Origin of the sequence: Segatella sinensis, assembly GCF_040095255.1 — a bacterium.
Taxonomy (GTDB): domain Bacteria; phylum Bacteroidota; class Bacteroidia; order Bacteroidales; family Bacteroidaceae; genus Prevotella; species Prevotella sinensis.
Genome location: NZ_JBBNGE010000006.1, coordinates 57672 through 105066 on the forward strand (window position 1 = coordinate 57672; position 47395 = coordinate 105066).

Sequence of the window (47395 nt, forward strand, 5' to 3'; positions counted from 1 at the left end):
GTGATATTCCCGGTCGCTATATGGCAGGTTGATGATGGCTTGTTTTAATTCTTCGCATAATACGTGGGCAGGGATGGGGTTGCGCTGTGCCAGATATTCTTCCTTGGTAAGCTTAGGATATACCTTCATATCCTTCACTTCTACCACGTGGGTGATGAACTCTGGAATGTCATCGCTCTTGCTCAATACGAGGATGATCTGCAGATGATGCTCGGTGGTGAGTGACTTGAGAAGCTCCTTGAGCTGGTCGCGGGTGTCGGCATCCAAACCGATGAAAGGATTGTCCATAATCAGCACGCGAGGCTCTGAGAAGAGGGTAGAGGCAAGCTTGAACTTGCGGAGCTCTCCACTGCTCAGCAGGATGGTGTATTTGTCAAGCAGGTGGTGCATGTGGAACAGCTCGTAGATGTGCTCCTGCAGCTGTCTGCGCTCCGGAGTATCTTCGCCAGCCATCTGATAAGCCTCTTCCAGCTTATCCTTGACGATAGGCGTGTTCTCATCTATTTCCAGCTGGTTCCAGCGCTGCTGCAGGAAGTAGGTGCGGTCGTTGTCGCCTCCGTAGGTATCACGGAAGGTGATATACTTGATATTGTCGCTCACCAGGGGCTTGGTACTAGGAGAAAAGTCGTAATCAGGATCGTGCATCAACAGCGGGTGTCTGCCCACAAGGATGTCCACGAACATCGACTTACCTCCACCATTGGGACCTACGATAGCGATATGCTCGCCGTCGCATGCCTCGAAGTTAACTGGCTCAGCCATACGCCATTCCGGCATACGGGTTACGCCATTCTGAATACTGATAATCTTTTGCATCTCTCTTATTTTTTATTGATATGTTGCTTGATAACAGGATGATATTTCCGGGCTAGGCTACTTGTGCGTGGTACGGTTGATAGCCGCCAGAAGCTTTGCCTGCGGGCCCGTCATACCTGTACCTTTCTCTATGCGGCTGGCGTTCTTGGTAGCAAAATCCTTCCAGCTGCTATAGTGCTTGTCGCCCGTTTCGGGTCTGCCCATCTGCAGGAAATGGCAGTAGGCAGCGCCCAGGGCATCGGTGGCATCCATGTATTTCGGCATCTCGTCTTCCCGGATGTTGAGCATGCGCTGCAGCATCGCCGCCACCTGCTCCTTGGAAGCCTGACCTTGTCCGGTAATTGCCATCTTGATTTTCAGCGGAGCGTACTCGTGGATGGGTACGTCGTGGTGGATGGCAGCAGCGATAGCCACTCCCTGCGCCCTGCCGAGCTTGAGCATCGACTGCACATTCTTGCCGAAGAAGGGAGCCTCTATCGCCATCTCGTCGGGCAGATAGGAGTCGATGATGCCAGTCACCCGCTCGAAAATCCTGCCGAGGCGCAAGTAGGGATCTTTCTCCTTGCGCATGTCAATGACGCCCATCACCACCAGTTCTGCCTTGTTGCCGATGACGCGTATCACGCCATAGCCCATCACGTTGGTGCCGGGGTCAATGCCCAGGATAATCTTTTCTGTGTTTGATTTCTTCTGAATCATCTGAAGTCCTTATCTTCTGAATCTATCGGTCCATATATGGATTATGAGCCAATTCCTCGCCGATGCTGGTAGCCTCACCGTGGCCTGGCAGCACCTGTGTTTCATCCGGCAACATGCCGAGAAGGCGCAGGCTGTTGATGATGCGGAACATGCTGCCGCCAGGAAAATCGGTTCTGCCGATTGAACTCTTGAAGAGAGTATCGCCCGAGAAGAGTACGTGCTCTGCCTCGCAATAGAAGCATACGGAGCCGTTGCTGTGGCCCGGAGTTTCGATGATGGTGAATTCGTGATTGCCGAACTTGATTACCTCATCTTCCTCAAAGAAATGACCGATAGGAGGGAAGTGGGTGTCGAGCTGCATCTGGTAGAATGTCTCTGCCTGATGAGCCAGACCCTTCATCAGCTTCTCATCGCCCTGTGCCACTTCCGGCTTCAGTCCGAACTCCTGGTAGATGGTATCGTTGCCGAAATTGTGGTCGAGATGACCATGGGTAACGAGGAGATGAACAGGCTTCAGATTGTTCTTTCTGATATACTCGGTAATCGCCTTGCGTTCTTCTGGATAGAAGGCGCCGCAATCTATGATGACGCACTCGAGGGTGTCATCGCTGACCACGTAGCAGTTTTCCTGCAACATGTTGACTTGGAATCTTTCGATATGTAGCATTTTACTTTTTTACTTTGAACTTTGAATATTGAACTTTGAACTTTATGATTAGTGAAGCTGATGAATTTCACTCCTATGCAGGAACATAAACCAGCTGCTTGTCCTGGCTGAACCACTCCTCATCGAAGAAGGTGCTGAGAGGGGTGATTTCTGAAATCTTATAATACTGCTTGAGCTCTTCCTTCAGATTGCCGCCCTTGAGGCAGAGCAAACCGTTCGGCAGGGCATTCTGACCAGCCTTCTTGAAGTTCTTCTTGATGATCTTCATCAGGTCGGGCAACTGCATCACGGCACGGCTTACCACGAAGTCGTACTTGCCTTTCTCGTCCTCGCCGCGCAGGTGTTCAGCCACCAGGTTCTTGAGTCCGATAGCGCCAGCCACCTCATTGCACACCTTAATCTTCTTGCCGGTGCCGTCGATGAGCTTGAACTTGCACTCAGGGAAGAGGATGGCGAGCGGGATGCCCGGAAAACCACCGCCGCATCCGAAGTCGAGAATCTCTGAGCCCGGGCGGAAGTTGATCGCCTTGGCAATAGCCAGAGAGTGGAGCACATGGTGCTCGTAGAGGTTGTCGATATCCTTGCGGCTGATGACATTGATCTTGGCATTCCAATCGCGATACAGACCGTCGAGGGCAGCGAACTGCTTCTTCTGCTTGTCGGTGAGGTGAGGGAAATATTTCTCTATGATATTCATGCTATCTTGTTTTTGTTTCTTTCTATCTATAATAGTTAATGTATATACTTTATTTATTAATGTATATAAACCGATGCAAAGGTAGTGCAAATTGTAGATAAAACAAAATAAAATTAGCTTTTTTTGTATATTTAGTAGTTATTTCGGGGCTAGTTAGCAAAAAAATGTGTAACTTTGCACCCGAAAAAGATGTTAGATAGTATTTATTTAATATAAAAAGTAATGATAAAAGCAGCATTATTCGACTTAGACGGCGTGGTTTTCGATACCGAAAGCCAGTATTCCGTTTTCTGGGGAATGATAGGCAGGGAGTATCATCCGGAGATGCCTGACTTTGCGCTTCGCATCAAGGGACAGACCCTGGTTCAGATCTACGACAAGTACTTCTCTGATGATGCCACATTCGCTCATATTGATGGATACACCGATTGCAAGTCGGAACAGGCTAAGATAACAGCCCGGCTCGATGAATTCGAGCTGAATATGTCGTTTCCTTACATTCCCGGATTCGAAACTTTCCTGAAAGACGTAAAGGCGCATGGTGTGAAGTGCGCTGTGGTGACGAGCAGCAATCTGCAGAAGATGGAGCAGGTGTATAAGCATCATCCTGAGTTCAAGACCTATTTTGACCGCGTGCTCACCAGCGAAGATTTTGCCAAAAGCAAGCCGGATCCTGACTGTTATCTCAAGGGTGCAGCCTGTTTCGGAGCAAAGCCGGAGGAATGCGTGGGGCTGGAGGACAGCTTCAACGGACTGAAGGCCGTGAGAGCTTCGGGTGCATTTACCCTCGGACTCGCTACTACCAATTCTGCTGAGAGCATCCAGCCATACAGCGACTATGTGATAGCCGATTACGATGGATTCGGATACGATGACCTGGAGAAGATTGTAGAAAGGATAATCAGAAAATAGATAATCTGAGAAAGGATAATCAGGAAAATAGACTGATAAGAATAATACTTTTTAGTAAACACAATTATATGGGATATTTATCTACAGACAAAAAGAAAATCACAACCAAGACCTACGCCGAAATGAAGGCGGCAGGTGAGAAGGTTACGATGCTTACTGCCTACGATTTCACTACCGCAGGCATCATCGATGCTGCTGGCATCGATACCATCCTGATAGGTGATTCGGCTAGCAATGTGATGGCTGGAAATGCTGATACATTGCCTGTCACCGTAGATCAGATGATTTACCACGCACGCAGTGTGGCCCGCGCCTGCAATCATGCACTCGTGCTCTGTGATATGCCTTTCGGCAGCTATCAGGTTTGCAAGGAAGATGCCTTGCGCAATGCGTGCCGAATGATGAAGGAGACGGGCGTGGATGCGCTGAAGCTGGAAGGTGGTGTGGAAATCCTGGATACTGTTCAGGCACTCATCAATGCCGGTATTCCTGTTTGCGGCCATCTCGGACTTACTCCTCAGAGCGTGAACAAGTTTGGTGGTTATGGCATCCGTGCCAAGGAAGATGCAGAGGCTGAGAAGCTGGTCAGCGATGCTAAAGCACTGGATAAGGCTGGCTGCTTTGCCATCGTTCTGGAGAAAGTTCCTGCCAAACTGGCGGCTGAAGTTTCACGTCAGGTAAACGCTGTAACTATCGGTATTGGAGCTGGTAACGGTTGTGATGGACAGGTTTTGGTTTATGCTGATGCGCTCGGTATGACCCAGGGCTTCAAGCCAAAATTCCTGCGCCATTTTGCCCAGGTAGGCGAGGAGATGCAGAAGGGAGTAAAGGCTTATATCGATGCCGTGAAGAGCGTAGAGTATCCAAGCGCAGAAGAGAGCTACTAAGATGGATACGCAAAATACCCCGGTGCATTTTAATCTGTGGCACCGTGACTTCTGGTGTCTCTGCTTCGCCAATCTCTTCCTGATGACGAGCATCTATATGCTCCTCCTGAGCATACCTTATTTTATGGCTAAGGAGGGATATTCCGTTACTCAGGTTGGCGTGGTTTATGCTGCTTATGGCTTGGGCATCTTTCTTTTGGGTGGCTTCTGCTCCTATCTGGTGCAGCGCTATCGTCGCAATCGGGTATGCCAGATGTCCATCCTGGGTGTGGCAGTCAGTCTCGTCGTCCTTTATTATCTGGAAACCTTCTGGAACATCAAGGTGGGCTTCGAGATGCTGGTGGCGATGCGTCTGATTCAGGGCGCTTTCCTGGGCTTGGCAGAGATGTCGCTGGCGAGTACGCTGATTATCGATACCTGTGAATCTTTCCAGCGTACGGAGGCGAATTATATCACCTCCTGGTTTGCCCGCTTTTCTATTGCGGTAGGTCCTTTGCTGTCGCTTCTGGTCTATGATGTCTTCAGTATGAAAGTCGTTTTTCCGGTAGCCTCAGTATTGGCATTGGTTGCCTTGGTGCTGGTTTCCAGAGTGAAGTTCCCGTTCAAGGCTCCGTCAGAAAACGTGTCACTCATCAGCAGCGACCGCTTTTTCCTGCCTCAGGGATTTCCGCTGTTCATCAATATTGTATGTATCATGGTGATACCGGGCTTCTATCTGTCGCTGCCTCATTCTCTCACCGTCTATGCGATGTTTTTTTGCGGACTGTTTCTGGCATTGGTGGCAGAGAAATACGTTTTTGCTGATGCAGAGCTGAAGAGTCAGGTAATCGTGGGACTGATATTGATCGCGGCAGCAGAATTTGTTTCTTTAAGCGATCAGGATTTTGCCGAAGAGATGCTTGTACCTGCCTTGCTTGCCTTGGGAGTGGGTATCATCGGAAGCCGATTCCTGCTTTTCTACATCAAGCTTGCCAAGCATTGCCAGCGTGGCACCAGTATGAGCTCCTTCTTCCTGGCGTGGGAACTGGGGTTGAGCTTAGGAATCGGATTGGGTTTCTGGCTGGTGAAGGACTTGTATCCGAAGGGTCTTGGTATGGATCCGGTGATCTTGAATCCTGTGTATAAGGAACTTCTGTATCCGGCTTTCGGATTGACAGTGGTTTCTCTCCTGATGTATAATTTCCTAGTACATCCATGGTATATGAAGCATCGCAATCGCTGATGCTTCGTGTGCCTGCTTTATTAAAAGTTTCTAAAAATAGCGTTTGTGAAACTTTTTTAATATAATTTAGTTAGCTTTATTCGCTTTTGTGCTCATAATTGAGTACTTTTGCGTTTGATTTGAGAACGGAGGGCATTTTGGAAGTGCCCTTTGTTCAGTTTTTAGAATGAATTAAACGTAAAATTGATAATAAGATTATGGCAGAAGCTATTGATATCCGTGAGTTGAATATCCGGATTGAACAACAGAGTCAGTTCGTTACCAACCTGGTAATGGGCATGAACAAGGTCATCGTAGGTCAGAAGCACCTCGTTGACTGTCTCCTTATCGGTCTTCTCTCTGATGGTCACATTCTCCTGGAAGGTGTACCTGGTCTGGCGAAGACTCTTGCAATCAAAACATTGTCACAGTTGATTAGTGCAGACTATAGCCGCATACAGTTTACACCCGATTTGTTGCCTGCCGACGTAATCGGTACGCAGATCTATTCGCAGAAGGATGAAGCCTTCCATGTGAAGCGTGGACCTGTGTTTGCCAACTTCGTCCTGGCGGATGAGATCAACCGTGCTCCAGCCAAGGTGCAGAGTGCCTTGCTTGAGGCGATGCAGGAACATCAGGTAACCATCGGCGAGCAGACTTTCCATTTGCCTAATCCATTCCTGGTGATGGCTACCCAGAACCCGATAGAGCAGGAGGGTACCTATCAGTTGCCTGAGGCTCAGGTGGACCGTTTCCTCCTCAAGGTTATCATCGATTATCCTACCATCGAAGAAGAGAAGCTCATTATCCGTGAGAACATCCAGGGCGGTCTGCCTACCGTGACTCCGGTTACTACAGCCGAGGAAATCCTGAAGGCTCGCAGCATCGTCAACGAGGTGTATATCGATGAGAAGATTGAGCAGTATATTGCCGACATCGTCTTCGCTACCCGTTATCCAGACCGTTACGGCCTGGGCGAATTGAAGGATATGATTACCTTTGGCGGCAGTCCTCGTGCCAGCATCTCACTTGCCAAGGCAGCCAGAGCCTACGCCTTCATCAAGCACCGTGGTTACGTGATTCCTGAGGATGTACGTGCCGTGGCTCACGATGTACTCCGCCACCGCATCGGCCTCTCTTACGAGGCAGAGGCAAGCGAAATTACCAGCGAGGAAATCGTCAGCCGTATCATTAACAAGGTGGAAGTGCCTTGATGAACTAAGTGAAAAGTGAAGAATTCACTTGCTTCACTAATCATAAAGTTCAATGTTCAAAATTCAAAGTTCAAAGTAAATTAAGTTGGATACACAAGATATCTTAAAGAAAGTTCGGAAGATCGAGATCAAGACTCGCGGATTAAGCCAGAACATCTTCGCCGGCCAGTATCATTCTGCCTTCAAGGGTAGGGGAATGGCCTTTGCCGAGGTGCGCGAATATCAGTATGGCGACGACGTGAGAGACATCGACTGGAATGTGACGGCTCGCTTCCATCGCCCTTTCGTCAAGGTCTTTGAAGAAGAGCGAGAGCTTACCGTGATGCTGATGGTGGATGTGAGCGGTTCGCTCGATTTCGGTACCATGCGCCAGATGAAGCGCAACCTGGCTACCGAGATAGCTGCAACCCTTGCCTTCAGTGCCATCCAGAACAACGACAAGATAGGTGTCATCTTCTTTTCCGACAGAATAGAGAAATATATCCCTCCCAAGAAGGGACGCAAGCATATCCTCTACATCATTCGTGAGATGCTCGACTTTCATCCCGAGAGTCAGCGTACAGATATCGGATGTGCCCTGGAATACTTCACGAGGGTGATGAAACGCCATTGTACGGCTTTCGTCATCAGCGACTTCTACGATAGCAAGGACTATCAGCACCAGCTGCAGATAGCCAACCAGAAGCACGATGTGGTGGGAATACAGGTGTATGATCCACGTGCCAAGCAGCTGCCCGACGTGGGACTGCTCAAGGTGATGGATGCCGAGACGGGACACGAGATGTATATCGATACCAGTTCGAAGAAATTGAGAGTAGCTCACACCCAAAACTGGTTGCGACAGCAGGAGAATCTGCGACAGCTCTTTGCCAAGAGCAAGGTAGATTGGACTTCGGTAGCCACCAACGAGGACTTCTCGAAGGCGCTCCTGATGCTGTTCAAACAGAGAGGCTAAAGTAAGATAACATGAAAATAAAGAATATCATATTGACGATGGCGCTGATGGGTTGCTCTACGCTGGCTATCGGTCAGACCGTGGAGCAGCGCATGGATTCCCTGCAGCTGCTTATCGGACAGCAGACCATCCTGCACCTCAAGGCTACAGCCCGGAAGGGTGCCAGAATCGTGCTGCCATCCTTCAAACCTCAGGACCAGATTGTACCTGGTGTAGAGGTGGTGGAGCAGCGCAAGGGCGACACGATGCAGATGGGTGATGACCGCATCCAGGTGAGCCGCGACTATACGCTTACCTCTTTCGATGAGAAGGTGTTTGTGGTTCCTGCACTCGATGTGAAGATCGACGGCAAGAGCTATCACGGAAATCCGTTGGCGCTGAAGGTGCTCACCGTTCCGGTAGATACGGTGCATCCTAACCAGTTCTATCCGGCAAAGGGTGTACAGGATAATCCTTTCGAGTGGAGTGAGTGGAGCTTCGCCTTCTGGTTGAGCCTGCTGATGATTATCATCTGTGGTGCAATGATTTATCTCCGTAATCGTCTGAAGAAGAACAAGCCTATCATCGCCCGCATCCGCATCGTGAAGAGGGTGCCTGCCCATGAGAAGGCGCTGCGTGAAATCAATGACATCAAGCATCATCATACCAGCGCCAGCCAGGAGACTCAGAAAGAGTACTACACACAGTTGACCAATACGCTGCGTGCCTATATCGTGAGCCGCTTCGGATTCAATGCGATGGAGATGACCAGTGGAGAAATCATCGAGCACCTGCGTGCTTCGGGCGACCAGAAGATGATAGACGAGCTGAGAATGCTCTTCTCCACCGCCGACCTGGTGAAGTTTGCCAAGTACGAGATTCCGATGAACGAGAACGATGCCAACCTGGTGAATGCCATCAACTTCATCGACCGGACGAAGACCGATGAGCAGCCTAAGGAGGAGAAGATCGTTCCAACGCTCAGCACCGAAGACCAGAAGTCGCAGCAGCAGCGCCGACTCATCAAGACCCTGCTCTGGGTGGGCGGCATCAGCGTAGTTGCCATCTTCGGCTACATCGTTTATCAGGTAGCGATGCTCGTGATGTAAATGTCATCAGGCTCAGAAATCCAGAGCTGGTGATGTAAACAATAAAAAGAAATTAAGAAATGGAATTTGCAAGTAAAGCATATTTTCTGCTGCTCCTGCTGCTGATACCTTATATATTATGGTATTTCCTGGGCAGGAAGAAGAGCGAGCCTACGATGCGCATGAGTGATACACGAATCTATCAGTATGCTCCGAAGAGCATGCGCGTTAGGCTCATCCATCTGCCGATGGTGCTGAGATGCATCTGCTTCGTGCTCATCGTCATAGCTATGGCCCGTCCGCAGACTCACTATTCCTGGGACAACAAGACCGTAGAAGGTATCGATATCATGCTTGCCATGGACGTATCAACCTCTATGCTTGCCGAGGACCTGAAGCCAAACCGTATGGAGGCGGCGAAGGATGTTGCCACAGAGTTTATCTCAGGCCGTCCTACTGACAATATCGGACTCACCATCTTTGCCGGAGAGGCTTTCACGCAGTGTCCGATGACTACCGATCATGCCAGTCTGCTCAGACTCCTGCATGACACCCGCACTGATATTGCGGCTCGCGGACTCATCGACGACGGTACCGCTGTGGGTATGGGACTTGCCAACGCCGTGACCCGACTCAAGGATTCCAAGGCAAAGAGCAAGGTGGTGATCCTGCTCACCGACGGTAGTAACAACATGGGTGACATCTCGCCTATGACCGCTGCCGAGATAGCCAAGAGCTACGGCATCAGAGTCTATACCATCGGAGTGGGAACCAACAAGGTGGCGCCTTATCCGATGCCTGTGGCAGGAGGCGTACAGTATGTCAATATCCCGGTGGAAATCGATACCCAGACGCTGCGCGACATCGCTCAGACCACCGATGGAAACTTCTATCGTGCTACGAGTACTGCCGAGTTGAAGAAAATCTACAAGGACATCGACAAATTGGAGAAGTCTAAGTTTAATGTGAAGCATTTTGCCAAGCGTTATGAGGCCTATCAGCCTTTTGCCCTGGGTGCACTCCTGGTACTGCTCCTGGAGATATTGCTCCGCCTCACTTGGTTCAGAAGAATTCCTTGATGAAAGAGGAGTTTAGACAATATAGATTATAACATCATATAAATATGTTAAGATTTGAAGATCCTACGTTTCTCTGGCTGCTCTGGCTGATACCGGTGCTCATACTGGTTCGTCTGGTAGGCTGGAGAAGGCGAAAGGCTAAGCTGAAAAGATTGGGCGATCCGGAACTGCTCAAGCAGTTGATGCCCAACATATCCAAATACCGTCCTACGGTGAAGTTTGTGCTGATGCTTGCAGCCTTGGCACTCGTCATCGTGATGGTGGCTCGCCCTCAGATGGGAAGCAAGATTTCTCACGACAAGCGTAATGGCATCGAGACGATGATCTGTCTCGATATCTCCAATTCCATGCTTGCCGAGGATGTGGCTCCTTCCCGTCTCGACAAGAGCAAGATGCTGATAGAGAATCTGGTAGATAACTTCAGCAACGACAAGATCGGACTGATTGTCTTTGCAGGCGATGCCTTCGTGCAGTTGCCTATCACCAGTGATTATGTATCGGCAAAGATGTTCCTGCAGAATATCACCCCGGGGCTGCTCCAGACTCAGGGTACCAATATCGGCGATGCCATCTCGCTTGCCACCAAGAGTTTTACCCAGCAGGACAATGTGGGTAGAGCCATCATCGTGATTACCGATGGTGAGAACCATGAGGATGGTGCCAAGGAGGCAGCCGAGATTGCCCAGAAGAAGGGCATCAACGTGTTTATCCTCGGTATCGGTAATACCAAGGGTGCTCCTATCCCGATGGGCGATGGCTCTTATCTGAAGGATCACGCAGGCAATACCGTGATGACTGCCCTCAACGAGCAGATGTGCCGCGAACTGGCGCAGGCTGGCAAGGGTCAGTATATCCATGTGGATAATACGAGTGATGCAGAAAAGGCATTGAATGATGACCTTACCAAGTTGCAGAAGGGAGATATGACCAGCGTGATATACAGTGCCTATGATGAACAGTTTCAGGCTGTGGGCATTCTCATCATCCTCCTGCTCATCATCGAGGTCTGCATGCTGGAAGTAAAGAATCCGTTGCTCAGGAACATTAAGTTCTTCAAAAGGGATTCCTTGAAGCTGCCGAAATAAAGCAGCTTCATAAGTCTGGGCTGTCACCTATTCGCCCTGAAAGGGCAGAAGCTCTTAGCCCAGGGCATCGCCCTGGGTAAAGCGAGTAGTAGCAAGGCGCCCTGAAAGGGCAAAAGCTTTAAAATATAGATGTAAAAATGAAGTATATACGTTATATAATAGTAACAGTGGCAATGTTGCTGGTGGGTACGGCACAAGCCGGAGCCCAGACTGATCGCAACCTGATCCGTCAGGGCAATCGTGCCTTCAAATCTCAGAAATGGGCAGTGGCAGAAACCCAATATCGCAAGGCTATCTCCAAGAATCAGAAGAATCCACAGGCGATATACAATCTTGGTTGTGCGCTCATGGCGCAGCAGAAAGACTCCATGGCGATACAGCAGTTTACCAATGCTGCCCAGTTGGAAACCAACCGCCTCCGCCGTGCTGCCAGCTATCACAACATGGGCGTAATCATGCAGAACCACCATGAATATGCCCAGGCCATCGAATACTACAAGATGGCGCTGAGATGCAATCCACAGGACAATGAGACCCGTTATAATCTTGCCCTCTGCAAGAAGTTGCTCAAGAACAATCCGCAAAACAAGGACAAGAACAAAGACAACAAGGATAAGAACAAGGACAAGAACAAGAAGGATCAGAATAAGGACAAGAACAAAGACAACAAGGATAAAAACGACGATAAGAATAATAAGAATAACAAGAACAAGAATAAGAATAACAAGAATAATCAGAACCAAAACCAGCCGAACCAGGACAATATGAGCCGCGAGAATGCCGAGCAGCTCCTGAATGCCGCCGTTCAGCAGGAGCAAGCCACCAAGCGCAAGTTGCAGAAGGCGATGAGCCAGCCACGCAGAAAGGCTTACGACAAGAATTGGTAAAAGATTAGATAAGATAAAAATACGGTTTACATATAATATTTAGCTATTATTTAAGATACGATATGAAAAGAATAGGTTGGTATATGATATTGCTGATATGCTTGCTAGGCTACCAGGTGCATGCGGTGGCCCAGCATATCTCCGTGTCGGCTCCATCGCACGTAGCGGCTGGAGAAAACTTCCGTGTCGCCTATACCATCAACACCCGTGATGTAGAGGAATTCAGAATGGGTGCAGTGCAGGATGGACTCGAAGTCATCGCAGGCCCTTACACATCCTCGCAATCCAGTTATCAGATGATCAACGGACATACCTCGTCCTCTTCATCTGTAACCATCACCTACACCCTTTATGCGGCAAAGAATGGTACCTTCAACATAGGTGCTTCCCACGCTATCGTGGGGGGTAGGAGCCTGGCTTCTCGCGCTGTGAAGATTACGGTGTCGGGTCACGCCCAGCATACCAACGGCGCTCCTAGCATGCACGGACAGAATAGCTACGACCAACCTCGTATGCGTACCGCAGGCTCTGCCATCTCAGGCAGCGACCTCTTCATCAAGGTGTCTGCCAACAAGAAGAGAGTACACGAGCAGGAACCTATCCTGCTTACCTACAAGGTATATACACAGGTGGAACTCACCCAGCTGGAAGGCAAGATGCCAGACCTGAAGGGATTCCACAACCAGGAAGTACCTCTGCCACAGCAGAAGACCTTTCATACCGAAATGGTGAACGGCCGTCCTTACAAGTGTGTCACCTGGAGCCAGTATGTGATGTATCCTCAGATGACCGGTAAGCTGGAGATACCTTCTATCACCTTCAAGGGCATCGTGGTACAGCAGAACCGCAATGTCGATCCTATGGAGGCCTTCTTCAATGGCGGATCCGGATATGTAGAGGTAAAGAAGGACATCAAGGCTCCGGGTATCACCCTGCAGGTAGATCCGTTGCCTCAGCGCCCTGCCAACTTCTCGGGTGGAGTAGGTAAGTTCAATATCTCTGCTTGTCTTGACAAGAAGGAAATCAAGGCCGGCGAACCGATCACGCTCCGTGTGATTGTGGGAGGTATCGGAAACCTCAAGTTGCTTAAGCAGCCAGTAGTGAATTTCCCGAAGGATTTCGACAAGTATGATGCCAAGGTAACAGATAAGACCCGACTCACCGCCAATGGAGTGGAGGGTAATATGATCTACGATTTCCTGGCTGTTCCTCGCAATCAGGGCAGCTATACCATTCCAGCCGTGGAGTTCACCTATTATGATACCAGCAAGAATGCGTATAAGACCATCAAGACCCAACCTTTCACTCTGAACGTGGAGAAGGGAGATGGATCAACGTCCGAGTCGGCTGACTATACCAGCAAGGACAAGGATATCCATACCATCATGTTGGGCAAGACCTCACAGCATCAGGCAGATGATATGTTCTTCGGAAGCTTCGGCTACTGGACCAGTCTGCTCATTCCGCTCATCGCCTTCTTCGTGCTGCTGGTGGTATTCCACCGCAGAGCCATCGAGAATGCCGACATCGTGAAGAAGCGCTCCAACAAGGCGGGCAAGATAGCCACCAAGCGTCTGCGCATGGCCAACAAGCTGATGCTGCAGGGCAAGCAGGGTGAGTTCTACGATGAGGTGATGCGTGCCCTTTGGGGATATATGAGCTACAAGCTGAACATGCCGGTAGAGCAGCTCTCTCGTGAGAATATCCGTGAGAAACTCTTCGCCCACGATGTGGACGATGTTACAATACAGAAGTTTACTTCCGCTCTCGATGAGTGCGAGTTCGAGCGTTATGCTCCAGGCGATCCTGCCGGCAATATGAACCGTACCTTCGAATCAGCAATGACAGCGATTATGGAAATAGAAAATGCAATCAATGCGGCTCGCAAGAACGCCAAGAAGCATCCTGCCGGATATTCCTTCGTATGGCTGCTCCTGGCGATGCTGGGCTTCGGCGCTTCTCCTGTATCGGCAATCACCAAGAATAATGCCGATACGGAATACCAGAAGGGCAACTACCAGCAGGCTATCCGCGACTACGAAGAGCTGCTCAAGAATGGTGCCTCTGCCGAGATTTACTACAATCTCGGCAATGCCTACTATCGTACAGACAATATCACCAAGGCGGTGCTCAACTATGAACGTGCCCGCCTGCTCTCGCCTGGAGATGAGGACATCAACTTCAATCTCCAGTTTGCACGCAGCAAGACCATCGACAAGATTACTCCGGTAAGCGAAATGTTCTTTGTTACCTGGTATAAGGCGCTGGTCAACTTTACGAGTGTAGATAACTGGGCGAAGACTGGTATCATCTCCATCATCATGGCGCTGCTGCTCGTGCTGCTCTATCTCTTCGGTCCGCACATCCTGATGCGCAAGATCGGCTTCTTTGGCGGTATCGGCTTCTTCCTCGTCTTCCTGCTGAGCAATCTCTTTGCCTATCAGCAGAAGCAGGCGCTCGACAACCGCAAGGGTGCCATCATCATCTCACCTTCCGTGAACATCAAGAAGACGCCTGCCAAGACCAGTACCGATCAGTTTGTACTCCACGAGGGTACCCGTGTAGATATCATCGACAAGGGTATGACCGACTGGCGTGGCATCCGCGTAGGCGATGGAAGAGAAGGATGGATCGAGACCAAGCATCTCGAGGAAATCTAGGAGAATGAAGTGGATGGAGCGTCAGACACTGATATCATTCTACATTCAACATTAAATATAAAACAATAAGTAAATGGATTTTAGTTCGATACAAGATATTGACTTTCAGATACTGCAGTGGTTCAACGGCAGTAACAATGTGATTCTCGACCAGTTGGTGATGGCACTTACTTCGGGTTTCACTTGGATACCGCTCTATCTTGTACTCTTTATCATCGTGATGCGCAATAATGAGACAGTCGGGCAGATTGGTCTTATTGTAGGCTGCGCATTCCTGTGCATCCTTTTTGCAGATGGCATTGCCGAGGGAATCATCAAACCGCTGGCGGCCAGATGGCGACCTTCCAACGATCCGCTGGTAAAATATTCCGTACAGGTAGTGGATAATCTTCGTCTGAAGGACTACAGTTTCTGTTCGGCGCATGCAGCCAATACCATGGCGATAGCCGTGTTCTTCTCGCTGCTTGTAAGGAGCAGGCTGCTCACCTTCACCCTGGTAGCATGGTCGCTGGTGAACTGCTGGACCCGCCTCTATCTGGGCGTTCATTATCCGCTGGACATCGTATGCGGCATGCTGCTGGGCATGGTGGTTGGTACGCTGGTATATCTTTTCTTCCATCGTATGTACCGGCGTATGTCACCGGAAATCAAGTATGTTTCGAATCAATATACCAGTACGGGATATGATTGCGATGACATCGATATGATTATGACCGTTCTGATGCTCACCCTCGTATATGTCATCCTGCGTGCCGTCGTTCTGATGACGGGATTATAATAGTAGTATAATAGCCTTTTCTGAAAAAAGGCAAATCATAAAGTTCAAAGTTCAAAGCTCAAAGTTCAAAGTAAATAATGGATACAAAACATATTAAGATAAGTGATTATAATTACGATTTGCCTGATGAGCGCATCGCCAAGTTTCCTATCTCACAGCGCGACCACAGTAAACTGCTGGTCTATAAGCATGGCGAGGTAAGCGACGATGTGTTCTTCCATCTTCCCGACTATCTGCCAAAGGGTGCCATGATGGTATTCAATAATACCAAGGTAATCCAGGCGCGCATGCATTTCCGCAAGGAGACGGGAGCACTCATCGAGGTGTTCCTGATGGAACCTGCTGCACCTACCGACTATGAGCTGATGTTCCAGACATCGGGTCACTGCTCATGGCTCTGTATGATTGGTAACCTGAAGAAATGGAAAGAGGGAAGCCTGAAGCGAGACTTCGAGATCAAGGGGCATCAGCTTACTCTCTCTGCTACCATGCGCCGTGGAGATGCCCTCAGTGTAGAGGCTTCAGAGATGGTAGCCAAGGGTGGTGGCACCAACTATTGGGTGGATTTCGACTGGGACAACGAGCATGTTTCCTTTGCCGAGATTCTCGAGGTAGTGGGAGAGTTGCCTATCCCTCCTTATCTGAACCGCAAGACAGAAGAAAGTGACAAGACCACTTATCAGACTGTATATTCCAAGATCAAGGGTAGTGTGGCTGCCCCAACAGCCGGTCTGCATTTCACCGATGCGGTGCTCCAGGACCTGGATGCGCATGGCATCGACCGTGAAGAGGTAACCCTTCATGTAGGAGCGGGAACTTTCAAGCCGGTGAAGAGTCTTGAGATAGAAGGTCATCAGATGCATACCGAATATATCGTGGTTCATCGTCGCAGTCTGGAGAAGCTCATCAAGCACGAGTGCCAGGTCATCGCCGTGGGAACCACCAGCGTGCGCACCATCGAGAGTCTCTACTATATGGGTGTGCATCTTATCAAGCATCCTGAGGCAAGTGAAGAGGACCTGCATGTAAAACAGTGGGATCCATACGAGCTGTCGGCAGATGGCAATCTGGTGGATGGCATCAGTCCGGTGCAGGCTATCCAGGCAATCGTCGATTATCTCGACCGCAACGGCTTGGAAGCCTTGCATTCCAGCACACAGATCATCATCGCTCCAGGTTATACCTATAAGATAGTGAAGATGCTGGTAACCAATTTCCATCAGCCTCAGAGCACCCTGCTTCTCCTGGTGAGTGCCTTCCTGCATGGTGATTGGAAGAAGGTATATGATTATGCCCTCTCTCATGATTTCCGCTTCCTGAGCTATGGAGATTCCTCCCTGCTCATTCCGTAAGGAGAAGAAGTCGAGCAATAACAGAACTGCTAATCATAAAGTTCAAAGTTCAAAATTCAAAGTAAAATAGTATGATTTCAGTAGAAGGACTGAAAGTAGAGTTTGGCGTAAAGCCACTTTTCAATGATGTAAGCTTCGTAATCAACGACCGCGACCGCATTGCCCTGGTAGGTAAGAACGGTGCCGGCAAATCTACGATGCTGAAGATTCTCTGTGGCTTGCAGAAGCCAACCTCCGGTGTGGTGGCTATCCCTAATGAAACCTCTATCGGCTACCTGCCTCAGGTGATGAAACTGCAGGATGATACCACCGTGAAGCAGGAAACCCGCAAGGCTTTCGCCCACAATACCGAGATGAAGGCGCGCCTCGACAAGATGCAGCAGGAAATGGCCGACCGCACTGACTACGAGAGCGAGAGCTATGCCCAGCTGGTGGAGAAGTTCACCCAGGAGCACGAGCGCTACATGATGATGGGCGGTGAAAACTACGAGGCGGAAATAGAGCGCACGCTGAGCGGTCTGGGTTTCACCCGTGAAGATTTCGACCGTCCTACCCGGGAGTTCTCCGGTGGATGGCGTATGCGTATCGAGTTGGCAAAGATTCTGCTCCAGAAGCCGGATGTACTCCTCCTCGATGAGCCTACCAACCATCTTGATATCGAGAGTATCCAGTGGCTGGAGCAGTTCCTGGCTCAGAGTGCCAAGGCGGTGGTGCTGGTAAGTCACGACCGTGCCTTTATCAATAATGTAACCAACCGCACCCTGGAGATTACCTGCGGAAGGGTAGAGGATTACAAGGTGAAATACGATGAGTATGTGGTTCTTCGTGCCGAGCGCCGCGAGCAGCAGCTCCGCGCTTACGAAAACCAGCAGAAGGAAATAGCCGATATCAAGGATTTCATCGAGCGTTTCCGCTATAAGCCTACCAAAGCTGTACAGGTACAGAGCCGCATCAAGCAGTTGGAGAAAATCGTTCCTATCGAGGTGGACGAGGTGGATACCAAGCAGATGCATCTCAAGTTCCCTCCTTGTCTCCGCAGCGGCGATTATCCTGTCATCTGCGATGAGGTGAGAAAGGATTATGGCGATCATACCGTCTTCGACCATGTGACCCTTACCATCAAGCGTGGCGAGAAAGTGGCATTCGTAGGTAAGAACGGCGAGGGTAAATCTACTCTGGTGAAGTGTATCATGGGCGAGATTCCTTTTACGGGCAATCTCAAGATAGGTCATAACGTGCAGATTGGTTATTTCGCACAGAACCAGGCACAGCTGCTAGATGAGAACCTTACCATCTTCCAGACCATCGACAATGTGGCTACCGGCGAGATGCGTCTCAAGGTGAACGATCTGCTGGGTGCCTTTATGTTTGGTGGCGAAACTTCCGAGAAGTATGTCAAGGTGTTGAGTGGAGGAGAGCGCAGTCGTCTGGCGATGATCAAGCTCCTGCTCGAACCGGTGAATCTCCTGATTCTCGATGAGCCTACCAACCATCTCGACATGCAGTCGAAGGATGTGTTGAAGGAAGCCATCAAGGCATTTGACGGCACCGCTATCATCGTGAGCCACGACCGTGAGTTCCTCGACGGACTGGTAGATAAGGTATATGAGTTTGCCGGTGGAAAGGTACGTGAGCATCTGGGCGGTATCTACGATTATCTCCGTGCCCACAATGCCGAGAGCATCAGTCAGGCGCTGGCCAGTCAGGGCGTAAGTCAGAATATGTCATCTGCCGGATCTCCATCTTCTTCTTCATCATCATCTGCAGATTCTTCCGAGGCATCCTCCGGCAAGCTCAGCTATGCCGAGCACAAGGAGCAGCAGAAGAAGATTCGCAAGGCTGAGAAGGCGGTGAAGGAATGCGAGACGAAGATTGAAAAGCTCGAAACCCGCAAGGCTGAGATTGATGCCCTCCTGATGAAGCCTGAGAATGCTACGAATATGGAACTCGTTACCGAATATACCGAGCTGATGAAGAGCCTGGATGAGGAAAACGAGAACTGGATGATGCTCTCCGAAGAACTGGAGGAAATCAAGAATTCATAGTTAAAACAATAATAAACAACGAGAAAATGAAAATGAAGTACATCCTTCCGATGATGATGCTCGCAGCCATGCCTTTGGCTGCTGATGCCCAGAACAAGTCGGGACTTGTCTTGAGCAATCTTGACAAGACAGCAAAGCCTGCTGATGATTTCTATCAGTTTGCTACCGGTGGCTGGCAGAAGAACAATCCGCTGCCTGCTGCCTACAGCCGTTATGGTAGTTTCGATCAGTTGGCTGAGAACAACAACAAGCGTATCAACTCTATCCTTGATGAGCTCAAGAAGAAGACCTACAAGGCTGGAACCATCGAGCAGAAGCTTTCCGACTTCTACAAGTTGGCGCTCGATATCGACCGCCGCAACAAGGAGGGCATTGCTCCTGTAAAGCCTCTCCTCGACGAGATTGCAGCTGCCAAGAACAAGGCTGAGCTCCAGAAACTGCAGGTGAAGTATGCCATGCAGGGCTTGGGCGTAGGTTTCGGTACCGGTTTCGGTGCTGACGAGAAGAACGTTACCATGAACATCTACAATGTGATGCAGGGTGGCTTGACTCTCGGTTCCAAGGATTACTACCTCAACAACGATGCTGCTACCGTAGCTATCCGTGAGGCTTTCAAGACCTACGTGGCAAAGATGTTCCAGCTCTATGGCTTCTCTGCAGCCGATGCAGCCAAGAAGGCACAGAAGGTATTCCTCCACGAGACCAGTCTTGCTACTATCTCCAAGAGCCGTACCGAACTCCGTGACCCACAGGCTAACTACAACAAGATGAGCCTGAAGCAGTTTAAGGAGAATTATCCAAATATTCCTCTTGAGGCATTGGCTAACGGCGAGGGTATCAAGAGCGAATATATCCAGGAGATGATTGTGGGTCAGCCTGCATTCATGGCTGGTTACGACAAGATTACTGCTGCAGAGGATGCTGAGACCTTGAAGGCATTGATGGAGTGGAGTGTCATCGGCAGTTCTTCTGCTTATCTCACCGATGAGATCCGTGAAGCAAACTTCGATTTCTTCGGCAAGACCATGAGTGGCAGAAAGGAAGACCATCCATTGTGGAAGCGTGCTACTTCTCAGGTAGATGCTCAGATGGGTGAGGCACTCGGCAGAATCTACTGCAAGAAGTTCTTCCCAGAGTCATCCAAGAAGATGATGGAGACTTTGGTCAAGAATCTCCAGGTGAGTCTCGGTCAGCGTATTGATGCTCAGGAGTGGATGAGTGCAGAGACCAAGGCTGCTGCCCACAATAAGCTCGATAAGTTCTATGTCAAGATCGGTTATCCTAACCAGTGGACTGACTATAGCAAACTTACCATCGATCCATCCAAGAGTTTCTATGAGAACGTGATGGCTTGCCGTCAGTTCCGCAACAATAAGGAGATTGCAGAGAAGGCTGGTAAGCCAGTCAACAGAGACGAGTGGTATATGACGCCTCAGACTGTGAATGCTTACTATAATCCTACCACCAATGAGATCTGCTTCCCAGCAGGTATCCTTCAGTATCCATTCTTTGATGCCAAGGCTGACGAGGCATTCAACTATGGTGCTATCGGTGTAGTGATTGGTCATGAGATGACTCACGGTTTCGACGATCAGGGTCGCCAGTATGACGCCAGCGGTAACCTGAAGGATTGGTGGACCGCTGCTGATGCAGAGGGCTTCAACAAGCGTGCCGATATGTATGCTGATTTCTTCAGCAACATCAAGGTATTGCCTGATCTGAATGCCAACGGTCGCTTTACATTGGGTGAGAACCTTGCCGACCACGGTGGTTTGATGGTATCTTTCAATGCATTCAAGAATGCGACAGCCAAGAAGCCTTTGAAGAACAAGGATGGCTTTACTGCTGATCAGCGCTTCTTCCTTGCTTACGCAGGTGTATGGGGTCAGAACATCACCGAGAAGGAGATTCGCAACCGTGTGAAGAACGATCCTCATGCACTTGGCAAGTGGCGTGTAGATGGTGCTCTTCCTCACATTGATGCCTGGTATGAGGCATTCGGTGTAAAGCAGGGCGACAAGATGTTCATTCCTAAGAATGAGCGTCTGGAGCTTTGGTAAAGATCAAATATCCTATCCCGTTAGTTTTTAAAGTTTTAAAGGGATAAGAATGAAATATGAAAAAGGCTGCGTTACCACCGGATAACGCAGCCTTTTTTGTACCCGATGGTAAATATGGGGAATGATGATAACTAGTATTGATGGTTATCGTAAGTAATATGGTCAGCTATCGTAAGTAATATGGTTAGCTATGGTAAGTAATATGATTTGTCGTAAGTAATATGAAAAGTCTTCGAAGTTAATAAGGATAGTTGTTGGAAGATATAATCTCTGTCGTTGGGATTGTCTATATCTAAAACCGCCAACAGCTGTTGTGCGCTTGCATATCAGCTGTTGTGCGGTTGTCCATCAGCTGTTGTGCAGATGCCAATCAGCTGTTGTGCTATGAAATCCAGACAAATTATATGCCGTTAAAATAACTCCAGGATCTTATCGATTATCTTTTCGATGCTGGAAGAATCGGTGGTCTCTTCGAGCTTCTGGTTGATTTTCTCTTCTACCTTCTTGCTCACTTTATCCGCCGCCTTATCGAAAGCCTGATTGGCTTTCTCTTCCAGTTTCTTCTGCATTCTTGTGCTGAAGTTGCCTTCATCGCTATCAGCCTGGTCCTCATTGGCATTGGCTTCTGAATCTGATCCATCCATATTAGGAGTATCAGAGGATACATTTGATTCTGACTCCTCGATATGGAGATTATCGGCTGATTCCAGCGCTTTCACCATATCGTCGGCATTCATCGTATAGACGTTGCCTAAAATACCGAAACTCACGGTATGCGGCTTGCCGTTGAACTCTACGGAACCCGTAGAGCAAACAATATAGTTGTGGTATTCGAAAAGCTGGTTCATCGCTTCGTCCATCATGCTGCCAGCCATCATCTTGGCTACAGAGCGGAGCGCCTGCGAGAAGAAATTGTTGTCGGTAGGTCCTACCGCCTTTTCTACTGCCTTGCTTGCCTCCGTGCGAACCTTCTCCTTATGAGCATCTGCGCTCGGATTGGTTATGGCAAATATGGCAAGGATGAAAATGATGAGACCTATCACCATCTTCATGGCGAAATGGCTCGTCTTCTTCTTAGGCTGCTGCTGGAAATTCGAATGCATCGCTGCTCCCTGCTGGAATCCCTGCTGATAGGCTTCCTGCTGGGCTTTCTGATAATCCTGCTGATGAGCCTGCTGCTGGTTGGCTTCCTGCTTTTGGGTATTCTGGTTGCTCTGGTTGGCTTCTACTGCTTCCAATACAGCTCTCAGATCCTCTACCTTCCAGGCAGGAGTCCAATCTGCCATACCCTGCTTCCATACCAGTGTTTCGGGACTGATGCCCTTCTGTACAAGTTGGTCGAAACTGAAAGGACCTGCCTGCTGTCCATTGCGATCGATTATAAAAAATTCCATCTTTGTCCTTTTAATTTTTAAATGTTAACATTCAACTTTATTAGTGGGTTGCCTTCCACCATCCAGTCTTCTCTCTTCCCTTGAGGGCTACACTGTGCTGGCTCGGGTCGGAGATGGAAAGGCCGCAATAGCTCTTCACCTGGAAGGTGGTTCCTCTATAGGAATCCTTCAGCATGGTTAATGCCTCATCGGTATGCGCTGCCTCCTTGATGGTTTTCTGCATCTGGGCGGCAAACTGGTCTTTCAGGTAACCGCTTGGCTTGAGGCTATCAACATATACCGACATGTCATAAAACAGGTTGGGAGTGAAGCCGTCGAGAGGTTGGATTGTTTCTAGAGGAATGGAGGAATCGAGCGTATATTTGCTGTTGATTTCCTTCATTACGCTAGCCAGGTTATCCATCTCGCGACAGTCGATGGCTGCCATGTTGCAATAAGGTACTTCGCTGGATTTGTAGAAGTTGACAATACCGTTCACGATGCCGGAATAGTTGGGTGTTGCGGAATTGAGCATGCTCCAGATGCTTCGGTATGGAATGCCCATACCCATCACCTCGCTGCTCGAACTGATGAGATAGTTGGTGACATCCTTCAGCTCGTAGGCTGTCTCCACATTTCCCATATAGCAGGCATCGAAGAGGATGTATTGCATCTTCATTCCGCTCTGTCTGATTCCTTCTGCCAGGGTTGGGATGTCCATGGCATAACTCTTGGAATCTACACTTCCGAAGAAGCGGGTGACTGGAAGGTTTGGGTCGCTACCAAACTGGATGCCGCTGAATGCACTGGATGGCTTGCCGGCTGTGGCTGTGCTTCCGAAGCCAGGACGGGCATAGTTCGGATAATTCACCCAATCTTCTGCATAGGTCCATCCGCATCCATGTACTCCGATGATGAGGGCATAGTTGAGTGCCTCGGCATTTTGCTTCACCTCATTGAGAAGGTTGGCGAATCCCTCTGCCGTGCAATAGCTGTTGTCCTCGTAGGTCTTCACGGGCACACGGTTCACCTTCCTGCTGACGGCATCGTACTGCAGATCGTAGAGTGTGCTCTTGTTGTATTTCTCGCTGAAAAATACCATCACACGTGAGTCACTAAGTCCTTTCTTGGCTACGATACCCTGGCAGATGCTGTCGATGTTGTTTGAAAGGAATTCCTTCAAACCCGAACTGGTGGTACTGCCTGTCCATGGATAATATATCAGGATGGTCTGCTTGTTGACGCTATCCACATCAAAAGCCTCGTCGCTACAACTGGTGAAAGTCATGGCGAACGAAAACATACATATAAATAAGGTGAAAAGCTTCTTGATCATAATTAAAAATGTTGAATGTTGAATGTTGAGTTGTAATCTTGCTAACTAATCAGCTTGCCTAATTCAACATTCTACACTCAACATTCCAGCTTGCCTAATTCAACATTCTACACTCAACATTCAACATTAAATATAATACTGTTACTTCTTCTTCAGTTCCTCGATGGTTGCCTTGAGGGCAGCAATCTTCTCTACAGAGTCGCTCTCCTTCTTGCGCTCCAGGGCAACTACCTTCTCAGGAGCGTGAGCTACGAAGTTCTCATTGCTGAGCTTCTTGCGTACACCCATCAGGAAGCCCTCCAGGTGCTTGAGCTGAGCCTCTGCCTTCTCAATCTCGGCTGCCACGTCGATGAGGTCGCCCAATGGTACGGCAAACTCGTCGGTGCCTACCATGAAGCTGGATGCATCGGCACTCTTCTCGTCGATGACCTCAATCTTGTCGAGGTTGGCCATCTTCAGCGTTACGTCGTTGTAAGCCTCGAAATCGTTCTTGCCTACTACCTGGAGAGACAACTGCTCCTTCTGGGCAATGTTCTTCTGGTTGCGAACGGTACGAACACCGGCGATGATCTGCTTCACTGCCTCAATGTCGGCTGCCAACTTCTGCTCCTCAGCTGTAGGTGCAGGAATCTCCAGCTTCTCGCGCATGATGCTCTCGCCATCCTTGCGGTCGTAGATGTGCTGCCACAACTCCTCGGTGATGAATGGCATGAATGGATGCAACATCTTCAGGAGGGCATCGAAGAAACGGAGGGTAGCGTCGTAGCTCTTCTGGTCGATAGGCTGGCCGTAAGCTGGCTTCACCATCTCCAGGTACCAAGATGAGAACTCATCCCAGAACAGCTTATATACTGTCATCAATGCCTCAGAGATACGGTAGTCCTTGAACTGCTTCTGCATCTCTTCGTTCACCTCCTTGAGCTTGGCATCAAACCACTTCACGGCGATTTCTGCACTCTTAGGCTGCTCGATATCTGCAGTCTCCCAACCCTTGACGAGGCGGAAGGCATTCCAGATCTTATTGTTGAAGTTACGTCCCTGCTCGCAGAGGCTCTCGTCGAAGAGGATGTCGTTGCCGGCTGGAGCACTGAGCATCATACCCATACGAACGCCGTCGGCACCAAACTTATCGATCAAATCCAATGGGTCTGGTGAGTTACCGAGACTCTTGCTCATCTTGCGGCCGAGCTTATCGCGAACGATACCTGTGAAATATACGTGCTTGAATGGCATCTTGCCACGATACTCGTAGCCAGCCATGATCATACGTGCTACCCAGAAGAAGATGATATCCGGACCAGTTACGAGGTCGGAAGTAGGGTAGTAGTAGTTGATCTCCTCGTTGTCAGGATTCTCGATGCCATCAAACAGAGAGATAGGCCACAACCATGAAGAGAACCAAGTGTCGAGGCAGTCGCTCTCCTGCTCAAGATCCTCAGCCTTGATGCAGGCGTTCTTCTCCTGGGCAAGCTTCAGCGCCTCCTCTGCAGTCTCTGCTACCACGAAATCCTTCTTGCCGGCATTGTCGAAGTAGTAAGCTGGGATGCGGTGACCCCACCAGAGCTGACGGCTGATACACCAGTCCTTGATGTTCTCCAACCAGTGGCGATAGGTGTTCTTGTACTTCTTAGGATAGAACTCAATATCATCGTCCATTACTGGAGGGAGGGCGATGTCGGCAAAGTGCTGCATCTTGAGGAACCACTGTGTAGAGAGCTTTGGCTCGATAGGCACATTGGTGCGCTCAGAGAAGCCCACCTTATTATTATAGTCCTCAATCTTCTCCATCAGACCGGCGTTCTGAAGGTCGATGGAAATCTGCTTGCGCACGTCCATGCGGTCCATGCCAACATAGAGACCTGCTGCCTCGCTGATGGTACCGTTGTCGTTGAAGATATCGATGGTTTCCAAACCGTGCTTCAAACCGAGTGCGTGGTCGTTGATATCGTGAGCTGGAGTTACCTTCAAGCAACCGGTACCGAACTCGATATCTACGTATGTATCCTCTATGACAGGAATCTCGCGGTTTACGAGAGGCACGATCACGTGCTTACCCTTCAACCAGGTATTCTTCTTATCCTCTGGGTTGATACACATGGCAGAGTCGCCCATGATGGTCTCAGGACGGGTGGTTGCTACTACTGCATAATATCCCTTCTCATCCTTGTGAATCACGTTCTCCTCGTCCACCTGCTGGCAGTCCTGCTCAACTACATAATACTTCAGATGGTAGAGCTTAGAGTGCTCATCCTTGTAGATAACCTCCTCGTCAGAGAGCGCAGTCTGGGCCTTAGGGTCCCAGTTAACCATGCGCACGCCACGATAGATGAGTCCCTTCTGGTAGAGGTCGCAGAATACGTGGATAACGGCACGGGAGCGGGTCTCGTCCATGGTGAAGGCTGTGCGGTCCCAATCGCAGCTGGCACCGAGCTTGCGGAGCTGCTTAAGGATGATGCCGCCGTGCTCGTGAGTCCAGTCCCAAGCATGCTTGAGGAACTCCTCGCGGGTAAGGTCAGTCTTCTTGATACCCTGCTGAGCGAGGCGGTTAACCACCTTAGCCTCGGTAGCGATACTGGCGTGGTCGGTTCCAGGTACCCAACAAGCGTTCTTGCCCTCCATGCGAGCACGGCGAACGAGAATATCCTGGATAGTATTGTTGAGCATGTGTCCCATGTGGAGCACACCCGTTACGTTTGGTGGAGGGATCACCACTGTATAAGGTTCACGACCATCTGGCTTAGAGCTGAAAAGCTTGTTGTCGAGCCAGTACTGATACCATTTACTTTCCACTGCTTGTGGATCGTACTTACTTGCTAATTCCATTGTTTCTATCTAATTTTTATTCTTTTTCTTTCTTTTTCCTTAAAAAACGGTGCAAAGATACTAATTTTTGGGCGAAAAATACTATCTTTGCATCAAAATTATTAATTTTTGCACAAAACGATGGTTAGTAAATATGAATTGGGATATTATGGGAGCTTGGTTTCTCTTCAATGTGATGGTGTGTGTGGCTGCTGTGTCTTTCGCCATTTTCCTTAATACGAAAGCGGGAAAGAAGTGGAAGAAGAATCTTTAAAATTATGGAACTGACCTTTCGCAAGTGGTTTAAGTACGCCCTGAAAGGGCAGAAATAAAGATGGCAAGCTGGCTCCACACGCCCTGAAAGGGCAGAAGCTCCTAGCCCAGGGCATCGCCCTGGGTATATTGGCAGTCAACAAGGCGCCCTGTAAGGGCAAAAGCTTTGTATGTTAAAAGCTTTGTATGTTGGCTGGTACTTGAAAGCTTTTGCCCTTACAGGGCGATAGGCTTGCGTCCATAAATCCCCAGGGCGATGCCCTGGGCTAGGAGCTTCTGCCCTTTCAGGGCGTATGGGGGCAACCCTCGTTGATGCATGGCGTATGGGGCGTACCTCGTTAGTTCTGTGCGTGGGGCTTATTTGTGAACTTGAATGTAGAATATTAAACACTTGAATATAATATATTTAAACAATGCATACGAAAGAAGAAAAGTTAGCGGCGTTCAGCCGCTTGCTGGATGTGCAGGACCGTTTGCGCCTGCAGTGTCCATGGGATAAGAAGCAGACATTCGAGAGTCTTCGTCCGAATACCATAGAGGAGACTTTCGAGCTTTGTGATGCCTTGATGAAGCGCGATTACAAGGATATCAAGAAGGAGCTGGGCGATGTGCTGGAGCACGTGATGTTCTATAGCATCATCGGCAGAGAAGACGGCGAGTTCGATATCTGCGATGTCTGCAATCAGGAAGCTGATAAGCTGATGTTCCGCCATCCTTTCATCAACTGGAAGGAAGAAGGTAACTGGACTGTGGCGAATCCTGATATGTATATCAATGATGAGGGACAGGTGGTATATAAAGAAACTGATGAAGCAGAAAACGGGAAGGCAAAGGCTGCCAATACGGAAGAAACTCGGAAGGCAGAAACTGCCAATTCTGAAGAAACCCTGGCTCTTGGAGCCAGCAAACCCAAGAATGCAGCCTCGGTTGAGAAAACCTGGGAGCAGATCAAGCAGCAGGAGAAAGATGGCAACGAGCGCGTTCTGAGCGGTGTGCCAAATTCCCTGCCATCCCTTATCAAGGCCTATCGCATTCAGGACAAGGCACGAAACGTGGGCTTCGACTGGAAGGAGAAGGAGGATGTATGGGACAAGGTACACGAAGAACTGGAAGAACTCAAGGCAGAACTTGCCAAGGGAGATAAGGAAAACTCTACCCAGGAACTCGGCGATTTCCTCTTCTCCGTAATCAATGCAGCCCGTCTCTACAAGCTCAATCCGGACAATGCGCTGGAGAAGACAAACCAGAAGTTTATCCGCCGTTTCAACTATGTAGAAGATCATTCGCTCAAGCAGGGTAAGAATCTGAAAGACATGAGTTTGGAAGAAATGGATAAACTGTGGGATGAAGCCAAGAAACAGGAAAGACTTCAGAAGGAATCGTAAGCTTCAATAGGAGGAGCTTCATGATAAACAAGATAAATAGAACGTTTTTATAACAACAAAAACTATAAGGATTATGAAAAGATTAGTTTATATGATGATGGCTTTGGTGGTACTCTTTGCTGCCAATAGCTGCAAGGATAAGAAAACCGCACAGGTAATCACTCCTACAGATTCCCTTGATCTGGAGGAAGTTGCCGATGATTCAACCATCTACGGTGTTTGTGGTGAGGGAACATCCATGCACAATCTGGAGCTGATTTCTGATGAGGGAGATACGCTCTCTGTCTTCATCGATGATGAGCAGCCAGACATCGTGCTGGGTGGTTTGCTGGCAGGCGACCGCATCGCTCTTATCGGTTACAAGGCACAGGATGGAGAGATGATGGCACAGAAAATCATCAATCTTACTTCACTCTTGGGCAAGTGGACTTCACTCGACAAGAACTTCGACTTGCTGGAAGGTGGAGAGGTAAAAAACAATGTGAAGGCTGAGACCAATCCTTGGACTTCATGGAAAATCCTGAATGGAAAGCTCCTGCTCAACAAGGATACCTTTGCCATCGATAAACTGGGCTCTGACAGCTTGATGCTGGAGAATACCCAGGGAATCTATGTCTTCAAGCGCCAGGAGTAAATTGTCATTCTAAATTTTAGATTAAGTTGGAACCATTTAAGATACATATACTGGGGTGTGGCAGTGCGCTGCCAACTCTGAAACACAATGCTTCCTCGCAGCTCATAGAGATGCGGGGAAAGTGCTATATGATAGATTGTGGCGAGGGTGCACAGATGCAGTTCCGTCGTTCCCATATCCATTTCTCCAAGCTCAATGCCATCTTCATCACCCACATGCATGGCGACCATTGCTTCGGATTGATGGGCTTGCTTTCTACACTGGGAATGCTCGGACGAACATCTAAGTTAAGAGTCTATGCTCCAAAGGATTATGCTACTCTGTTTAAACAACAGATTGAATTTTTTATGCAGACGATGGAGTATGAGATGGAGATGATTCCGGTAGATACGGAGAAACAGCAGATTATCTACGAAGATCATTCTCTGTCTGTGGAGACGGTGCCTCTGAAACATCGTCTGCCATGCTGCGGCTATATCTTCAGAGAGAAGCCTACGCTGCCTCATATCAAGAGGGATATGATAGATTACTACGGCATCCCAATCAGTCAGATCAACAACATCAAGAATGGGGCTGACTGGACCAACGAAGAGGACGAGGTGATTCCGAATGCCCGTCTGGTGACACCTGCCGACCCGCCTCGCAGTTATGCCTATATGAGTGATACCCGATATATTCCGAATCTCTGGGAAAAGGTGAAGGGGGTTACCGTGCTTTATCATGAAAGTACTTATACTTCGGAGCAGGAAGACCGGGCTAAGATCTACAACCATAGTACGGCGAAGCAGGCTGCGATGGTGGCAAAGGCTGCCGGGGTAGGCAAGTTGCTTCTGGGACATTATAGTGCGAGATATAATGATGAGACGGTTCTGCTGAAAGAAGCCAAAGAGGTTTTCGAGGAAAGCTATCTCACCAATGAGGGAATGGTCATCTCGGTATAAAAACAACCTTGCATCAAAAAATTTTGGTTTTTGGTGCAAGGTTTTGTGTTGATATTCGTTTAATATATAAATGATAGAGAAAATTGGAATCTGAAAAACTACTTTTGCACGACATCAAAGGCGGCAGTCGGGCGGCGATGCACCGGCTCTACGACCGCTACGTAGGATATGCCATGGCGGTAGCGCTGAGGTATGTCCCTTTACGTGATGATGCGGAGGATGTGGTGCAGGATAGTTTTGTGAAACTTTTCTCTGGTATTGCCAACTTCGAGTACAGGGGAGAAGGTTCGCTGAAGGCGTGGTTTCTCCGGATTGTGGCAAATGAGGCTATCAGCTTTACCAGAAGGCAGAGTCGCATCACTTTCGTGGATGAAGTTCCGGAAGATGTGAGTGACGACGAACCGGAGGTAGAAAGGGTGCCGCCTGCCGTATTGACGAAGATGATAGGTGAATTGCCCGAGGGCTATCGACTGGTTCTGAACATGTTTGTGTTTGAGCAAAGAAGCCATAAGGAGATTGCTGATCTGCTGGGCATCAAGGAGAGTACCTCTGCTTCGCAATATCTAAGAGCCAAGAAGTTTCTGGCAAAGAAAATAAATGAATATCTAAATAATATAAACGAGAAAGAATATGAGTAATCAAGATTGGACAAGCAAACTTCAAGAGCAGTTGGCAGGCTATCAGGAGCCTGTCAGCCACGACTTGTGGGCAGGCATTGAACAATCGCTTGCTCAGAATAATATAGAATCTGTTTCGTCGAATCCACAGACGATAGCTTCAGAAAGCTCAGAATCTACAGATTTACACGTTGGTACAGAGGCTAAAAAGAATGCCAGGATTGTCTATTTCAAGCGATGGTCTGCGGCAGCAGCTGCTGTGGCATTATTGGGAATAGGTGGAAGCTATGTTTATCTGCATCAGGAGGATGTAGAAAAGGGGAATTTGCAATTGGCTGTATCCCAGCCAGCTCCATCTCACGTTGTTTCAGCGGATTTGCAATCCGCTGCATCTCAACCCGCTCCATCCCACGTTGTTTCAGCGGATTTGCAATCCGCTGCATCCCAACCAGTTCCATCCCACGTTGTTTCAGCGGATTTGCAATCCGCTGCATCCCAACCAGCTCCATCCCACGCTGTTTCAGCGGATTTGCAATCCGCTGCATCCCAACCAGTTCCATCCCACGTTGTTTCAGCGGATTTGCAATCCGCTGCATCCCAACCAGTTCCATCCTCCGTTGTTTCAGCGGATTTGCAATCCGCTGCATCTCAAAAGAAGGCGAGTGATGTCCTTAAAAAAGAATCTGAGAATGAAATCTCTTTGCTTGCAGAGAAATCCGATCATAAGGCCTTAACCCGCTCTACCGATCATCATGCGGAAGCGTATGCTTCTCAATCTTATCATTTTGAAAAAAATGAAGAGGTTTCTGGCTGGTCGATGCAACTCTATGCCGAAAACCTGACGCCAAGTCTGGGAGGGGTTAATTCAGATGCGTCTGGAGGCTATAATGATTTTAGCTATGGAACGATGGCAGAACCGATGCCTGGAGTCATCCCTGATCCAACGGCTGGAGGCATATATGGAGAAGAATATCTCTTGGCATCCTATAAGGCGATTCAAAGAAGCCAACAGGGGAATGCCAAGCATCATGCTCCAGTTTCCGTAGGTTTGCAGGTAGCCTTTGGCATTGCACCTCGTCTGTCTTTGAGCACGGGTTTGGTATATACTCGCACTTCTTCTGATTTTTATCCATACGCACCAAGTAGTAGCTACAATGTTCATCAGGTGCTTCATTATGTGGGTATTCCGGTGGGATTGAATTATGAATTCTGGCAGAGTGGAGGCTTCCATGCTTATGTGATGGCTGGTGCTGAGGCTGATTACAATGTGAAGAATGATACCGAAGAAGAAGGAGTAAAGAAAGAGAATGCCAAGCGAGACAGAGTGCAGTTCTCTGGAAAGGCTTCGCTGGGTGCGCAGTATGACATCACACCAAAGGTGGGTCTGTATATCGAACCGGGTGCTAAATATTATTTCGATAACGGAAGCCATGTGGAAAATACCTTCAAGGATAAGAAGTTGAATTTCAATCTCCAGTTCGGTTTGAGATTCAATCTATAGTATAAAAAAACAGAACTTTCGCACATGCGAAAGTTCTGTTTTTTTTAAATCTATTTCTTCAAAAGCTTCTCACTCATGTTGAGCGCAGCCTTTCTACCATCTCCCATAGCGAGGATCACGGTAGCGCCACCTCTTACGATGTCGCCGCCAGCATAGATTTCCTCAATAGAGCTCTGCATCTGGTCATTTACGGCAATCGTATTCTTTCTGCCGAGTTCCAATCCCTCGATGCTCTGAGGAACGAGAGGATTAGGGCTTACACCAACGGCTACGATTACCTGGTCGCACTCCAAAGTGATGGTCTCGCCTGTAGCTTCCGGACGGCGACGGCCGCTGGCATCTGGCTCACCGAGCTGCATCACATCCAAGACTACTGCCTTTACTGCGCCCTTTTCATCAGCCTCATATTCCTTTGGATTATGTAAGGTCATGAAGTTGATGCCTTCTTCCTTGGCGTGCTTCACCTCTTCAAGTCGGGCTGGCATCTCTGCCTCCGAACGGCGATAAACCAATGTAACCTCGGCTCCCAGACGCTTAGCGGTGCGGCAGCTGTCCATCGCTGTGTTTCCACCACCTACAACAACCACCTTCTTACCCAGGTTGATAGGGGTGTCGGTATGAGGGTTGGCTGCATCCATCAGGTTCACACGGGTAAGATACTCGTTGGATGACATGATGTTCAAGGCATTCTCGCCAGGGATATTCATGAAGTTAGGAAGTCCTGCTCCCGAACCAATGAAGAATCCCCTGAATCCCTGCTCTTCCAAATTCTTCACGGAGATAGTCTTGCCCACGATGCAGTCGGTAATGAACTTCACACCCATCTTCTGGAGATTCTCTATCTCTACATCCACGATGGCATTTGGCAATCGGAACTCTGGAATACCATATTTCAATACACCGCCAATCTCGTGCAGAGCCTCGAACACGGTGACGTCGAATCCCTTCTTCGCCATATCGCCGGCAAAGCTCAAGCCGGAAGGACCTGAACCCACTACCGCCACCTTGATGCCGTTTGCCTCATCGCATTCTGGCACAGAGATGTTGCCACTCTGACGCTCGTAGTCGGCTGCAAAGCGCTCCAGGTAGCCGATGGCTACGGCTGGCTCGTTCATCTTGAGATGTACGCACTTGCTCTCGCACTGTTTCTCTTGAGGACAAACACGACCACAAACGGCTGGGAGGGCAGAGGTGTTCTTCAGAACCTTGGCTGCGGCAAGGAACTGCCCACGCTCGATGTTCTTGATGAAGGATGGGATGTTGATGCTCACTGGGCAGCCCTCCATACAGGTAGGCTTCGGACAGTCGAGACAGCGCTTTGCCTCTGTCAAAGCCATCTCCTTGGTCAAACCGATGTTTACTTCCTCGGTGCGGGTAGTTGCACGATATACTGGGTCCAGCTCTGGCATCTTCACGCGCTCGATAGCGGTGCGTTCCTTTGCTTTCATCGATGCACGTAACTCCTTGCGCCACTCTGCGTTACGGTCTGTCAGTTCTTCTATTGGTGCATCGGTAGGCTCCACATCCATCGTAATGTCTGTAGTCTCCTTCTTCTTCTCTGCATCCACTGTAGCCAGATGCTCCTCGAAGTGCTCCATCTCCTCGCGCTCTACATCCTTGAAAGTGCCCATACGCTTGAACATCTCATCCCAATCTACCTGGGCGCCATCAAACTCCGGACCATCGATGCAGACAAACTTGGTCTTGCCGCCAATGGTGAGACGGCAGGCTCCGCACATACCGGTACCATCTACCATGATGGTATTGAGCGATACATCAGTAGAGAGATTGTATTTCTGGGTAAGGAGGCAGCAGAACTTCATCATGATAGGAGGACCGATGGCGAACACCTTATCTATATGTTCCTGGTTGATGAGCTTTTCGATGCCCACGGTTACTACGCCTTTTTCGCCGTAGCTTCCATCATCGGTCATGATGATGAGTTCGTCGCTGGATGCACGCACCTCATCTTCCATGATGACGAGGTCCTTGCTTCTACCAGCAATCACGCTGAGCACACGGTTGCCTGCTGCCTTGAGTGCCTTGATGATAGGGAGCATGGGAGCTACACCTACGCCACCACCGGCACAGATCACGGTACCGAAGTTCTCGATGTGGGTAGGGTTTCCGAGTGGTCCCACCGCGTCGTGAATCTCATCGCCCTCGTTCAGAGCGCAAAGCTTGGTAGAAGAAAGTCCTACCTTCTGTACCACCAGCGTGATGGTGCCTTTCTCTATATCGGCATCGGCGATGGTCAGCGGCATGCGCTCGCTGTTGTTATCTACACGGATGATGACGAAGTTGCCAGCCTTGCGGCTCTTGGCGATGAGTGGAGCTTCCACATCGAAACGGAATACCTTTTCTGAGTATTGTATTTTCTTGATAATCTTGTTCATGGGCTATTAACTTTTTATGTTGAATACTATCTGTGTTTCTATTTCTTATTAGTTGTCTTGATGTTTGCTCATGGTATATAAAATGCAAAAGAATAACTGCGGCCGCCTTTATGGGGTAGCCGAAGTTATCCTCGTACAATATGTTTTATTTAAATTTTATCGAATTAATCGAAGTTCTTGTCATCGAGCATCTCGAATCCGCAGTAAGGAACCAATACCTTAGGTACGCGGATACCCTCTGGAGTCTGATTGTTCTCCAGGATGGTTGCTACGATACGTGGCAAGGCGAGAGCAGAACCGTTAAGGGTGTGGCAAAGCTCAATCTTCTTGTCCTCTGCATGGCGGTAGCGGCAGTGGAGTCGGTTAGCTTGGTAGCTCTCGAAGTTAGATACTGATGAAACCTCCAACCAGCGACCCTGTGCTGCACTCCATGTCTCGAAGTCGTAGCAGATAGAAGATGTGAAGCTCATATCACCACCGCAGAGACGGAGGATGTGGTATGGCAACTCCAGCTTCTTCAAGAGACCCTCTACGTGGTCGAGCATCTCGTTCAGGCTCTCGTATGAGTGACCTGGCTTGTCGATGCGTACAATCTCTACCTTGTCGAACTGGTGCAGACGGTTCAAACCACGAACGTCCTTGCCATAGCTACCAGCCTCACGACGGAAGCAGGCAGAGTAAGCGCAGCGCTTGATAGGGAGATCCTTCTCATCGAGGATAACGTCGCGGAAGATGTTGGTTACAGGAACCTCGGCTGTAGGGATGAGGAAGAGGTTGTCGAGATTAGCGTGATACATCTGACCCTCCTTGTCTGGCAACTGACCTGTGCCACGACCAGAATCCTCGTTAACTACGTAAGGAGGCTGAATCTCCAGGTATCCGCTCTTGCGGGCCTCGTCGAGGAAGAATGCCTCGAGGGCACGCTGGAAGCGAGCCATCTTGCCGATATATACAGGGAAACCAGCGCCTGTGATCTTCACACCGAGGTCGAAGTCAACGAGGTTGTACTTCTTCAGGAGATCCCAGTGGCAGAGAGCGTCTTGGCCGAGGTTAGGCTTTTCGCCGCCTTCCTTTACAACTACATTGTCTGCAGCATCCTTACCTTCAGGAACCTGCTCGCAAGGAATGTTAGGGATTTCGAGCAACTGGTTGGTCATATCATTCTGAGCCTTCTCCATGATTTCTTCCAGAGCCTTGGCATCAGCCTTGAGCATAGCTACCTGAGCCTTAGCGCTCTCAGCTTCCTCTTTCTTGCCTTCCTTCATCAGGGCACCAATCTGCTTGGCAAACTGATTAGCCTGCTGCTTGTTGTTATCCAACTTCTGCTGAGCTTCGCGACGAATCTTGTCGTACTCCAAAACTTTCTCTACTGCCTCACGAGCATTTGGAAAATGCTTCTTTTCGAGACCTTTAACTACACGTTCAGTTTCTTCACTGATGAGTTTAAGTGTAAGCATAAAATTTCTTTTTTATATTAATTTTCCTATTTGAAGGCAAAATTACAAAAAATATTTGTGATAGCGCAAAAAAATGCCAACTTTTTTGCAGAGAAGGGTAGAATTAAAGTTTTTTCGTGGTTTTTATGGGGTTAAACGAAGAAAGCCTGCTCTAGGTATGAGCAGGCTTCTATGTTGTTTGTTTGGAATAGTTTTTTCTAAAACTTTAAAATTTAAGCGTCAGCTTTCTTAGTCTTCTCAGCGTAAACCTCTGGAGAGAGAACAGAAACTGTACTCTTGTCCTTGCGGCCCTTGTGGAAGTAAACGATACCATCTGCCAAAGCATACAATGTATCATCCTTACCCTGAGCTACGTTCTCACCTGGAAAGTGCTTGTTGCCACGCTGGCGAACGATGATGTTACCTGCGATGATGCTCTGACCACCCCAGATCTTAACGCCTAATCTTTGTGAAGCTGATTCACGGCCGTTCTTAGAACTACCAACACCTTTCTTATGTGCCATTTTCTAATTCCTCCTAATTTTAAGCGATTACAGATTTGATTGATACCTCTGTGAACTGTGCACGGTGACCGTTCTTCTTGCGATAGTCCTTGCGGCGCTTCATCTTGAAGACGATAACCTTGTCACCCTTTACGAGTGGGTTCACTACTTCTACTACTACTTTTGCACCCTCTACAGCTGGTGCACCGACAGTGATTGCGCCGTCCTTGTCAACGAGCAAAACCTTGTCGAACTCAACAGTCTGACCTGCCTCAACATCCTTGATGTGATGTACGAAGAGCTTCTTGCCCTCCTCAGCCTTGAACTGCTGACCGTTAATTTCTACGATTGCGTACATTTAATTATTTATATAAACGGGTTTTTCCGCGAGGCGTCCTGCATCGTGCCGGATCTTTACCGAGCCCCAACGAACTTAACTTTTTCTGTTATATTTGCCCAATCTATGAGCATTCGGGGTGCAAAATTACTTATTTTCTATGAAATAAGAGAATAAAGAGATGAAAAACCTTCTTCTTTTAGGAAGAATTAACAAAGAAGTAGGGCTTTTAACAAAAAGCGGGTATAAGACGTAGGGTTGTTAACAAAAAAGTGGGTATAAACAAAAAAAAGCGATGACCTTCACAGGCTACCGCTCCAAATCTTCAATAGGTATTAGTTTTCCTTAAGGTGAAAAGATTGTTTTCAGGATAACTGCTGCAAAGGTAAGGCATTTTTTTGATATCTCCAAATCTTTTTGAAACTTTTTTTTGGCTAATGTCAAGTGTGTAGGTGCAAAAAGGTAATATTTAACTCCCGTTAACAGAAAAGGGGTGCAAACGTTTTCATTTTGTTAGATTGGGTATAGATTCTTTTTATACGAAAAAAGGACAGAAACTTTCACAAGCTTCTGCCCCTCCCTAAACATATTCATAATCAATCTTTTGCTATTACTAGCATAATTTCCGATATTTAATAACTCTTATTTAAGAGGTTATTTCTGATTCTTGATCTTCTCTACGTAAGCATCGATTACAGCTACGGCTGTGATGTTTACGATATCCTGTACACTGCTCTCTGAGTCAGTGAAGTGGATAGGCTTGTTCAATCCCATCTGGATAGGACCAATGATTTCTGCCTCTGGGTTCAATCCCTGGAGAAGCTTGTATGCACCATTTGCACTGCTCAGGTTAGGGAATACCAAAGTATTCACATCCTTGCCCTTGAGACGTGAGAATGGATACTTCTCATCGCGGAGATCCTTGTTGAGTGCATAGTTTACCTGCATCTCACCATCGATGGCGAGGTCTGGGAATTCCTTCTGCATCTCTGCCACTGCCTTCTTTACCTTTATAGGAGAACCGATGGCATCGGTACCGAAGTTAGAGTAGCTCAACATAGCCATTACTGGCTCCTCGTTGAAGAACTTCACGGTGCCGGCAGACAACTTGGCGATATCGGTGAGGACATCCTCGTCTGGGTGACGGTTGATCAGTGTATCAGCGATGTAATATACGCCCTTCTGAGTGTTGAGGATGTGCATGGTTCCGAATGTCTTGTACTCATCACGGATGCCGATAACGTCCTTGGCTACCTTGATGGTATTGCTGTACTTGGTATAGAGACCAGTGATGAATGCATCAGCATCACCCTGCTCAACCATTGACATACCGAAGTAGTTGCGCTCGTACATCTTATCGTAAGCCTCTTCGAAGCTGTAACCCTCGCGGGCACGCTTCTCTGCCAGGTGCTTGGCAAACTTGGCACGGCGACCCTGTTCGTTGTCAGCACGCATATCTACAATCTCGATGCTTGAGAGGTCGAGCTTCAATCGGCTTGCCACACGGTTCAGACGGTCAGGGTTGCCCAACAGGATAGGCTCGCAGATACCCTCGTTCTTTGCCTGGACTGCAGCCTTCAGCATGGTTGGGTTACCGCCCTCTGCGAATACTACGCGCTGTGGGTGGAGGCGGGCTGTATCGTGGAGCTTGCGGGTGAGCTTGGTCTCCTGGCCGAGCAACTGGCGCAATTCCTGCTTGTACTTCTCCCAGTCTTTGATAGGGGTGCGAGCTACGCCGCTTTCCATTGCTGCCTTGGCTACTGCTGCAGATACCTCTGTAATCAAGCGTGGGTCAACTGGCTTTGGAATGAAGTACTTAGGACCGAATGTGAGGTCGTTTACGTGATATACGTCGTTCACTACGTCTGGCACTGGCTGCTTAGCCAGGTCGGCGATGGCGTGAACGGCAGCCATCTTCATCTCCTCGTTGATGGCACGGGCGTGAACGTCGAGCGCACCACGGAAGATATATGGGAAACCGATAACATTGTTAATCTGGTTTGGATAGTCGGAACGGCCTGTTGACATCAATACGTCTGGACGGCTGTCCATAGCATCCTCGTAACTGATCTCTGGAACAGGATTGGCGAGTGCGAATACGATAGGGCTGTCAGCCATAGAGCGGATCATATCCTTAGAGAGTACGTTACCCTTGCTGAGTCCTACGAATACATCGGCACCCTTCACAGCCTCTTCGAGTGTGTGAACATCACGGCGGTCGGTAGCGAACAACTTCTTCTGTTCTGTCAGGTTCTCACGGTCGCTTGTAATTACACCCTTAGAGTCGAGCATGACGATATTCTTCACCTGTGCACCGAGGGCAACGTAGAGCTTGGTACAGCTGATGGCTGCAGCTCCGGCACCGTTAACCACGATCTTCACGTCCTCAATGTTCTTGCCAGCTACTTCGAGGGCATTCTTCAAACCTGCAGCTGAGATGATGGCAGTACCATGCTGGTCATCGTGCATCACAGGGATGTCGAGGGTCTTCTTCAGACGCTCTTCGATGTAGAAGCACTGAGGCGCCTTGATATCCTCCAGGTTGATACCACCGAAAGTAGGTGCGATCTTCTCAACGGTCTCGCAGAATTTCTCTGGATCTTGTTCGTCGATTTCGATGTCGAAGACATCCACTCCACCATAAATCTTGAACAGCAATCCTTTACCTTCCATTACTGGCTTACCGCTCATCGCGCCGATGTCGCCGAGTCCGAGCACAGCAGTACCATTGCTGATCACAGCTACCAGGTTACCCTTGTCTGTGTATTTGTAAACTTCGTCTGGGTTTTGCTGAATCTCCAAGCATGGGAAAGCTACACCTGGTGAATACGCCAAACTCAAGTCCGTTTGTGTGTGATAAGGTTTTGTTGGTTTAACCTCAATCTTACCAGGACGGCCTGCTGCGTGATATTCGAGAGCCGCCTCTTTTGTGATTTTTACCATAACAATGTATTGGTTTAATGATTCTATTTCTTTCTATTTTTCGCAAAAAATGCGTTTTATCTTAAAGATTGTGCAAAGGTAATAAAAACTTATTAAAAAAAGATGGATTTTTATTTTTTTTTGTATCTTTGCACAAAAATTATTTAAAGGATGCGGTTTTGCTATATGGAGTTGGCAGAATCGGATATACGACAAACCATTAAAATAAGAGATATGGCAGAAATTAATCAATATAGAAAGGAATTGCGCGATAAGATCATAGCTTATGCCATGAGAGAGTTTCACCAGCGCGGCGTGAAGGCGGTGAAGATGGATGAGATTTCTCGTGGACTTCGTGTGTCGAAGCGTACGGTGTATGAGATCTTCGGCGATAAGGAGGAACTGCTGCTTGCAGGAATGAAGATAGAGCGGGCAGAATACAAGGCCCGCGTTGAAGAGTATGCTCTTGCGCACGCACGTAATGTAATGGATGTGATTGGCTATATCTATCGCCTTCAGATGGAGCGTAACCAGCAGGTGGGTGTAGTTTTCTATGAGGAGATTCATAGAATGCCCCGCATCCTGGAGTTCCTGAAAGAGGAGCATGATAAGGAATATGATGATAGCATGCGCTTCTTCCAGGCTGGTGTAGATGAGGGATACTTCCGCAAGGATGTAAATTTCGAGGTGGTTTATGAGTCTTCGAGAATCTGTATGTCAGAGATGATGCACCAGCAGCTCTATAAGACATTTACGATGCAGGAGCTCTTCGATAATTTCACTCTCATTATGATTCGTGGTTTCTGTACCGATCGCGGTCTCGAATTGTTGGATAAGGCAATCGGACAGCTTTAAAGCTTGTATATCCATTTCATCAGTCTGTTGATGATGCCGATGTTGCATTTGAACCAGCGGTATTTTGCCACGGGCTTGCCTCCGAAGCTGCGAATGAATTCTCTATACGGATTTCGCTTCCAAGGTAAGCCTACATCCATAAAGTGCAGGTGCTTGAAGCCCCTTTGGTGGGCGTATTGGATGGCGTGCCAGACTGTCAGGGTATCGGGATGCAGATATCGGTAGCTCTTCCTGAGCGATGCCAGGTGCCACAGATAGGCATCGCTGTCGCTGAAGGCCAGGGTGCATCCGCCCAGTATCTTGTTTTCGTAAGATGCTTTCTTGATACCCAGGCGTTTCTTGTCGTAGGTTGTCACAAAGACCTTTGCTTCGCTGCTTTTGCTTATTTGCTCAAAGTATTCTCTTGGTGGCACATAGCGGCGAGGTTTCATCTTGTAGAAGTTTCTATAGAGTTGATAGAATTTTCCCACTTCGTTTTCGTCAGAAGTGCTATGGCATTTCAATCCTTTTCTTTCTGCTGCTTCAATTTGCATTTTAGCCTTGTCGGTGAGACGCTCTTCCGGTGTCTTGCTGTGTAGCGAATTGTATATTTCCTGCCAAGCTACAGGGAAGTAGCCCGTGCGACGGAAATGTCGGTAGCCGAACATCTTTTTCTGTATCTCTGAAAATTCGATGTAGAGGGTATGGCGGCGGGTGAGTTCGCGGGTCATCGCATGCAGAAGAGTAGGGAAGGTGGCTTCGGCGGTTTCTTCATCCAGATAGGCTCCTTCTCCGTGCACGTGGGCGTGTATATATATAAAAGGTGGAATAAGGATATGGCGGCGGTGTATCATGGCTAGCATTTGTCCGACTACTCTTCCTTCCTGGGTAGCTACAGCCATAATGGGGGTATCGCTTGGTACTTTTTCACCTATCTGGAAGAGTTCCAAGCTATGGAAGAAGTTGCCCTCCAACAGATGGGGCAGCTCCTCGTTTTCCGAATATATTCTTACTTCTATTCTTTTCACATTGCAAAAATAATAAATTAATTATAAAAAAACAAGTTTTCTTCCATTGTGTGGCTCTTTTTTAGTATTTTTGCACATTATCAAGGATTGTTTAGGTAAAAATGGCCTGATGGCTTGCGTAAGGCGGCTTGATGGCTTTAGGTAAAAATAAGATTGAAAAAGAAAAAGATATGAAGGTGATATTGATTGGTGCTGGCAATCTTGCCACTCATTTGGGGAAGGCGATATTTGCCGCAGGTCATGATGTGGTGCAGGTGTTCAGCCGCACGATGCAATCGGCTACGGCTCTGGCTTCCGAGGTGGGCGCACAGCCTGTTTCGGATATATCAGATGTTCGCTCAGATGCAGATTTGTACGTCGTTTCGGTGAAGGATAGTGCTATTGTAGAGTTGATTCCTGTTCTCTGCAAAGGCAAGGAGACCAAGGTCTTTCTGCATACGGCAGGCTCTATCCCGATGGATGTTTTCCAGGGAATGGCTTTACATTATGGTGTGCTTTATCCGATGCAGTCTTTCTCCAAGCAGCGTGAGGTGGATTTCTCTCAGATACCTTGTTTTATCGAGGCGAATGATGAGCATGCCTTGCAGCAGATCGGTGATGTGGCGCATCAGGTGAGCAGTAGGGTGTATCATCTGGCGAGTGAAGACCGCAAGTACCTGCATCTCTCTGCCGTCTTTGCCTGCAATTTCGTGAATCATTGCTATGCCTTGAGCCGGGAAATCCTGGAGGAGCACGGAATACCATTCGATGTGATGCTGCCGTTGATAGACGAGACGGCTGCGAAGGTGCACGAGCTGGATCCGAAAGAAGCACAGACGGGGCCGGCTGTAAGGTATGATGAGAATGTGCTTCGGGCGCAGGGAGCTCTGCTCAAGTCGAATCCGCAGATGAAGGATATCTATGACAGAATGAGCATGAGTATTCATAAGCTGAGTGTCAAGGAATAGAGTTCAAGTGTCTGATTACTAAATAGAAAAAGCTTTCAAGTATGATTAATTACGATTTGAAGAAGATAAAGGCAATTGTATTTGATGTGGATGGCGTGCTTTCCCGCCAGACCATTACGCTTGCCAGTACGGGTGAACCTCTTCGCACCGTGAATATCAAGGATGGCTATGCTATTCAGTTGGCTCAGAAGGTGGGTGTGCGCATCGTCATCCTTACGGGCGGAACTACCGAGGCTATCCGCAAGCGATATGAGGGATTGGGCGTGCAGGATATCTATATGGGATGTGCTGTGAAAACCAACACCTATGATGCTTTTCTGGAGAAGTATCAGCTTTCTGATGAGGAAATCATCTATGTGGGTGATGATATCCCGGATTACGAGGTAATGCGTCGTTGTGGCTGCCCGTGCTGCCCAGCCGATGCCTGCTCTGATATCAAGGAGATTTCCTGCTACGTCTCTTCTGCCAATGGTGGCGAAGGAGTGGGCAGGGATATTGTAGAGCAGGTGCTTCGTGCCAAGGGGCATTGGCTTTCCAATGCCAAGGCGTTTGGATGGTAAATTAATTAGTAATTTGAACTTTCGCATGAGTATCAAGAACGGGCTGAAGGTTCTATTATCCCAGAAGCAGTACGCCCTGAACGGGCGTGTGGAGTCTGCTAGCGAAAGTTCAGTATAGTAAAAAACAGATGAAGTATAAGATTATTTTGGCGAGCAATTCGCCACGCCGCAGAGAGTTGTTGGCAGGATTGGATGTTAATTTCGAGGTAAAGGTATTGCGTGGTATTGATGAAAGCTATCCTGAAGATTTGGATGCATACGATGTGGCTGAGTATATTGCCCAGAAGAAAGCGGATGCTTATCGCTCTTTATTGAATGTAGATGAGACTTCTGAAGAGGCTTCTGAAGATTCTACTTCAGAAAAGTCTTCAGGCAAATCCTCCTCCGATGATTTGCTCATTCTTACAGCGGATACCGTAGTGATTGCTCCTGCTGCCGATGAACAGAACGATCAGGAGGGTAAGGGAGTCATTCTCGGAAAGCCGCAGAATGCCGATGATGCGGTTCGCATGCTCAAGATGTTGAGCGGCAAGACTCACCATGTGGTTACGGGCGTATGCCTTACTACGAAGAAAGAGCAGCGCAAGTTCTCGGTATGTACGGAAGTAAGTTTCAAGGAATTTGAAGAATGGGAGATTAATTATTATATCACCCATTACAAACCATTCGACAAGGCGGGTGCCTATGGCATCCAGGAATGGATAGGTTACATCGGATGTACCGGACTCAAGGGCAGTTACTTCAACGTGATGGGCTTGCCAGTGCAGCGCATCTATGCAGAAATGCTTAAATTAGCAGAGTAATTGGTCGGGGCTTTTGTGTCAATTTGCATCAATAATCCCTAAACAGCCATCAGATTGGTGAAGAAACAGCAGGAAAATCATCAAAAATAGGGCAATTTAGATTTTTTAAATTTAAATATGCCCTTATGTCCGGAATTATGAGTATCTTTGTGCGTTTTATGTAACTAACAAGGATTATGACTGAGAAAAATAAAGCCAAGGTTCGTGAAATCTTGGACACATATTTGGAGTGCAATCATCACCGCAAGACCCCGGAAAGATATGCAGTTCTGGATGCGGTTTATAGCATTGATGGGCACTTCACTCTTGAAGAGCTGGATGCTGAGCTCACGAAGAGAAACTTCCGGGTGAGCAGAGCTACGCTCTATAATACAATGCATCTCTTCATCGAGCTGAGGCTCGTGATGAGACACAGTCTGGTGGATGGTACCAAATACGAGGCGTGCTATTACAACGATAGCCATATTCATCAGGTGTGTAGCGTGTGTGGGCAGGTAACGGAGATCAATGTGCCGGCTGTTACGGCAGCAGTGAATGACCTCAAGCTGCAGCGTTTCCGAAAGGATACTTTCGCCCTCTATATCTACGGCGTATGCAGTACATGCCAGGCAAAGCTTACACGCAAGAAAAACGATAAGTAATAAAAATAACTATATTTTATAGAAATGAACACAGGTAAAGTAGATGTCCTGCTCGGTTTGCAGTGGGGCGATGAAGGAAAAGGTAAGGTGGTTGATGTTTTGACCCCTAAGTATGATGTCATTGCTCGTTTCCAGGGTGGTCCTAATGCGGGTCATACTCTCGAGTTCGAAGGCGAGAAGTATGTTCTTCGTTCTATCCCTTCTGGTATCTTCCAGGGTGGCAAGGTAAATATCATCGGTAACGGCGTAGTCTTGGCTCCAGACCTCTTTATGGGCGAGGCTAAGGATTTGGAGAAGAGTGGCCATGACCTCAAAAGCCGTCTCTACATTTCTAAGAAGGCGCATCTCATCATGCCTACTCACCGTGTGCTCGATGCAGCCATTGAGGCTTCTAAGGGCAAGAACAAGGTAGGTACCACCGGTAAGGGTATTGGTCCTACTTATACTGATAAGGTAAGCCGTACTGGTCTTCGCGTAGGTGATATCCTCGAAAACTTCGAGGAGAAGTATGCTGCTCACAAGGCTGCTCATCTCAAGACTATCGCTAGCCTCGGATACACTGATTTCGATATCACTGAGGTAGAGAAGACCTGGATGGAGGGCATTGAATACTTGAAGCAGTTTAAGCTTATCGACAGCGAGGTGGAGATCAACAAGGTGCTCCGCTCTGGCAAGGACATCCTCTGCGAGGGTGCTCAGGGTACTATGCTCGATGTTGACTTCGGTTCTTATCCATTCGTAACTTCTTCTAATACCATCTGTGCGGGTGCCTGCATCGGTCTGGGTGTCGGTCCTAACCGTATCGGCAATGTCTATGGTATCATGAAGGCTTACTGTACTCGCGTAGGTGCAGGTCCATTCCCAACAGAGCTCTTCGATGAGACTGGTGCCAAGATTCGTGACCTGGGTCATGAGTATGGTGCGGTTACTGGCCGTGAGCGTCGTTGTGGCTGGTGCGACCTCGTACAGCTCAAGTATTCTGTTATGGTAAACGGTGTAACCGAGCTTATCATGATGAAGAGCGATGTGCTCGATGGTTTCGATACCATCAAGGCTTGCGTGGCTTACAAGTTGCCTGATGGCACTGTTACTACAGATTTCCCTTACGAGATTGATAACGTAGAGCCTGTTTACAAGGAGTTCAAGGGATGGAAGACTGATATGACTCAGTTTACTTCTGAGGATCAGTTCCCACAGGAATTCAAGGACTACATTGCATTTGTAGAGGAGTTCCTTGAGACCAAGATTGGTATCATCTCTATCGGTCCAGACCGCGCTCAGACTATTGTTCGTAAATAATTTGATAGTGTTTAATGTTTGGTGTATGATGTTTGCTTAAGGGTGAGCATAGCACTAGGCATTAAACATTTAACATTTAATATTTAACATAAATAAATGGCTCAGAAACCAAGTATTCCAAAGGGTACCCGCGATTTCGGTCCTGTTGAGATGGCAAAGCGTAATTACATCTTCAACACCATCAAGGATGTGTATGCCCTTTACGGATTCCAACAGATTGAGACTCCTGCCATGGAGACCCTTCAGACCTTGATGGGTAAGTATGGTGAGGAGGGCGACAAGCTGCTCTTTAAGATTTTGAATTCAGGTGACTATATGAATAAGGTGAGCGATGAGGATATTCATTCGCTCGGATCACTCAAGTTGGCAGCAAAGCTCTGCGAGAAGGGTCTTCGCTACGATCTTACCGTGCCTTTCGCACGCTACGTGGTGCAGCATCGTGATGAGTTGCAGATGCCTTTCAAGCGCTATCAGATTCAGCCAGTATGGCGTGCCGACCGTCCGCAGAAGGGTCGCTATCGCGAGTTCTATCAGTGCGATGCCGACGTGGTTGGTTCTGATTCTCTTCTCAACGAGGTTGAGTTGATGCAGATTGTAGATACAGTCTTTACCAAGTTTGGTGTGCGTGTCTGCATCAAGATCAACAACCGTAAGATCCTTACCGGTATTGCTGAGGTAATTGGCGAGGCAGAGAAAATCGTAGATATCACCGTGGCTATCGATAAGCTCGACAAGATTGGTCTTGACAATGTAAACGAGGAACTTCGCAATGATGGCATTTCTGAAGAGGCTATCGAGAAGTTGCAACCAATCATCTCATTGTCAGGTTCTAACGATGAGAAACTTGAAGTGATTTCCAAGGTTCTCGAAGGCTCTGAAATCGGATTGAAGGGTGTAGAGGAAACTAAGTTTATCCTTGATACCTTGAAGTCTGTTGGTCTGAACAATGAGATTGAGCTCGACCTTACTTTGGCTCGTGGCTTGAACTATTATACTGGCGCCATCTTCGAGGTGAAGGCGCTTGATACTCCTATGGGCAGTATCACTGGTGGTGGTCGTTACGACAACCTTACCGGTATCTTTGGCTTGCCAGGATTGAGTGGAGTAGGTATCAGTTTTGGTGCCGACCGTATCTACGATGTGCTCAATGCCCTCGATCTCTATCCAAAGGAGGCGGTCAATTCTACTCAGGTGCTCTTTATCAATTTCGGAGAGAAGGAGACAGCCTATTGTCTTCCTATCGTGACTGCCGCTCGTGCAGCTGGTATCCGTACAGAAATCTTCCCAGACAAGGCGAAGATGAAGAAGCAGATGAGCTATGCCAACGCGAAGCAGATTCCATTCGTAGTTCTCGCTGGCGAGAATGAGATGGCAGCTGGCAAGGTTACATTGAAGAATATGGAGAGTGGTGAGCAGACTTTGGTTTCTGCAGAGGAGCTCATCGCTGTCGTTAAGAAATAAAAATGGGTTTTTATTAGTTTAGTTATGGAACACAGTTTCCATATTATCATTTACTTATCCGTTTCCTTGTGTATGAATTTGTGAAAACTCTGCATAGGGAGGCGGTTTTTTTTTAGCTTTAGGGCTAGAAACGAATCCTTCTCATGTTGCCGGCAAGCAGATCAAGTATGTGCTGCAGTTTGGTGCCAGTATAGAGAATTAGCTGCAAGTGATAGGAGAATTAGCTGTAAGTGATAGGAGAATTAGCTGTAAGTGATAGGAGAATTAGCTGTAAGTGATAGGAGAATTAGCTGTAAGTGATAGGA

The 47395-nt window shown here is 48.3% G+C and carries 39 protein-coding genes (1 of these 39 running past the window's edge); 26 read left to right on the forward strand and 13 right to left on the reverse strand.

From position 1 onward, the window contains the following. The 4 genes from AAAT87_RS02895 to rsmG all read right to left on the reverse strand — a co-directional run. Positions 1-816: the 5' portion of an ATP-binding cassette domain-containing protein gene (locus AAAT87_RS02895; protein ID WP_349225564.1), read on the reverse strand. Its footprint begins 672 nt before the window's first position; the window shows 816 of its 1488 coding nt (coding positions 1-816); the start codon lies at positions 814-816; the stop codon falls past the left edge of the window. A gap of 57 nt (positions 817-873) precedes the next feature. Next, positions 874-1515: a crossover junction endodeoxyribonuclease RuvC gene (gene ruvC, locus AAAT87_RS02900; RefSeq protein ID WP_118311044.1), complete on the reverse strand. Its 642-nt coding sequence runs from the start codon at positions 1513-1515 to the stop codon at positions 874-876. Between the two features lie 22 nt (positions 1516-1537). Then, positions 1538-2182 carry an MBL fold metallo-hydrolase gene (locus AAAT87_RS02905; RefSeq protein ID WP_295023467.1) on the reverse strand — a complete coding sequence of 215 codons (645 nt, stop codon included), beginning with the start codon at positions 2180-2182 and terminating at the stop codon, positions 1538-1540. 73 nt (positions 2183-2255) lie between these two features. Next, positions 2256-2879 carry a 16S rRNA (guanine(527)-N(7))-methyltransferase RsmG gene (rsmG, locus tag AAAT87_RS02910; RefSeq protein ID WP_349225565.1) on the reverse strand — a complete coding sequence of 208 codons (624 nt, stop codon included), beginning with the start codon at positions 2877-2879 and terminating at the stop codon, positions 2256-2258. A 222-nt stretch (positions 2880-3101) separates the two neighbouring features. Between rsmG and AAAT87_RS02915 the strand changes: the two genes are divergently transcribed. The 14 genes from AAAT87_RS02915 (at position 3102) to AAAT87_RS02980 (ending at position 21061) form a co-directional block, all read left to right on the forward strand. Continuing rightward, entirely contained in the window at positions 3102-3791 is a 690-nt protein-coding gene (locus AAAT87_RS02915; RefSeq protein WP_296971329.1) for an HAD family hydrolase, read from the forward strand. Between the two features lie 68 nt (positions 3792-3859). Beyond that, a complete protein-coding gene (gene panB / locus AAAT87_RS02920; RefSeq protein WP_295023473.1) occupies positions 3860-4678 on the forward strand; it encodes a 3-methyl-2-oxobutanoate hydroxymethyltransferase in 819 nt (272 codons plus the stop codon). A gap of 1 nt (position 4679) precedes the next feature. Further along, positions 4680-5900 carry an MFS transporter gene (locus AAAT87_RS02925; RefSeq protein WP_349225566.1) on the forward strand — a complete coding sequence of 407 codons (1221 nt, stop codon included), beginning with the start codon at positions 4680-4682 and terminating at the stop codon, positions 5898-5900. Between the two features lie 197 nt (positions 5901-6097). After that, positions 6098-7093 carry an AAA family ATPase gene (locus tag AAAT87_RS02930; RefSeq protein WP_349225567.1) on the forward strand — a complete coding sequence of 332 codons (996 nt, stop codon included), beginning with the start codon at positions 6098-6100 and terminating at the stop codon, positions 7091-7093. An 85-nt stretch (positions 7094-7178) separates the two neighbouring features. Further along, the gene (locus AAAT87_RS02935; protein ID WP_295023477.1) at positions 7179-8048 is read left to right on the forward strand and encodes a DUF58 domain-containing protein; all 870 of its coding nucleotides are present in this window, start codon (positions 7179-7181) and stop codon (positions 8046-8048) included. 11 nt (positions 8049-8059) lie between these two features. After that, positions 8060-9136 carry a hypothetical protein gene (locus tag AAAT87_RS02940; protein ID WP_349225568.1) on the forward strand — a complete coding sequence of 359 codons (1077 nt, stop codon included), beginning with the start codon at positions 8060-8062 and terminating at the stop codon, positions 9134-9136. Positions 9137-9195: 59 nt separating this feature from the next. Then, positions 9196-10194 carry a vWA domain-containing protein gene (locus tag AAAT87_RS02945; protein ID WP_117663105.1) on the forward strand — a complete coding sequence of 333 codons (999 nt, stop codon included), beginning with the start codon at positions 9196-9198 and terminating at the stop codon, positions 10192-10194. Between the two features lie 44 nt (positions 10195-10238). Further along, the gene (locus AAAT87_RS02950) at positions 10239-11279 is read left to right on the forward strand and encodes a vWA domain-containing protein (protein ID WP_349225569.1); all 1041 of its coding nucleotides are present in this window, start codon (positions 10239-10241) and stop codon (positions 11277-11279) included. A 137-nt stretch (positions 11280-11416) separates the two neighbouring features. Then, positions 11417-12166, forward strand: a complete 750-nt coding sequence (locus tag AAAT87_RS02955; protein ID WP_349225570.1) for a tetratricopeptide repeat protein — start codon at positions 11417-11419, stop codon at positions 12164-12166. 62 nt (positions 12167-12228) lie between these two features. After that, a complete protein-coding gene (locus tag AAAT87_RS02960) occupies positions 12229-14826 on the forward strand; it encodes a BatD family protein (RefSeq protein ID WP_349225571.1) in 2598 nt (865 codons plus the stop codon). A gap of 73 nt (positions 14827-14899) precedes the next feature. Next, positions 14900-15604, forward strand: a complete 705-nt coding sequence (locus tag AAAT87_RS02965) for a phosphatase PAP2 family protein (protein ID WP_349225572.1) — start codon at positions 14900-14902, stop codon at positions 15602-15604. Between the two features lie 77 nt (positions 15605-15681). Beyond that, positions 15682-16956, forward strand: coding sequence for an S-adenosylmethionine:tRNA ribosyltransferase-isomerase (locus AAAT87_RS02970; protein ID WP_294967616.1), 1275 nt, complete (start codon positions 15682-15684; stop codon positions 16954-16956). 71 nt (positions 16957-17027) lie between these two features. Further along, positions 17028-19001, forward strand: coding sequence for an ABC-F family ATP-binding cassette domain-containing protein (locus AAAT87_RS02975; protein WP_349225573.1), 1974 nt, complete (start codon positions 17028-17030; stop codon positions 18999-19001). Positions 19002-19027: 26 nt separating this feature from the next. Next, a complete protein-coding gene (locus tag AAAT87_RS02980) occupies positions 19028-21061 on the forward strand; it encodes a M13 family metallopeptidase (RefSeq protein WP_349225574.1) in 2034 nt (677 codons plus the stop codon). A gap of 410 nt (positions 21062-21471) precedes the next feature. Here the strand turns inward: AAAT87_RS02980 and AAAT87_RS02985 are convergent, their stop codons facing one another. From AAAT87_RS02985 to AAAT87_RS02995, 3 genes are all read right to left on the reverse strand, one after another. Beyond that, on the reverse strand, positions 21472-22455 hold the full coding sequence (locus tag AAAT87_RS02985) for a GYF domain-containing protein (protein ID WP_349225575.1): 984 nt from the start codon (positions 22453-22455) through the stop codon (positions 21472-21474). A 40-nt stretch (positions 22456-22495) separates the two neighbouring features. Beyond that, positions 22496-23770 carry a clostripain-related cysteine peptidase gene (locus AAAT87_RS02990; protein ID WP_349225576.1) on the reverse strand — a complete coding sequence of 425 codons (1275 nt, stop codon included), beginning with the start codon at positions 23768-23770 and terminating at the stop codon, positions 22496-22498. 141 nt (positions 23771-23911) lie between these two features. Then, positions 23912-26593, reverse strand: a complete 2682-nt coding sequence (locus AAAT87_RS02995; protein ID WP_349225577.1) for a valine--tRNA ligase — start codon at positions 26591-26593, stop codon at positions 23912-23914. A gap of 665 nt (positions 26594-27258) precedes the next feature. On the opposite strand from AAAT87_RS02995, the gene mazG reads away from it, so the two are divergent. From mazG to AAAT87_RS03020, 5 genes are all read left to right on the forward strand, one after another. Continuing rightward, on the forward strand, positions 27259-28230 hold the full coding sequence (mazG, locus tag AAAT87_RS03000; RefSeq protein ID WP_349225578.1) for a nucleoside triphosphate pyrophosphohydrolase: 972 nt from the start codon (positions 27259-27261) through the stop codon (positions 28228-28230). Between the two features lie 73 nt (positions 28231-28303). After that, entirely contained in the window at positions 28304-28864 is a 561-nt protein-coding gene (locus AAAT87_RS03005; RefSeq protein WP_089543396.1) for a lipocalin-like domain-containing protein, read from the forward strand. 26 nt (positions 28865-28890) lie between these two features. Continuing rightward, positions 28891-29805 (forward strand): ribonuclease Z, encoded by a 915-nt coding sequence (locus AAAT87_RS03010; RefSeq protein ID WP_349225579.1) that lies wholly within the window; start codon positions 28891-28893, stop codon positions 29803-29805. An 83-nt stretch (positions 29806-29888) separates the two neighbouring features. Then, complete coding sequence (locus AAAT87_RS03015; protein WP_089543394.1) at positions 29889-30443, forward strand: RNA polymerase sigma factor; 555 nt, start codon at positions 29889-29891, stop codon at positions 30441-30443. Then, the gene (locus AAAT87_RS03020) at positions 30436-31923 is read left to right on the forward strand and encodes an outer membrane beta-barrel protein (RefSeq protein ID WP_349225580.1); all 1488 of its coding nucleotides are present in this window, start codon (positions 30436-30438) and stop codon (positions 31921-31923) included. The genes AAAT87_RS03015 and AAAT87_RS03020 overlap by 8 nt, the downstream gene beginning before the upstream one ends. 50 nt (positions 31924-31973) lie before the next feature. Here AAAT87_RS03020 and AAAT87_RS03025 read toward each other — a convergent pair whose 3' ends face one another. The 5 genes from AAAT87_RS03025 to AAAT87_RS03045 all read right to left on the reverse strand — a co-directional run bounded on the left by AAAT87_RS03025 (position 31974) and on the right by AAAT87_RS03045 (position 39538). Beyond that, positions 31974-34319 carry a bifunctional dihydroorotate dehydrogenase B NAD binding subunit/NADPH-dependent glutamate synthase gene (locus AAAT87_RS03025; protein ID WP_349225581.1) on the reverse strand — a complete coding sequence of 782 codons (2346 nt, stop codon included), beginning with the start codon at positions 34317-34319 and terminating at the stop codon, positions 31974-31976. Positions 34320-34483: 164 nt separating this feature from the next. Continuing rightward, positions 34484-35776 carry a serine--tRNA ligase gene (serS, locus tag AAAT87_RS03030; protein ID WP_349225582.1) on the reverse strand — a complete coding sequence of 431 codons (1293 nt, stop codon included), beginning with the start codon at positions 35774-35776 and terminating at the stop codon, positions 34484-34486. 212 nt (positions 35777-35988) lie between these two features. Further along, positions 35989-36279 carry a 50S ribosomal protein L27 gene (gene rpmA, locus AAAT87_RS03035; protein WP_006848684.1) on the reverse strand — a complete coding sequence of 97 codons (291 nt, stop codon included), beginning with the start codon at positions 36277-36279 and terminating at the stop codon, positions 35989-35991. Positions 36280-36298: 19 nt separating this feature from the next. Next, entirely contained in the window at positions 36299-36616 is a 318-nt protein-coding gene (gene rplU, locus AAAT87_RS03040; protein WP_089543391.1) for a 50S ribosomal protein L21, read from the reverse strand. Positions 36617-37249: 633 nt separating this feature from the next. Beyond that, positions 37250-39538, reverse strand: coding sequence for an NADP-dependent malic enzyme (locus AAAT87_RS03045; RefSeq protein ID WP_349225583.1), 2289 nt, complete (start codon positions 39536-39538; stop codon positions 37250-37252). Positions 39539-39751: 213 nt separating this feature from the next. Between AAAT87_RS03045 and AAAT87_RS03050 the strand changes: the two genes are divergently transcribed. After that, positions 39752-40372, forward strand: a complete 621-nt coding sequence (locus AAAT87_RS03050; protein WP_295023518.1) for a TetR/AcrR family transcriptional regulator — start codon at positions 39752-39754, stop codon at positions 40370-40372. Here the strand turns inward: AAAT87_RS03050 and AAAT87_RS03055 are convergent. Next, on the reverse strand, positions 40369-41379 hold the full coding sequence (locus AAAT87_RS03055; RefSeq protein ID WP_295023520.1) for a GNAT family N-acetyltransferase: 1011 nt from the start codon (positions 41377-41379) through the stop codon (positions 40369-40371). The two genes, AAAT87_RS03050 and AAAT87_RS03055, sit on opposite strands and share 4 nt — an antisense overlap. Positions 41380-41510: 131 nt before the next feature. Here AAAT87_RS03055 and AAAT87_RS03060 point away from each other — a divergent pair, with 131 nt between their 5' ends. The 6 genes from AAAT87_RS03060 (at position 41511) to hisS (ending at position 47090) form a co-directional block, all read left to right on the forward strand. Beyond that, positions 41511-42326: a Rossmann-like and DUF2520 domain-containing protein gene (locus AAAT87_RS03060; protein ID WP_349225584.1), complete on the forward strand. Its 816-nt coding sequence runs from the start codon at positions 41511-41513 to the stop codon at positions 42324-42326. A 41-nt stretch (positions 42327-42367) separates the two neighbouring features. After that, complete coding sequence (locus tag AAAT87_RS03065; RefSeq protein ID WP_349225585.1) at positions 42368-42886, forward strand: KdsC family phosphatase; 519 nt, start codon at positions 42368-42370, stop codon at positions 42884-42886. A 128-nt stretch (positions 42887-43014) separates the two neighbouring features. After that, entirely contained in the window at positions 43015-43689 is a 675-nt protein-coding gene (locus AAAT87_RS03070; RefSeq protein WP_349225586.1) for a Maf family nucleotide pyrophosphatase, read from the forward strand. A 176-nt stretch (positions 43690-43865) separates the two neighbouring features. Continuing rightward, on the forward strand, positions 43866-44330 hold the full coding sequence (locus AAAT87_RS03075) for a Fur family transcriptional regulator (protein ID WP_089543384.1): 465 nt from the start codon (positions 43866-43868) through the stop codon (positions 44328-44330). Between the two features lie 24 nt (positions 44331-44354). Continuing rightward, on the forward strand, positions 44355-45629 hold the full coding sequence (locus tag AAAT87_RS03080) for an adenylosuccinate synthase (RefSeq protein WP_089543383.1): 1275 nt from the start codon (positions 44355-44357) through the stop codon (positions 45627-45629). A gap of 96 nt (positions 45630-45725) precedes the next feature. Beyond that, positions 45726-47090, forward strand: coding sequence for a histidine--tRNA ligase (gene hisS / locus AAAT87_RS03085; RefSeq protein ID WP_089543382.1), 1365 nt, complete (start codon positions 45726-45728; stop codon positions 47088-47090). Positions 47091-47395: the final 305 nt, after the last annotated feature.

Excerpts from the sequence above, each read along its gene's own strand:
- ruvC (WP_118311044.1), bottom strand. The coding sequence starts at position 1,515 with ATGATTCAGAAGAAATCAAACACAGAAAAGATTATCCTGGGCATTGAC.
- AAAT87_RS02905 (WP_295023467.1), bottom strand. The coding sequence starts at position 2,182 with ATGCTACATATCGAAAGATTCCAAGTCAACATGTTGCAGGAAAACTGC.
- rsmG (WP_349225565.1), bottom strand. The coding sequence starts at position 2,879 with ATGAATATCATAGAGAAATATTTCCCTCACCTCACCGACAAGCAGAAG.
- AAAT87_RS02915 (WP_296971329.1), top strand. The coding sequence starts at position 3,102 with ATGATAAAAGCAGCATTATTCGACTTAGACGGCGTGGTTTTCGATACC.
- panB (WP_295023473.1), top strand. The coding sequence starts at position 3,860 with ATGGGATATTTATCTACAGACAAAAAGAAAATCACAACCAAGACCTAC.
- AAAT87_RS02925 (WP_349225566.1), top strand. The coding sequence starts at position 4,680 with ATGGATACGCAAAATACCCCGGTGCATTTTAATCTGTGGCACCGTGAC.
- AAAT87_RS02930 (WP_349225567.1), top strand. The coding sequence starts at position 6,098 with ATGGCAGAAGCTATTGATATCCGTGAGTTGAATATCCGGATTGAACAA.
- AAAT87_RS02940 (WP_349225568.1), top strand. The coding sequence starts at position 8,060 with ATGAAAATAAAGAATATCATATTGACGATGGCGCTGATGGGTTGCTCT.
- AAAT87_RS02945 (WP_117663105.1), top strand. The coding sequence starts at position 9,196 with ATGGAATTTGCAAGTAAAGCATATTTTCTGCTGCTCCTGCTGCTGATA.
- AAAT87_RS02950 (WP_349225569.1), top strand. The coding sequence starts at position 10,239 with ATGTTAAGATTTGAAGATCCTACGTTTCTCTGGCTGCTCTGGCTGATA.
- AAAT87_RS02955 (WP_349225570.1), top strand. The coding sequence starts at position 11,417 with ATGAAGTATATACGTTATATAATAGTAACAGTGGCAATGTTGCTGGTG.
- AAAT87_RS02960 (WP_349225571.1), top strand. The coding sequence starts at position 12,229 with ATGAAAAGAATAGGTTGGTATATGATATTGCTGATATGCTTGCTAGGC.
- AAAT87_RS02965 (WP_349225572.1), top strand. The coding sequence starts at position 14,900 with ATGGATTTTAGTTCGATACAAGATATTGACTTTCAGATACTGCAGTGG.
- AAAT87_RS02970 (WP_294967616.1), top strand. The coding sequence starts at position 15,682 with ATGGATACAAAACATATTAAGATAAGTGATTATAATTACGATTTGCCT.
- AAAT87_RS02975 (WP_349225573.1), top strand. The coding sequence starts at position 17,028 with ATGATTTCAGTAGAAGGACTGAAAGTAGAGTTTGGCGTAAAGCCACTT.
- AAAT87_RS02980 (WP_349225574.1), top strand. The coding sequence starts at position 19,028 with ATGAAAATGAAGTACATCCTTCCGATGATGATGCTCGCAGCCATGCCT.
- AAAT87_RS02985 (WP_349225575.1), bottom strand. The coding sequence starts at position 22,455 with ATGGAATTTTTTATAATCGATCGCAATGGACAGCAGGCAGGTCCTTTC.
- AAAT87_RS02990 (WP_349225576.1), bottom strand. The coding sequence starts at position 23,770 with ATGATCAAGAAGCTTTTCACCTTATTTATATGTATGTTTTCGTTCGCC.
- AAAT87_RS02995 (WP_349225577.1), bottom strand. The coding sequence starts at position 26,593 with ATGGAATTAGCAAGTAAGTACGATCCACAAGCAGTGGAAAGTAAATGG.
- mazG (WP_349225578.1), top strand. The coding sequence starts at position 27,259 with ATGCATACGAAAGAAGAAAAGTTAGCGGCGTTCAGCCGCTTGCTGGAT.
- AAAT87_RS03005 (WP_089543396.1), top strand. The coding sequence starts at position 28,304 with ATGAAAAGATTAGTTTATATGATGATGGCTTTGGTGGTACTCTTTGCT.
- AAAT87_RS03020 (WP_349225580.1), top strand. The coding sequence starts at position 30,436 with ATGAGTAATCAAGATTGGACAAGCAAACTTCAAGAGCAGTTGGCAGGC.
- AAAT87_RS03025 (WP_349225581.1), bottom strand. The coding sequence starts at position 34,319 with ATGAACAAGATTATCAAGAAAATACAATACTCAGAAAAGGTATTCCGT.
- serS (WP_349225582.1), bottom strand. The coding sequence starts at position 35,776 with ATGCTTACACTTAAACTCATCAGTGAAGAAACTGAACGTGTAGTTAAA.
- rpmA (WP_006848684.1), bottom strand. The coding sequence starts at position 36,279 with ATGGCACATAAGAAAGGTGTTGGTAGTTCTAAGAACGGCCGTGAATCA.
- rplU (WP_089543391.1), bottom strand. The coding sequence starts at position 36,616 with ATGTACGCAATCGTAGAAATTAACGGTCAGCAGTTCAAGGCTGAGGAG.
- AAAT87_RS03045 (WP_349225583.1), bottom strand. The coding sequence starts at position 39,538 with ATGGTAAAAATCACAAAAGAGGCGGCTCTCGAATATCACGCAGCAGGC.
- AAAT87_RS03050 (WP_295023518.1), top strand. The coding sequence starts at position 39,752 with ATGGCAGAAATTAATCAATATAGAAAGGAATTGCGCGATAAGATCATA.
- AAAT87_RS03060 (WP_349225584.1), top strand. The coding sequence starts at position 41,511 with ATGGCTTTAGGTAAAAATAAGATTGAAAAAGAAAAAGATATGAAGGTG.
- AAAT87_RS03065 (WP_349225585.1), top strand. The coding sequence starts at position 42,368 with ATGATTAATTACGATTTGAAGAAGATAAAGGCAATTGTATTTGATGTG.
- AAAT87_RS03070 (WP_349225586.1), top strand. The coding sequence starts at position 43,015 with ATGAAGTATAAGATTATTTTGGCGAGCAATTCGCCACGCCGCAGAGAG.
- AAAT87_RS03075 (WP_089543384.1), top strand. The coding sequence starts at position 43,866 with ATGACTGAGAAAAATAAAGCCAAGGTTCGTGAAATCTTGGACACATAT.
- AAAT87_RS03080 (WP_089543383.1), top strand. The coding sequence starts at position 44,355 with ATGAACACAGGTAAAGTAGATGTCCTGCTCGGTTTGCAGTGGGGCGAT.
- hisS (WP_089543382.1), top strand. The coding sequence starts at position 45,726 with ATGGCTCAGAAACCAAGTATTCCAAAGGGTACCCGCGATTTCGGTCCT.